This is a genomic window from Aeromonas sp. L_1B5_3 (assembly GCF_963866575.1).
In the GTDB taxonomy this organism is placed as follows: Bacteria; Pseudomonadota; Gammaproteobacteria; order Enterobacterales; family Aeromonadaceae; genus Aeromonas; species Aeromonas jandaei.
The window spans coordinates 1-55,544 of sequence record NZ_CAWMDN010000146.1 but is presented as its reverse complement, the minus strand read 5'-3'; the positions used below and the strand labels follow the sequence as shown (position 1 = coordinate 55,544).

The 55,544-nt window shown below is 58.9% G+C and carries 55 protein-coding genes and 1 pseudogene (1 of these 56 running past the window's edge); 37 read left to right on the top strand and 19 right to left on the bottom strand.

The features are described 5' to 3' along the window. A protein-coding gene (locus tag AACR93_RS19300) for a response regulator (RefSeq protein WP_043851686.1) crosses the window boundary here: on the top strand, window positions 1-592 show its 3' portion. It extends 92 nt beyond the left edge of the window; only the last 592 of its 684 coding nucleotides appear in the window; its start codon lies off the left edge, out of view; its stop codon occupies window positions 590-592. 4 nt (window positions 593-596) lie between these two features. Here AACR93_RS19300 and AACR93_RS19295 read toward each other — a convergent pair whose 3' ends face one another. Then, window positions 597-1,724, bottom strand: a complete 1,128-nt coding sequence (locus AACR93_RS19295) for a multidrug effflux MFS transporter (RefSeq protein WP_043851685.1) — start codon at window positions 1,722-1,724, stop codon at window positions 597-599. Window positions 1,725-1,816: 92 nt separating this feature from the next. On the opposite strand from AACR93_RS19295, the gene AACR93_RS19290 reads away from it, so the two are divergent. Further along, window positions 1,817-2,641, top strand: a complete 825-nt coding sequence (locus AACR93_RS19290) for an AraC family transcriptional regulator (protein WP_043851684.1) — start codon at window positions 1,817-1,819, stop codon at window positions 2,639-2,641. Here the strand turns inward: AACR93_RS19290 and AACR93_RS19285 are convergent. Beyond that, entirely contained in the window at window positions 2,571-2,804 is a 234-nt protein-coding gene (locus AACR93_RS19285) for a hypothetical protein (RefSeq protein ID WP_005355777.1), read from the bottom strand. The two genes, AACR93_RS19290 and AACR93_RS19285, sit on opposite strands and share 71 nt — an antisense overlap. Window positions 2,805-3,097: 293 nt before the next feature. On the opposite strand from AACR93_RS19285, the gene AACR93_RS19280 reads away from it, so the two are divergent. Further along, window positions 3,098-4,348, top strand: a complete 1,251-nt coding sequence (locus AACR93_RS19280; RefSeq protein ID WP_043851683.1) for a valine--pyruvate transaminase — start codon at window positions 3,098-3,100, stop codon at window positions 4,346-4,348. 72 nt (window positions 4,349-4,420) lie between these two features. Here AACR93_RS19280 and AACR93_RS19275 read toward each other — a convergent pair whose 3' ends face one another. Both AACR93_RS19275 and AACR93_RS19270 read right to left on the bottom strand, forming a co-directional pair. Further along, a complete protein-coding gene (locus AACR93_RS19275; RefSeq protein WP_005339297.1) occupies window positions 4,421-4,861 on the bottom strand; it encodes an Hsp20 family protein in 441 nt (146 codons plus the stop codon). Between the two features lie 92 nt (window positions 4,862-4,953). Beyond that, entirely contained in the window at window positions 4,954-5,367 is a 414-nt protein-coding gene (locus AACR93_RS19270) for an Hsp20 family protein (protein ID WP_041210487.1), read from the bottom strand. Window positions 5,368-5,647: 280 nt separating this feature from the next. On the opposite strand from AACR93_RS19270, the gene AACR93_RS19265 reads away from it, so the two are divergent. The 5 genes from AACR93_RS19265 to AACR93_RS19245 all read left to right on the top strand — a co-directional run bounded on the left by AACR93_RS19265 (window position 5,648) and on the right by AACR93_RS19245 (window position 9,528). Continuing rightward, a complete protein-coding gene (locus AACR93_RS19265) occupies window positions 5,648-6,418 on the top strand; it encodes an MBL fold metallo-hydrolase (RefSeq protein WP_043851682.1) in 771 nt (256 codons plus the stop codon). Window positions 6,419-6,509: 91 nt separating this feature from the next. After that, window positions 6,510-7,469: a helix-turn-helix domain-containing protein gene (locus AACR93_RS19260; protein WP_043851681.1), complete on the top strand. Its 960-nt coding sequence runs from the start codon at window positions 6,510-6,512 to the stop codon at window positions 7,467-7,469. Window positions 7,470-7,534: 65 nt separating this feature from the next. Next, window positions 7,535-8,239 (top strand): helix-turn-helix transcriptional regulator, encoded by a 705-nt coding sequence (locus AACR93_RS19255; protein ID WP_043851680.1) that lies wholly within the window; start codon window positions 7,535-7,537, stop codon window positions 8,237-8,239. A gap of 66 nt (window positions 8,240-8,305) precedes the next feature. Further along, window positions 8,306-8,683 carry a VOC family protein gene (locus AACR93_RS19250; RefSeq protein WP_042031095.1) on the top strand — a complete coding sequence of 126 codons (378 nt, stop codon included), beginning with the start codon at window positions 8,306-8,308 and terminating at the stop codon, window positions 8,681-8,683. 80 nt (window positions 8,684-8,763) lie between these two features. Beyond that, the gene (locus tag AACR93_RS19245) at window positions 8,764-9,528 is read left to right on the top strand and encodes a GNAT family N-acetyltransferase (RefSeq protein ID WP_043851679.1); all 765 of its coding nucleotides are present in this window, start codon (window positions 8,764-8,766) and stop codon (window positions 9,526-9,528) included. 68 nt (window positions 9,529-9,596) lie between these two features. Here the strand turns inward: AACR93_RS19245 and gyrB are convergent, their stop codons facing one another. The 4 genes from gyrB to dnaA are packed head-to-tail and all read right to left on the bottom strand — an operon-like array spanning window position 9,597 to window position 15,606. After that, window positions 9,597-12,008, bottom strand: a complete 2,412-nt coding sequence (gyrB, locus tag AACR93_RS19240) for a DNA topoisomerase (ATP-hydrolyzing) subunit B (RefSeq protein WP_043851678.1) — start codon at window positions 12,006-12,008, stop codon at window positions 9,597-9,599. Continuing rightward, the gene (gene recF, locus AACR93_RS19235) at window positions 12,005-13,108 is read right to left on the bottom strand and encodes a DNA replication/repair protein RecF (protein WP_043851677.1); all 1,104 of its coding nucleotides are present in this window, start codon (window positions 13,106-13,108) and stop codon (window positions 12,005-12,007) included. The genes gyrB and recF overlap by 4 nt, the downstream gene beginning before the upstream one ends. Window positions 13,109-13,110: 2 nt before the next feature. Continuing rightward, window positions 13,111-14,214 carry a DNA polymerase III subunit beta gene (gene dnaN / locus AACR93_RS19230; protein ID WP_033115254.1) on the bottom strand — a complete coding sequence of 368 codons (1,104 nt, stop codon included), beginning with the start codon at window positions 14,212-14,214 and terminating at the stop codon, window positions 13,111-13,113. A 15-nt stretch (window positions 14,215-14,229) separates the two neighbouring features. Continuing rightward, window positions 14,230-15,606, bottom strand: coding sequence for a chromosomal replication initiator protein DnaA (gene dnaA, locus AACR93_RS19225; protein WP_033115253.1), 1,377 nt, complete (start codon window positions 15,604-15,606; stop codon window positions 14,230-14,232). Window positions 15,607-15,917: 311 nt separating this feature from the next. Between dnaA and AACR93_RS19220 the strand changes: the two genes are divergently transcribed. From AACR93_RS19220 to mnmE, 8 genes are all read left to right on the top strand, one after another. Beyond that, window positions 15,918-16,676, top strand: coding sequence for an amino acid ABC transporter substrate-binding protein (locus tag AACR93_RS19220; RefSeq protein ID WP_033115252.1), 759 nt, complete (start codon window positions 15,918-15,920; stop codon window positions 16,674-16,676). After that, complete coding sequence (locus AACR93_RS19215) at window positions 16,677-17,345, top strand: amino acid ABC transporter permease (protein WP_104016737.1); 669 nt, start codon at window positions 16,677-16,679, stop codon at window positions 17,343-17,345. A gap of 12 nt (window positions 17,346-17,357) precedes the next feature. After that, a complete protein-coding gene (locus AACR93_RS19210; RefSeq protein ID WP_043851676.1) occupies window positions 17,358-18,092 on the top strand; it encodes an amino acid ABC transporter ATP-binding protein in 735 nt (244 codons plus the stop codon). Between the two features lie 270 nt (window positions 18,093-18,362). Further along, window positions 18,363-18,497, top strand: a complete 135-nt coding sequence (gene rpmH, locus AACR93_RS19205; protein ID WP_005307156.1) for a 50S ribosomal protein L34 — start codon at window positions 18,363-18,365, stop codon at window positions 18,495-18,497. Next, the gene (gene rnpA, locus AACR93_RS19200) at window positions 18,497-18,856 is read left to right on the top strand and encodes a ribonuclease P protein component (RefSeq protein ID WP_005342318.1); all 360 of its coding nucleotides are present in this window, start codon (window positions 18,497-18,499) and stop codon (window positions 18,854-18,856) included. Before rpmH ends, rnpA begins: the two co-directional genes overlap by 1 nt. Beyond that, window positions 18,823-19,071 carry a membrane protein insertion efficiency factor YidD gene (gene yidD, locus AACR93_RS19195; protein WP_010672280.1) on the top strand — a complete coding sequence of 83 codons (249 nt, stop codon included), beginning with the start codon at window positions 18,823-18,825 and terminating at the stop codon, window positions 19,069-19,071. Before rnpA ends, yidD begins: the two co-directional genes overlap by 34 nt. Window positions 19,072-19,076: 5 nt before the next feature. Beyond that, window positions 19,077-20,723 carry a membrane protein insertase YidC gene (yidC, locus tag AACR93_RS19190; protein WP_043851675.1) on the top strand — a complete coding sequence of 549 codons (1,647 nt, stop codon included), beginning with the start codon at window positions 19,077-19,079 and terminating at the stop codon, window positions 20,721-20,723. A 110-nt stretch (window positions 20,724-20,833) separates the two neighbouring features. Continuing rightward, window positions 20,834-22,195: a tRNA uridine-5-carboxymethylaminomethyl(34) synthesis GTPase MnmE gene (mnmE, locus tag AACR93_RS19185; RefSeq protein ID WP_043851674.1), complete on the top strand. Its 1,362-nt coding sequence runs from the start codon at window positions 20,834-20,836 to the stop codon at window positions 22,193-22,195. Between the two features lie 68 nt (window positions 22,196-22,263). On the opposite strand, the gene fhuB is transcribed toward mnmE, so the two are convergent. From fhuB to AACR93_RS19160, 5 genes are all read right to left on the bottom strand, one after another. Beyond that, window positions 22,264-24,246: a Fe(3+)-hydroxamate ABC transporter permease FhuB gene (fhuB, locus tag AACR93_RS19180; protein ID WP_043851673.1), complete on the bottom strand. Its 1,983-nt coding sequence runs from the start codon at window positions 24,244-24,246 to the stop codon at window positions 22,264-22,266. Continuing rightward, window positions 24,243-25,127 (bottom strand): ABC transporter substrate-binding protein, encoded by an 885-nt coding sequence (locus tag AACR93_RS19175; RefSeq protein WP_043851672.1) that lies wholly within the window; start codon window positions 25,125-25,127, stop codon window positions 24,243-24,245. Before AACR93_RS19175 ends, fhuB begins: the two co-directional genes overlap by 4 nt. A 33-nt stretch (window positions 25,128-25,160) precedes the next feature. Continuing rightward, on the bottom strand, window positions 25,161-25,925 hold the full coding sequence (locus AACR93_RS19170; protein WP_043851671.1) for an ATP-binding cassette domain-containing protein: 765 nt from the start codon (window positions 25,923-25,925) through the stop codon (window positions 25,161-25,163). Window positions 25,926-25,971: 46 nt separating this feature from the next. Next, window positions 25,972-27,618, bottom strand: a complete 1,647-nt coding sequence (locus tag AACR93_RS19165; protein WP_043851670.1) for a multidrug ABC transporter permease/ATP-binding protein — start codon at window positions 27,616-27,618, stop codon at window positions 25,972-25,974. A 79-nt stretch (window positions 27,619-27,697) separates the two neighbouring features. Continuing rightward, window positions 27,698-29,794 (bottom strand): TonB-dependent siderophore receptor, encoded by a 2,097-nt coding sequence (locus AACR93_RS19160; RefSeq protein ID WP_043851669.1) that lies wholly within the window; start codon window positions 29,792-29,794, stop codon window positions 27,698-27,700. Window positions 29,795-30,188: 394 nt separating this feature from the next. Between AACR93_RS19160 and mioC the strand changes: the two genes are divergently transcribed. The 15 genes from mioC to glmU all read left to right on the top strand — a co-directional run bounded on the left by mioC (window position 30,189) and on the right by glmU (window position 43,976). After that, the gene (mioC, locus tag AACR93_RS19155) at window positions 30,189-30,638 is read left to right on the top strand and encodes an FMN-binding protein MioC (protein WP_043851668.1); all 450 of its coding nucleotides are present in this window, start codon (window positions 30,189-30,191) and stop codon (window positions 30,636-30,638) included. A 508-nt stretch (window positions 30,639-31,146) separates the two neighbouring features. Then, window positions 31,147-33,036 carry a tRNA uridine-5-carboxymethylaminomethyl(34) synthesis enzyme MnmG gene (gene mnmG / locus AACR93_RS19150; protein WP_033115247.1) on the top strand — a complete coding sequence of 630 codons (1,890 nt, stop codon included), beginning with the start codon at window positions 31,147-31,149 and terminating at the stop codon, window positions 33,034-33,036. A 21-nt stretch (window positions 33,037-33,057) separates the two neighbouring features. Next, a complete protein-coding gene (gene rsmG, locus AACR93_RS19145) occupies window positions 33,058-33,684 on the top strand; it encodes a 16S rRNA (guanine(527)-N(7))-methyltransferase RsmG (RefSeq protein ID WP_033115246.1) in 627 nt (208 codons plus the stop codon). Window positions 33,685-33,710: 26 nt separating this feature from the next. Further along, the gene (locus tag AACR93_RS19140; protein WP_033115245.1) at window positions 33,711-34,514 is read left to right on the top strand and encodes a ParA family protein; all 804 of its coding nucleotides are present in this window, start codon (window positions 33,711-33,713) and stop codon (window positions 34,512-34,514) included. After that, window positions 34,511-35,419 carry a ParB/RepB/Spo0J family partition protein gene (locus tag AACR93_RS19135; RefSeq protein WP_043851667.1) on the top strand — a complete coding sequence of 303 codons (909 nt, stop codon included), beginning with the start codon at window positions 34,511-34,513 and terminating at the stop codon, window positions 35,417-35,419. Before AACR93_RS19140 ends, AACR93_RS19135 begins: the two co-directional genes overlap by 4 nt. 190 nt (window positions 35,420-35,609) lie before the next feature. Next, complete coding sequence (locus AACR93_RS19130) at window positions 35,610-36,020, top strand: ATP synthase subunit I (protein ID WP_033115243.1); 411 nt, start codon at window positions 35,610-35,612, stop codon at window positions 36,018-36,020. An 8-nt stretch (window positions 36,021-36,028) separates the two neighbouring features. Further along, window positions 36,029-36,808: a F0F1 ATP synthase subunit A gene (gene atpB, locus AACR93_RS19125; RefSeq protein ID WP_033115242.1), complete on the top strand. Its 780-nt coding sequence runs from the start codon at window positions 36,029-36,031 to the stop codon at window positions 36,806-36,808. A gap of 61 nt (window positions 36,809-36,869) precedes the next feature. Then, window positions 36,870-37,112: a F0F1 ATP synthase subunit C gene (gene atpE / locus AACR93_RS19120; protein ID WP_005307205.1), complete on the top strand. Its 243-nt coding sequence runs from the start codon at window positions 36,870-36,872 to the stop codon at window positions 37,110-37,112. Between the two features lie 55 nt (window positions 37,113-37,167). Next, entirely contained in the window at window positions 37,168-37,638 is a 471-nt protein-coding gene (atpF, locus tag AACR93_RS19115) for a F0F1 ATP synthase subunit B (protein ID WP_005342350.1), read from the top strand. 13 nt (window positions 37,639-37,651) lie between these two features. Beyond that, the gene (atpH, locus tag AACR93_RS19110; RefSeq protein WP_033115241.1) at window positions 37,652-38,185 is read left to right on the top strand and encodes a F0F1 ATP synthase subunit delta; all 534 of its coding nucleotides are present in this window, start codon (window positions 37,652-37,654) and stop codon (window positions 38,183-38,185) included. A gap of 15 nt (window positions 38,186-38,200) precedes the next feature. After that, window positions 38,201-39,742: a F0F1 ATP synthase subunit alpha gene (gene atpA, locus AACR93_RS19105; protein WP_042031086.1), complete on the top strand. Its 1,542-nt coding sequence runs from the start codon at window positions 38,201-38,203 to the stop codon at window positions 39,740-39,742. A 42-nt stretch (window positions 39,743-39,784) separates the two neighbouring features. After that, window positions 39,785-40,651 carry a F0F1 ATP synthase subunit gamma gene (atpG, locus tag AACR93_RS19100; RefSeq protein ID WP_041210471.1) on the top strand — a complete coding sequence of 289 codons (867 nt, stop codon included), beginning with the start codon at window positions 39,785-39,787 and terminating at the stop codon, window positions 40,649-40,651. A gap of 33 nt (window positions 40,652-40,684) precedes the next feature. Next, on the top strand, window positions 40,685-42,073 hold the full coding sequence (atpD, locus tag AACR93_RS19095; protein WP_026455856.1) for a F0F1 ATP synthase subunit beta: 1,389 nt from the start codon (window positions 40,685-40,687) through the stop codon (window positions 42,071-42,073). An 18-nt stretch (window positions 42,074-42,091) separates the two neighbouring features. Continuing rightward, window positions 42,092-42,520, top strand: a complete 429-nt coding sequence (locus AACR93_RS19090) for a F0F1 ATP synthase subunit epsilon (RefSeq protein ID WP_033115239.1) — start codon at window positions 42,092-42,094, stop codon at window positions 42,518-42,520. Between the two features lie 94 nt (window positions 42,521-42,614). Beyond that, complete coding sequence (gene glmU / locus AACR93_RS19085) at window positions 42,615-43,976, top strand: bifunctional UDP-N-acetylglucosamine diphosphorylase/glucosamine-1-phosphate N-acetyltransferase GlmU (protein WP_043851666.1); 1,362 nt, start codon at window positions 42,615-42,617, stop codon at window positions 43,974-43,976. A 50-nt stretch (window positions 43,977-44,026) separates the two neighbouring features. On the opposite strand, the gene creD is transcribed toward glmU, so the two are convergent. From creD to blrA, 5 genes are all read right to left on the bottom strand, one after another. After that, a complete protein-coding gene (creD, locus tag AACR93_RS19080) occupies window positions 44,027-45,367 on the bottom strand; it encodes a cell envelope integrity protein CreD (protein WP_043851665.1) in 1,341 nt (446 codons plus the stop codon). 117 nt (window positions 45,368-45,484) lie between these two features. Next, window positions 45,485-45,964, bottom strand: a complete 480-nt coding sequence (locus tag AACR93_RS19075) for an Lcl C-terminal domain-containing protein (RefSeq protein ID WP_043851664.1) — start codon at window positions 45,962-45,964, stop codon at window positions 45,485-45,487. A gap of 112 nt (window positions 45,965-46,076) precedes the next feature. Next, window positions 46,077-46,871, bottom strand: a complete 795-nt coding sequence (blaOXA, locus tag AACR93_RS19070) for an OXA-12 family class D beta-lactamase (RefSeq protein WP_043851663.1) — start codon at window positions 46,869-46,871, stop codon at window positions 46,077-46,079. A gap of 78 nt (window positions 46,872-46,949) precedes the next feature. Then, on the bottom strand, window positions 46,950-48,371 hold the full coding sequence (blrB, locus tag AACR93_RS19065) for a beta-lactam sensor histidine kinase BlrB (RefSeq protein WP_043851662.1): 1,422 nt from the start codon (window positions 48,369-48,371) through the stop codon (window positions 46,950-46,952). Continuing rightward, complete coding sequence (blrA, locus tag AACR93_RS19060; protein WP_041210465.1) at window positions 48,368-49,039, bottom strand: beta-lactam response regulator transcription factor BlrA; 672 nt, start codon at window positions 49,037-49,039, stop codon at window positions 48,368-48,370. The genes blrB and blrA overlap by 4 nt, the downstream gene beginning before the upstream one ends. A gap of 122 nt (window positions 49,040-49,161) precedes the next feature. Here blrA and AACR93_RS19055 point away from each other — a divergent pair, with 122 nt between their 5' ends. Both AACR93_RS19055 and glmS read left to right on the top strand, forming a co-directional pair. Continuing rightward, window positions 49,162-49,935 (top strand): DeoR/GlpR family DNA-binding transcription regulator, encoded by a 774-nt coding sequence (locus AACR93_RS19055; protein WP_043851661.1) that lies wholly within the window; start codon window positions 49,162-49,164, stop codon window positions 49,933-49,935. Window positions 49,936-49,991: 56 nt separating this feature from the next. Then, window positions 49,992-51,824, top strand: a complete 1,833-nt coding sequence (gene glmS, locus AACR93_RS19050; RefSeq protein WP_043851660.1) for a glutamine--fructose-6-phosphate transaminase (isomerizing) — start codon at window positions 49,992-49,994, stop codon at window positions 51,822-51,824. Window positions 51,825-51,884: 60 nt separating this feature from the next. Here glmS and AACR93_RS19045 read toward each other — a convergent pair whose 3' ends face one another. Beyond that, window positions 51,885-52,661, bottom strand: coding sequence for a helix-turn-helix transcriptional regulator (locus AACR93_RS19045; RefSeq protein WP_033115220.1), 777 nt, complete (start codon window positions 52,659-52,661; stop codon window positions 51,885-51,887). 210 nt (window positions 52,662-52,871) lie between these two features. Between AACR93_RS19045 and AACR93_RS19040 the strand changes: the two genes are divergently transcribed. From AACR93_RS19040 to AACR93_RS19025, 4 genes and pseudogenes are all read left to right on the top strand, one after another. Further along, complete coding sequence (locus AACR93_RS19040; RefSeq protein WP_043851659.1) at window positions 52,872-53,633, top strand: DUF3450 domain-containing protein; 762 nt, start codon at window positions 52,872-52,874, stop codon at window positions 53,631-53,633. Beyond that, the gene (locus AACR93_RS19035) at window positions 53,630-54,937 is read left to right on the top strand and encodes a MotA/TolQ/ExbB proton channel family protein (protein ID WP_043851658.1); all 1,308 of its coding nucleotides are present in this window, start codon (window positions 53,630-53,632) and stop codon (window positions 54,935-54,937) included. Before AACR93_RS19040 ends, AACR93_RS19035 begins: the two co-directional genes overlap by 4 nt. Then, the gene (locus AACR93_RS19030; protein WP_041210456.1) at window positions 54,934-55,464 is read left to right on the top strand and encodes a MotA/TolQ/ExbB proton channel family protein; all 531 of its coding nucleotides are present in this window, start codon (window positions 54,934-54,936) and stop codon (window positions 55,462-55,464) included. The genes AACR93_RS19035 and AACR93_RS19030 overlap by 4 nt, the downstream gene beginning before the upstream one ends. Beyond that, window positions 55,461-55,544, top strand: a pseudogene (locus AACR93_RS19025) (biopolymer transporter ExbD); the annotation flags it as partial. The gene AACR93_RS19030 and the pseudogene AACR93_RS19025, both read left to right, overlap by 4 nt.

Genomic DNA, 55,544 nt, shown 5'->3' with positions numbered 1-55,544 from the left:
GGTCAGCGTCACCGAGGGGCTGGAGCAGTATCGCCACCTCAACCCCGATCTGGTGATCCTCGATCTCGGTCTGCCGGATGGCGATGGTATTCAGGTATTGCAGGCCATTCGCGAACACCACCCCAACCCGGTGCTGGTGCTGTCGGCCCGTGATTCGGAGCAGGAGAAGGTGCGCTTGCTGGATGCCGGTGCCAACGACTACATGAGCAAGCCGTTTGGCATCGGCGAGATGATGGCCCGCATTCGCGTACTCTTGCGCCAGCGGGCTGGTGTCAGCAGTGGCGAGCGGCGCCACTTCCCCCAATGCGGCCTGACGCTCGATATCAGCAGCCACAAGGTGACCATGAAAGACGAGGAGATCCCCCTCTCTCGCAAGGAGTTCGCGCTGCTGCAGGCGTTGGTGTGCCACCCCGGCAAGCTGGTGATGCAGACCCAGCTGCTCAACGACATCTGGGGGCCAAGCCACAAGGAGGACACCCACTACCTGCGCATCGTTATCGCCAGCCTGCGTAAAAAGCTGGGGGATAACCCCCAGCAACCGACGCTTATCGAGACCGAATCAGGTATCGGCTACCGCTTTATCGGCAACTGACGTTTCACGTGGAACGACGCCCGCAGCAAAGCAGTGCCAGCAGACCGCAGCCACTCAGCAACAGGCCGAGATCCTGCAATCCGGCCGCCACCGCCAATCCCAGACTGAGCAGCAGGTAGTAACCAAGCCCGAACAGGGCGCCAGCACTGCCCGCCACCTCGCGATAGGCCAGCAGCGCCTGACTCAGCACGTTGGGGATCGCCAGTCCGAAGGCCACCACGATTCCCATCATGGGCAGCAGGAACCAGAGGCTGGCCTGAGTCGTCCAGACCAGCAGCCCGGCGACCAGTGCCAAAACGCAAGCCAGTCTGATCGGAGAGGACGGCAGCCACCCCCTCCCCAGCAGATGCTTGTTGAGCAGGCTGCCAAGCAGGGTCGCCAGCGCCAGCAAGATCCCCGAATAACCAAACTCGCTGGTGCTCAATCCCAATCCGGCAAAGAGGAACGGCGCCAGACTGTAGTAACCAAACAGCATGGTGTTGAACAGGGCGACCAGCATGGCACTGCGCCAGAGCCCGCCATCCTTCATCATCCGGCACGCCAGCGGCCAGAGTGCGACTTGCCGGGTGGTGGCCGGACGGGTTTCCGGCAGTTGCCAACAGGTAACCAGCAGCAAGCCTACCGCCAGTATCAGCAAACCGCTGAACACCCCGAGATAACCGAACCAGCTCGCCAGCTGCCCGCCACTGAGCAGCCCCAGCACCGGGCTCAGGGAGAGCGCTATGCCCATCACCGAGAAGACCCGCGCCAGATCGCTGCCCTGATAGCTATCGCGCAGCATGGTCTGGGTCACCACGGAACCCACTGCAGCGCCAAAGGCCGAGATAACCCGGGCCAGCAGCAGGGTTTCAAACTGATTAGCCAGCAGCGCCAGCAAGGTGCCGACGCCATAGGTGAGCAGACCCGCCAGCATGGCGGGACGCCGCCCGATCAGATCGCAGAGCCGTCCCCAGCAGACCACGCCCACCGCAAACGCCAGAAAATAGATCGACAGGGTCTGGGATGCCTGCCCTTCGCTCACCTGAAACTCGGTAGCGATGTGGGTCAGGACCGGGCTGTAGATGGTCTCCACAATTTGGGGAAACATCATCAATCCCACCACCAGCCAGAGCGGTGGCAACTTGTTGTTCATGACAAACCTCCTTCACAAGAGGTCGCCATTCTAGAGAGATGCCGATTGTCTGATTACAATAAGCAGGACTATAAACATCAAAAATCGGACATATGGCCTTTATTCTTCCCGATCACCCTTTTGACCCCGACCAGCTGACTGGCAGCGTGATCGGCATTGCCTCCGCCCTCGGCTGGCACGACTCTGGCCTGCATCAACATCAGCGCCATCAGCTGCTGTTCGCCCAATCCGGCTGCATGACCATGGAGCTGGAAGGTCGGGTCTGCCTGCTGCCACCCACCCGCGCCGCCTGGCTGCCAGCGGGCACACCCCACCGGGTACTGATGCGTGGTGTGGTGGCCTACCGCTCCCTCTACTTCCAGCCGCACTCCGAGTTGCCCGGCACGGTGGAGGTGTTGGCGGTCAATCCGCTGCTGCACGAACTGATCGAACGGATGGCGCTCTGGCCGTGGGACAAACCGCAAGAGCAGCAACAACGGACGGTGGCACTGTTTATGGAGGAGTTGGGGCAGGCGCCGCGGGAGTCATGGCAGCTGCCACTACCGACCGATCCCAGACTGGGCGACTGGCTACAGCAGTTGAAGCGGGGGGATGCCCTGCCCGATCGGCTCAACCGGCTGGCCGAACGGGTGGGTGCCAGTGACAAGACCATTGGCCGCATCTTTATGCGGGAGACCGGCATGAGCTATCAGGCGTGGCGCCAGCAGTGGCGGCTGTTGCGCGCCATGGAGCTGCTGGCAGAAAGCGAGTCCATCAGCCGGATTGCCGCTGCGCTGGAGTTCTCCAGCGACAGTGCCTTTATCAGCTTCTTCAAACAACATACGGGACAGACCCCCCTGCGCTATCTCAGCTCTCGGGGTGAGTCGCCACAGCCTGACTCGCCTCCACCACCAGGGTATCCAGCGCCAGCGGCTTGAGATTGTGCAGCGCATCCTGCACCACTGCATGGGATGCCTGTTGCAACTCGCTCTGCACATCCTGCTCCAGCTGGACACTCTCCAGCTCGGGCCGCGGGTTTTCGTTGGCCATCACGTTCAGGCTCAGGGCACTCACAATCAGGGTAGCGATCAGGCTTTTCATCTGGTTTGCTCCGGTATGGTTGAGATGACCAGATAGCTATTCCAATAGTTGTGCCAATCCTCACGCAATTCATAACATGATGATTTTGTTTAAATTAACTATATCTCGATACCAAATTGAGTCGCAAAATGCATCCCGCTCGGTCATTTTTAAACCAACAGTTGGTGCTTTTAACCACGCTTGATTTTTGCACCATGTTCCACGTGGAACGTCCCATCTTTTTGATCGACACCCACTTTTAAACTGAGCTATGGTGCTACATCCCCGTAACTCAAATCTGGATCTGTCACTGAATGGAATTTTCCTTGTTCGGCGAGAAGTTCACTCGCCACGCCGGCATTACCCAACTCATGGATGACCTCAATCAGGGGCTGACCAATCCGGACGCCATCATGCTGGGTGGCGGCAATCCGGCCCCCATCCCCGCCATGCTGGAACGCTTTCAGGCCGAGGCCAAGAGCCTGCTCGACAACGGCGAGCTGGTCAAAGCGATGGCCAACTACGACGGCCCGCAAGGCAAAGACAGGTTCACCAAAGCGCTGGCTGCCCTGCTCAGCAAGGAGCTGGGATGGGATATCTCGGCTCGCAATATCGCCCTGACCAACGGCAGCCAGAATGCCTTCTTCTACCTGTTTAACCTGCTGGCCGGCGAATTTGCCGATGGCCGCAAGAAGAAGGTGCTGTTCCCGCTTGCCCCCGAATACATCGGCTATGCCGACTCGGCGTTGGCGGACGACTACTTCGTGGCCTACAAGCCCACCATTGAGAAGCTGCCCGATGGCCAGTTCAAGTACCACGTGGACTTCGAGAGCCTGCAGGTGGGCGATGACATCGGGGTGATCTGCGTCTCCCGCCCCACCAACCCCACCGGCAACGTACTGACCGACGAAGAGATCGAACACCTCGATCAGATCGCCCGTGACAAGGGGATTCCGCTGCTGATCGACAACGCCTACGGCGTCCCCTTCCCGGGTATCATCTTCAGCGAAGCCAAGCCATTCTGGAACGCCAACACCATCCTCTGCATGAGCCTCTCCAAGCTCGGCTTGCCGGGCACCCGCTGCGGCATCGTCATCGCCGACGAGAAGATCATTCAGGCCATCACCAACCTGAGCGGCATCATCAATCTGGCGCCGGGCAGTCTGGGGCCCGCCATCACCATCCCGATGATCGAGAGCGGCGAGATCATCGCCCTCAGCGAGCAGGTGGTGAAACCCTTCTATCAGCAGAAGGCGGAGCTGGCGGTACAGCTGCTGCGCGAAGCGATCCCCGATCCGCGCTTCCATATCCACAAGCCGGAAGGCGCCCTCTTCCTCTGGCTCTGGTTTGAAGATTTGCCGATCCACTGTCAGGAGCTCTATGAGCGACTGAAGGCGAAGAACCTGCTGATCGTGCCGGGTCACTACTTCTTCCCCGGCATCGACGACCCAGAGTGGCGCCACAGCCAGGAGTGCATCCGCCTCAACTACTCCCAGAGCGAGGAGCTGGTTCACCGCGGCATTGCCATTCTGGCAGAGGAGATAAACGCCCTCTACGCTGGTTAATCCAATCCGGCGATACAAAAGCAGAAAGGCCTGCAGATGCAGGCCTTTATTGTTTATCGCGATCCGGTTTGCTTAGCCGGGCAGCGCCAGCTGCTCGGGTTTGCCGATGGGGATGGCGCGGGGCTTGAGCGCCTCCGGCAGTTCGCGAGCCAGATCGATGGTCAGCAGACCATGCTCCAGCTTGGCACCCTGCACTTCCACGTGCTGGCTCAGCTTGAAGGCGAGCTCGAAGTCGCGCTCGGCAATCCCCTGATGGAGGAACTGACGCTCACCGGCCGCAGCCCCTTTGCGCCCCTTCACCTTGAGGGTGCCGTTTTCGGTCTCCAGCTCCAGCTCTTCGCGCTCGAAGCCAGCCACGGCGACCGTGATGCGATAGCCATCCTGATCGCGCTTCTCAATGTTGTACGGGGGGTAAGCGGCAGTCTTCTGCTCAAACAGACCTTCCAGCTCACGGGCCATCCGCTCGAAGCCGACGGCGTTGGAATAGAGATGAGAAAAATCGAGGTTACGCATAATCCTATCCTTCTAATAAGCAACAGGTTCAACTCTCCACAGGCCCGTCATCGGCACCCGGGAAATTTTAAAATTTCAGTGAATTCAGGCTATCAGCCGTTGATCTCGATCTTGCGCGGCTTCATCGCCTCGGGCACTTCACGCACAAGCTCGATGTGCAGCAAGCCGTTTTTCAGGTCGGCCCCTTTCACCCGCACATAGTCGGCCAGCTGGAAGCGACGCTCGAAACCGCGTTCGGCTATGCCTTGGTAGAGGTAGTTGCGCTCGGTATCGGCCTGCTTGTTGCCCTTCACCGTTAACAGATTTTCCTGGAAGCTCAGCTCCAGCTCTTCCTGGGTAAAGCCCGCCACCGCCATGCTGATGCGGTAGTCGTTGTCACCCAACTGCTCGATGTTGTAGGGGGGGTAACCGGCATTGCCATTGCTGGCCGCAGATTCGATGAGATTGGCCAGACGATCGAAACCGATGGCAGAACGATAGAGCGGAGAAAAGTCGATAGAACGCATAGTATTACCCTCTTGTGAGCGATAACGGATTTTTTGCCCTCCTTATGGACGGGCACCTGGTCGAAACCTCTGTCGAGCGTTCCGGCCTTGTTACCTATATAGGGGCTCACTTTTTCCTTTCAAGGGGATTTTTTCAAATTTTTTAAATGGCCGCGCCGACCTGTTGAACATCAACCTGTTGGCCCGATAGTGATGATAATCGACCCGTGGGCCACTGATGGCAACTCGCTCCGTCTCCCATAATTGGTTGCATATCCACCAGCCAACATGGAGCCATCCCATGAAGATTACCCAGGTTCGCAACGCCACCCTGCTGCTCGACTATGCCGGCACCCGCTTTCTGATCGACCCCATGCTCTCTGCCAAGGGGGCCTTCCCCGGCTTTGAGGGCACCGCCAACAGCCATCTGCGCAATCCGCTGGTCGAGCTGCCGCTATCGATCGATGAGCTGGTCGATGTGGACGCCGTTATCGTCACCCACGACCATCCCGACCACTGGGATGACGCCGCCAGAGCCCAGATCCCCAAGCATCTGCCGCTCTTGGTACAACATCAGAAAGATGCCGATGCCATTCGTGCCAGTGGCTTTGAGGATGTGCGCCTGCTGAGCGACCAACCAGAATTTGCCGGCATTCGCCTGCAGCAGACCGGTGGTCAGCACGGCAGCGACCAGTTGATGGCGGTACTGGGCGAGCGCATGGGAGAAGTGTGCGGCGTGGTCTTCTCCCACCCCGATGAGCAGTGCCTCTATCTGGCCGGTGATACCATCTGGCATCCCCGGGTCGAGCAAGCCCTGCAACAGCATCAGCCCGAGGTCATCATCCTCAACTGTGGCGATGCACAGGTGCCCGGGCTAGGTTCCATCATCATGGGCAAGGAGGATGTCGCCGCCGTTTATCAGGCCGCACCGCAAGCCACGCTGATCGCCAGCCATATGGAGGCGGTCAACCACGCCGTGCTGTCACGCCAGGAGCTGCGCGACTATCTGGCGGTACGGGGCATGATGGATCGAGTACGGGTGCCGCAAGATGGCGAGGCGATATCACTGTGATCCACAAAAGGGCCATGCCAGAGATGGCCCTTCGGCTTTCACTGCCGAACGCTTATGATGAGTGGTCTGCGCGCAGAGAGGAGCCAACACCATGACCACCCCGATCGTTGCCGTGGTGACCTTCGATCACTTCAGCCCTTTTCACTGCGCCGTCCCCTGTCTCATCTTCGGCGATATCCTGCCGGGCCAGCCACTGTTCGAGCTCAAGATCTGCTGCGGCGATGGCAACCCTCATTCACACTCAGCGCAAGGCTTCACCATTCAGGCTCCCCATGGGATGGAGGTGCTGGCCGAGGCGGAGATCATCGTCATCCCCTTCTGGCACGACCCGGCAGCACGGCCACCCGCAGCGCTGCTCGATGCCCTGATTGCCGCCAGAGCCAGAGGTGCCCGGCTGGTCGGGCTCTGCCTCGGTACCTATGTGCTCGCCTACGCCGGGCTGCTCAATGGTCGCAAGGCATCGACCCACTGGGAGTACGAACAGGATTTCTGCCGCCGCTTTCCCTGCGTGCAGCTCGATACCAACGCCCTCTATGCGGATGACGAAGGGCTGGTCACCTCGGCAGGTACTGCCGCCGGGCTGGACTGCTGCCTCTATCTGGTGCGCCAGTACCACGGCTCGGCCATCGCCAACAAGGTGGCGCGGCGGCTGGTGATCCCGCCTCACCGGGAAGGGGGGCAGGCCCAGTTTATCGAGCAGCCGGTGCCCGCCTCCACCCGCGATGTCCGGATGAACCAGTTGCTCGACCACCTGCGTGCTCATCTGGCCGCCCCCCATACCCTGGATTCTCTGGCAGACCTCACCCTGATGAGTCGACGCACCTTTACCCGCCGTTTTCATCAGGCAACCGGCCTCTCGGTGGGTGAATGGCTGCTGGCGGAACGGCTCAGGCGTAGTCAGGAGCTGCTGGAGGTAAGCGGCCATTCCATCGATCGCATTGCCGAGCTGGTCGGCTTCAAGAGTGCCACCTCCCTGCGCAATCACTTTCGTGCCCGCTTTGCCATCTCTCCCAGCGAGTGGCGACGATCTTTTCGTGGCAACAATGTCTGATGACATCCTCTATACCCGCTCACTCCGCTATGGCAGGCTAGCCAGAGATCCCGAGGAGTCATTCCATGTCCCGTTCCGAACGCCTGCTGACCCTGCTCCAGCTGCTGCGCGGCCACCGCTACGCCATCACAGGCGCGGAACTGGCCAGCCAGCTTGGCATCAGCCTGCGCACCCTCTATCGGGATATCGCCGCTCTGCAGGCACAAGGTGCCCATATCGAGGGTGAACCCGGGATCGGCTATGTGCTGCGTCCCGGCTTCATGCTGCCGCCATTGATGTTCAGTGAAGAGGAGCTGGATGCGCTGGTGCTGGGGTCACGTTGGGTCGTCGCCCACGGTGATGGAGCCTTGAGTGCATCGGCCAGCAGTGCGCTGGCCAAGATAGAAGCCGTGCTGCCCGCCGACTATCGCCAGCAGCTCCAGAGCAATGCCCTGCTAATCGGCACCTCCCGCAGCGACAGCCTCACAGATGAAGCCCCGTTGCGCAGTGCCATCCGCCAGCAACGCAAGGTGATCCTGGGCTATCGCGATCTCAAGGATGAGGCCTCTGAGCGCACCGTCTGGCCCTTTGCTCTAGGCTACTTCGAACAGGTACGGGTACTGGTGGCCTGGTGCGAACTGCGTCAGGGCTTTCGCCACTTTCGGGTCGATCGCATCACCCGGATGCAGCCACAAGATTGCCGCTATCCAAAAAGCAGAGAGAGCCTGCTGAAGGAGTGGCGCGCCACACAGCAGATCCCGCAGCCGAAATTCATTGCTGACAGAAACTGACAGCAGGTAGCGCCATGCTGACGGGGTCGGCGCCGATGCGCCATCTAATCAGCAAGGAGCATCACCATGTTAGTCCCCCAGTTCACCATCCTCTACGTTACCAATCCGACCCGCAGCGCGCTCTTCTACCGCGAGTTGTTCGGGCGTGAACCGGTGGAGGAGTCACCTACCTTTGCCATGTTCGTGTTCGAATCGGGCGCCAGACTGGCACTCTGGTCCAGCGCCACAGTTGAACCTGCCGTGACCCAAACGGCCGGAGCGATGGAGCTGGCCTTCGCCCTCCCCGATGATGATGCCGTCGATCGCCTGTCTGCCGAGTGGCTGGCGCGCGGGCTCACCCTGATCCAGGCGCCGACCAAGATGGAGTTTGGCTACACCTGCATGGCCCTCGATCCGGATGGCCATCGTCTGCGCCTCTACTGCCCGGCACCTGAGCTGAGGTAATCCGGTTCAATGTTCCACGTGGAACGACCCTATCCGATCGGCTGTGTTATCATCTGCGCGCATCATTTTATGGATAAACAATGACCACTCGACATAATCCACTCAAACTGTATCAGCCAGATAACTGCACAGCCGATGAACTGAGCGAGAAGCAGTTGGCACTTTTTTCCCTGCTGCAACTGCGTGAGCAGGAGTTTGGCTTCAACCCCAACGTCATCGTCCACTACCCGGAAGCCAGCTTTCTCGGTACTCCGCTCGATTATCTGGATCAGCTGATCGATGAACAACGGCAGCAGGGCCACCTCATCAATGAGGTGGTGATACTCACCACGTATCAGGAGCTCTATACCCCTCTCACCCAAAGCGGTTATCAGCACGAGGCCGTTCATATGCCCGCAGGCCCGGATCACACTGCAATCTTCAGAGTGCATTGCGGTTCTCAGCCAGCAGGCAAAATCCTCTATATCGAAGCGGTCAACGAGCAGGATCCCAAAATCCGGCCGACCTTTGTCTTGATGCTGCATGATGATAATGGTGAACTGCAGGGAGGTATGTCCGGGTCTATCTACTCCACAGACAATCGGCGATACGCCTATATCGGCACTGTGGTCGTGCAACCTGGGCAACCCGCAGGAACCGGCACCCTGCTCGCCAATACCGTGCTGGAGTACCTGACACAGCAAGGGGTTTACGAGGTCAATCTCGGTACCCAGACCGCCGAGCCCTTCTATACCAAGCTGGGGTTCGGGGTTATCCACCACATAGTGCCAGCGTTGCGTCATCGCACGGCTAGCGATGGAGCTGTGCTACCCCACAACCTGGTCATCATGAGCAAAATGCTCTGATAAAGCAGACTGCAGATGTAAAAAAGCCGCTCTTGTGAGCGGCTTTTTATTGCAATCAGCGAGTCTGATTAGACGTCGAGGTTGGCTACGCGCAGGGCGTTGGTCTCGATGAAGTCACGACGCGGCTCTACAGCATCACCCATCAGGGTGGAGAAGAGCTGGTCAGCACCAACGGCGTCGTCAATGGTGACGCGCAGCATGCGGCGGGCTTCCGGATCCATGGTGGTTTCCCACAGCTGGTCCGGGTTCATCTCGCCCAACCCTTTATAGCGCTGGATGTAGATGCCGCGTTTGCCTTCGCCCATCAGCCACTCGACCGCTTCGACAAAGCTGGAGACCGGCTTCACCTTCTCGCCACGCTTGATGTAACCGCCTTCCTCGATCAGGTTGGCGATCTCCTTGCCCAGCGAGACCAGCTGACGGTACTCGGAGGATTGCAGGAAGTCGTAGCTGATCGGGTATTCGCGGTCGACACCGTGCTGACGTACCACGGCGTGCGGCACGAACAGGCGGCGCTCTTCATCGCGGCTAACCTGCATCTGGTACTGGATACCCTGGTTGCTCTCGTTGAGCACGGCTTCCATACCCTGACACCAGGCCAGCAGATCGTTCTCGCTGTTCAGCAGCGCTTCGTTCAACTCCGGCTGATAGATCAGCTGGGTCAGTACCGCTTCCGGCGCACGACGAGACATACGGGTGATCAGGTGAGTCACCGAGCGGTGCTGGTTGACCAGACGCTCCAGTGCCTCGCCACCGATAGCCGGGGCAGACTCGTTGACGTGCAGGGTGGCACCATCCAGCGCCATGGCGGTCTGGTACTGCAGCAGCGCGTCTTCGTCTTTCAGATACTGCTCCTGCTTGCCCTTCTTCACCTTGTAGAGCGGCGGCTGGGCAATGTAGACGTAGCCACGTTCGATGATTTCCGGCATCTGACGATAGAAGAAGGTCAGCAGCAGGGTTCGGATGTGCGCACCATCGACGTCCGCATCGGTCATGATGATGATGTTGTGATAACGCAGCTTGTCCGGGTTGTACTCGTCGCGACCGATACCGCAACCCAGTGCGGTGATCAGGGTGCCCACCTCCTGGGAGGAGATCATCTTGTCGAAACGGGCCTTCTCCACGTTCAGGATCTTGCCCTTGAGCGGCAGGATGGCCTGGTTCTTCCGGTTGCGACCCTGCTTGGCGGAACCGCCAGCAGAGTCCCCTTCCACTATGTAGAGTTCGGAGAGCGCCGGGTCTTTTTCCTGACAGTCAGCCAGCTTGCCGGGCAGACCGGCGATATCCAGCGCGCCTTTGCGGCGAGTCAGTTCACGGGCCTTGCGGGCCGCTTCACGGGCACGGGCCGCATCGATGATCTTGTTGACCACGATCTTGGCATCGCCCGGGTTTTCCAGCAGGAAGTCGGCCAGCTTCTCACCCATCGCCTGCTCGACAGCAGTCTTCACTTCGGAAGAGACCAGCTTGTCCTTGGTCTGGGAGGAGAACTTGGGATCCGGCACCTTGACGGAGATAACGGCTATCAGACCTTCACGCACGTCATCACCGCTGGCGGCAGATTTGGCCTTCTTGCTGTAGTCCTCTTTCTCCATGTAGGAGTTAAGGGTACGGGTCAGCGCGGTACGGAAACCAACGAGGTGAGTTCCACCATCGCGCTGCGGAATGTTGTTGGTGAAGCAGTAGACCCCTTCCTGATAGGCGTCATTCCACTGCATGGCAACTTCCACACCGATGCCATCCTGTTCGGTAGTGAAGTGGAACACCTTCGGGTGGATCGGGGTTTTGTTCTGGTTCAGGTACTCAACGAACGCCTTGATACCGCCTTCGTAGCAGAAGTGCGCCTCACGGCCATCACGCTCATCCATCAGACGGATGGAAACGCCGGAGTTGAGGAAGGAGAGTTCGCGCAGGCGCTTGGCCAGGATCTCGTAGTGGAACAGAGTATCGCTGAAGATGGTCGGGCTCGGCCAGAAACGCACTTCAGTACCGGTACCCGTGCTGTCACCGATCTGCTTGAGCGGAGCCTGCGGCTCACCCAAATGATAGGTCTGTTCGTAGACGTGGCCGTTACGACGAATGGTCAGCAGCAGCTTGTCAGAGAGGGCGTTAACAACGGAGACGCCGACGCCGTGCAGACCACCGGAAACCTTGTAGGAGTTGTCATCGAACTTACCGCCAGCGTGCAGCACGGTCATGATGACTTCGGCAGCGGAGCGGCCCTCTTCCGGGTGAATATCGACCGGAATACCACGGCCGTTATCGCGTACGGAGACGGAGCCATCGGAATGGATCTTGACCTGAATATCGGAGCAGTAGCCAGCGAGCGCCTCGTCAATGGAGTTATCGACGACTTCGAACACCATGTGGTGCAGACCCGAGCCATCATCCGTATCGCCGATATACATCCCCGGGCGCTTGCGGACCGCATCCAGGCCCTTCAGCACCTTGATATTCGAGGAGTCGTAAGTATTTTCACTCATAGCTTACTCTCTGCCTTCTCTAACGTTTCGGAGATCTTGCCTTGTTCCACGTGGAACAACTTGCAGTCATTCGCATCCATCATGTCTGCGAGCTGACCGGTATCGATGGCGGTGATAAACACCTGGGACGCGCACTGCTTCAGCCTTGCGGCCAGGAGGCGACGCTTCTCGACATCCAGTTCAGAGGCAAAATCGTCAATTAAAAAAATACAGCCACGGCTGCTATGTTGATTCAAATAGAGCCCTTGGGCCAAGCGCATGGCACAAACAAGCAGCTTGAGCTGACCCCGGGACAAAATATCCTGAGCTGGCACCCCGTTCGCTTTGAGGCGAACATCGGCTTTCTGCGGACCGACACCGGTGTAGCCCAGCGCCCGATCCCGCTCAAACCCCGCCTCCAGCAGTTCGTTGAGGGGGGTATCTTTCTCCCAGCCCCGGTAAAAACCAAGACTGATATCGAATTCCGGCAGAAAATCCGCCGTCATCTCCTTGATCAGGGGCGTAATGGCCTGACAATAACTGGCGCGAAAGCCTGCCAGTTCACCACCCAGCCGCACCAGTTCCTGATCCCAGAACGCCAGCTGGCGATATTGGGTGCTCTGGCGCAGCAGCGCATTACGCTGTTTCAGCAGCCGCCGCACCCGCCCCCACAGGGCGAAGAAGGTGGTTTCCTGATGAAACACACCCCAATCGAGCCAGGCCCGACGAGCCTGCGGCCCCCCGGTCAACAGATTGAAGCCATCCGGATGGATGAGTTGCACCGGCAGCAGTTCGGCCAGATCGGCCAATCGCTGCGCCTGTGCTCCGGCAATCTTGAGCTGGGTCTCGCCACTCTTGTCCTTGGCAAGACCGATAGGCACCTGACGCCCATCCAGTTCGCACTGGGCAAACAGGGTAAACGCCCTCTCCCCCTGGCGGATAACCCGCCCGGTCAGATGAGTGCGAAAGGAGCGCCCCAGACCAAGGTAGTGAATGGCTTCCAGCACGCTGGTCTTGCCGCTGCCATTGCACCCGACCAGAATATTGAGGCCGGGTGACAACGCGAGACTGGCTTGCTGGATATTGCGAAAGTCGCTGAGCTGGAGTTTGACCAGAGACACGACTAGATCCGCATCGGCATTACCACGTACTGAGCATCCTGATTTTCAAAATCCTCAATAATGGCGCTGCTGACGGAATCGCTCAGGCTAACCCGGATTTGCTCACATTTTAACGTATTCAGCACGTCCAGCACATAAGAGACGTTGAATCCGATCTCCATCTCGCCAGCAGCGTATTGTACGTCAAGCAGCTCTTCCGCTTCTTCCTGTTCCGGGTTGTTGGCGGTGATGCGCAGCAGGTTTTCCTGCAGATTGAGACGCACCCCACGGAATTTTTCGTTGGAGAGGATCGCCGCGCGGGCAAACGCCTGACGCAGATCCTCACGGCCGGCAATCAGGGCCTTGTCGCTGTTGCGCGGAATGACCCGACGCCAGTCCGGGAAACGGCCATCCACCAGCTTGGAGGTGAAGATGAAGCCGTCGAGGGCGGCACGCAGGTTGCTGCGACCGATCTGCAGTCGCACCGGCTTGTCTTCCGCTTCCAGCAGACGCACCAACTCCAGCACCCCTTTGCGTGGCAGGATAACCTGATGATCGGGCAGCGATTCCCCCACAACCTCGCGGCGGCAGGTGGCCAGACGGTGACCGTCAGTCGCCACGGTACGCAGACCGTGACCTTCGCTTTCGAACAGCATGCCGTTCAGGTAGTAACGCACATCCTGGCTGGCCATGGAGAACTGGGTCGCATCGATCAGCTTCTTCAGCTCCAGCTGGCTGATATCGAACTCGAGCACAGACTCCCAATCCTCGATGTTCGGATACTCGGTCGCCGGCAGGGTCGACAGATTGAAACGGGAACGGCCGGAACGGATGATCAGGCGATCGCCTTCGGTATTGAGACGGATCTCGGCGCCTTCCGGCAGACCACGGCAGATGTCCAGCAGCTTGCGCGCCGGCACAGTGGTGCGGCCATCTTCACTGGCACCATTCAGATAGACCTGACCGATCATCTCTACTTCGAGATCGGTACCGGTCAGCGACAGCAGACCGTTGCTGACATCAAGCAGCACGTTGCCGAGGATCGGCAGGGTCGGTCGGCCACCCAGGGCACCGGACACCAGTTGCAGAGGACGTAACAGGGCCTCACGGCTAATTTCGAGCTGCATCTGTGCTCTCCGTTATCAGGAAGAAAGGGTACGGATCAGGTTGGAGTAGTCCTCCTTGATGTCGTGACTCTCCTCCTTCAGCTGCTCGATCTTGCGGCAGGCATGAAGAACGGTGGTATGGTCACGGCCACCAAAGGCATCACCTATCTCCGGCAAACTGTGATTGGTCAACTCCTTGGCCAGAGCCATCGCCAGCTGGCGCGGGCGGGCCACGGAGCGGGAACGGCGCTTGGAGAGCAGATCTGCAAGCTTGATCTTGTAGTACTCCGCCACCGTCTTCTGGATATTGTCGATGGTGACCAGCTTCTCCTGCAACGCCAGCAGATCGCGCAGCGCTTCGCGTACGAAGTCGATGTTGATGGCGCGACCGGTAAAGTTGGCGTTGGCGATCACCCGGTTGAGGGCCCCTTCCAGTTCACGGACGTTGGAACGCAGCCGTTTGGCGATGAAGAAGGCCACTTCGTCCGGCAGGTGGATCTGGTTCTCGTCCGCCTTGCGCATCAGGATGGCGACGCGGGTCTCCAGCTCAGGCGGCTCGATCGCCACCGTCAGGCCCCAGCCGAAGCGGGACTTGAGGCGATCCTCGACACCGTTGATCTCTTTCGGATAGCGATCCGAGGTGAGGATGATCTGCTGGTTGCCTTCGAGCAAAGCGTTGAAGGTATGGAAGAACTCCTCCTGGGAGCGCTCCTTGTTGGCGAAGAACTGGATGTCATCGATGAGCAGGGCATCGACGCTGCGGTAGTAACGCTTGAACTCTTCAATGGCGTTGTTTTGCAGCGCTTTCACCATGTCCTGCACGAACCGCTCGGAGTGCATATAGATGACTTTCGCATCTTTTTTGCTCTCCTTGATGGCATTGCCAACGGCGTGCAGCAGGTGGGTTTTACCCAAACCGGTACCGCCATAGAGGAACAGCGGGTTGTAAGCGCCACCCGGATTGTCCGCCACCTGACGGGCCGCCGCACGAGCCAACTGGTTGGACTTACCCTCGACGAAATTCTCGAAGGTATAGTTCACGTTGGTGTTGCTCTTGTGGTTCGGCTCGGGCTTGGTTTCGGGCTTGCTTTCCCAGCTCTTCTGCAAGTTATTCACAGGCGCAGCACCCTGCGCCGGCGCTCTGCTTGCAGCGACGGTGACGGGGTGAGGACGATTGCCAATATCAAAACGCAGGGCGGGGCCATCGACCCCGCAAAGTTCGTTAATGATACCGTTCACCCGGATGAGGTACTTGTCTCGTACCCAGTCCAGAACGAAGCGATTCGGTGCATACAGGGTCAGAGTATTGTCACTCAACTCCGCTTGAAGCGGCCGGATCCACATGCTGAATTCTGCCGAGGGCAACTCATCTTGCAGCCGGTTAAGGCACTGCTGCCATAGCGAAGCAGTCACTCTAAACTCCTGTCGATTGATTAACTAAAGACCGGCTATTCTACGTTTTTAGCCGCCGGATCTCCAGCCGTGACCCCGCGGATCCAGCAAATAAGATCCTTGACTTTCAAGGATCCAGCGCCTCCGGATCATCTTTCATCCCCAAAGTTACCCACAGCTTGATCCACTGCTGCAACTGGCGGATCTCGTGCTGCACTCCTGTTATTTCATATAACCAAATGTCATTTATTTTTTAAATTTTATTCCAATAACATCAGCGCCAAAGCAGTTATTACAACTACAAATACAAGACATTTAGAGAGAGAAACCCCATGAAAACTTCCATCAAGCTTATTTCCGGCGCAGCCATCCTGTTGGCTACCCTGTCTGGTCAGGCCATCGCCCAGGAGACCATCAAGGTCGGCATGTCCGGCAAGTACTTCCCGTTCACTTTCGTCAAGCAGGACAAGCTGCAGGGCTTTGAAGTGGATATGTGGAACCAGATCGGCGAGCGCACCGGCTACAAGGTCGAGTTCGTTACCGCCAGCTTCTCCGGCCTGTTCGGCATGCTGGAAACCGGCCGTGTCGATACCATCTCCAACCAGATCACCATCACCGACGAGCGCAAGGCGAAGTACGACTTCTCCCAGCCCTACGTCTATGACGGCGCCCAGATCGTGGTCCGTCAGGGCAACAACACCATCCACGGCATCAAGGATCTGGAAGGCAAAAAGGTCGCGGTCAACCTGGGCTCCAACTTTGAAGAGCTGCTGCGCAAGAACGATCCGAACCACAAGATCGATATCCGCACCTATGACTCCGCCTTCGAGCAGGATGTCGCGCTGGGCCGCATTGACGCCTTCGTGATGGACCGCGTCTCCACCGCCCAGCTGATCAAGGAGTCCAAGCTGCCGCTGCAACAGGCTGGCGCACCGTTCGAAACCATCGAGAACGCCCTGCCCTTCCTGAAGACCCCGGAGAAGCAGGCGCTGCTGAAGAAGGTCGATGAGGCTCTGACCGCCATGCGCAAGGATGGCTCCCTGCGTCAAATTTCCGAGAAATGGTTCGCGTCCGACATCACCGACAAATAAATGATGCACTTCGATATCGAGTACACCCTGGGGCTGTTTCCCATCCTGCTCAAATATCTGGGCACCACGATGGAGATGGCCCTGTGGGGATTCGCGTTGGCACTCGTACTGTCGCTGGCACTGGCGATAGTACGGGTCTTTCGCATCCCCGTGATCCACTGGCTGGCGATGCTCTATATCTCGTTCTTTCGGGGTACTCCGCTGCTCGTCCAGCTGTTTCTGCTCTATTACGGGCTGCCACAACTGTTCCACGTTTTTTCCGGGATGGATGCCTTTACCGCCGCCATCATAGGTCTGACCCTCCACTTTGCCGCCTACATGGCCGAGTCGATCAGAGCGTCGATCCTGGGTATCCACAAAAGCCAGATGGAGGCGGCGCTCAGCATCGGCATGAGCCGGCTGCAGGCGATGCAGCGGATCATTCTGCCGCAGGCGGCACGCATCGCCACTCCGTCGCTGATGAACTACTTCATCGACATGATCAAGAGCACCTCGCTGGCCTTTACCCTCGGTGTGGCCGAGATCATGGGCAAGGCGCAGATGGAAGCCTCCTCCTCCTTCAAGTTCTTCGAGAGCTTTATGGCGGTAGCGCTCATCTACTGGGTAGTGGTCATCTTCTTCACCCGCTTGCAGCACCTGCTGGAAATTCGTCTCAACCGTGCCTATTAAAGGAGGGCTCTCATGATCAAGCTAACCGGCCTCTCCAAGGCATATCAGGGCAATCAGGTGCTCAACGGCATCGATCTGGAGGTAAAGAAGGGGGAGATAGTGGTCATTATCGGCCCCTCCGGCACCGGCAAGTCGACCCTGCTGCGCTGCCTGAACCTGCTGGAGACCCCGGATGCAGGTTCGCTTGCCATCGACGATCTGCAGCTGAATCTGGCAAATGCCAGCGAGCAGCAGGCCATCGAGCTGCGCAAGCGCGCATCCTTCGTGTTCCAGAACTACGCCCTGTTTGCCAACAAGACGGCGCAGGACAACATCGCCGAAGGGCTGATCACTGTCTGGAAACAGCCAAAAGCGGAAGCCCGTGCTACCGCCCTTGGCATCCTTGAGGATATAGGTCTTGCCGACAAGAAGGACGCCTATCCGGCCTCCCTCTCCGGCGGCCAGCAGCAACGGGTAGGCATCGGCCGGGCCATGGCGGCCCACTCCAAGGTAATCCTGTTTGACGAACCCACCTCGGCCCTCGATCCGGAGTGGGTCGATGAAGTGCTCGGGCTGATGAAAAAGCTGGCTAGCCAGCACCAGACCATGGTGGTGGTGACCCACGAGATTGAATTCGCACGGGATGTGGCCGATCGGGTGATCTTCATGGAAGGTGGCCGGATCGTGGAGCAGGGCCCGCCGGATCAGATATTGGTCGATCCCAAGGATCCCCGTACCCGGGAGTTCTTGCGGAAAGTCCTTAAATAGCTCTCTCTTTGGCGGCCTGGCCGCCTTTTTTATTGGGGGATCCCTTGTTTAACACCGGGTTGCCAGTATAATCCGGAGCCCTCGATCCTCTGGATCCTCACACTCGGCAGTGGCCTTTTCAAGACCACCGCAGGATGAGAGGGAACGGCGGATTGACTAAAAGCCGAACTCTGTTTAGAATTCGGCCTCTTTTGCTAGTCGTCACACGCTATAGCTGGCGCGTCGGCTAAGTGTGACAATCAAAACTGTACAGTAATACGGAATCGAATCATGAAACGTACTTTTCAACCGTCCAACCTGAAGCGCAAGCGCTCTCACGGTTTCCGCGCCCGCATGGCAACTGCCAACGGTCGTAAAGTTCTGGCCGCTCGTCGTGCCAAGGGTCGTGCCCGCCTGGTAGTCTAATGCCTACCCAGCACACCTTCTCTCGGGAGTTACGTCTGTTAACTCCCGAACACTTCAAACGCGTTTTCGCCGAGCCTGTCCGGGCCGCCTCTCCGCAGATTACTCTTCTCGCCTCTCCCAATTCGCTCGAACACCCTCGTCTTGGTCTCGCTGTGCCCAAAAAAGCACTCAAGCGTGCCGTTTGGCGTAACCGTGTCAAACGGGTGGTTCGGGAAAGTTTCCGCCTCAAACAACATCAGCTGCCCGCTATCGACATCGTGGTGATCGCCAAGGCCGGTGTGAAAGAGATGGATAACGAGGAACTGTTCAAGTTACTGGAAAAGCTATGGCGCACTCTGTCACGCCGTTGCAATGGGTAGCTATCAAACTGATACGTCTGTATCAGCTAATCATTAGTCCCCTGCTGGGGCCGCGCTGCCGTTTTACCCCGACTTGTTCCCAATTTGCGATAGAAGCAATCCGACTTCACGGTTTCATAAAAGGCGTTTGGTTAGCCAGCAAACGTCTATTAAAATGCCATCCCTTATCCGAGGGTGGTTATGACCCGGTTCCGCAACCAAAGCGAAGAAACTGAAGACTATGGAATCACAACGCAATCTACTCCTGATCGGTTTGCTGTTCGTGAGCTTTTTGCTCTGGCAACAGTGGGAGTCCGACAAGGCTCCCAAGCCGGCCCCGACTACCGTGGCCCAAACCGAACATTTCGTACCTGAAGCCGGTCAATCCGGTGATATTCCTCAGGTTTCCGAGCAAGCCAATGCGACTGCCGCACGCAAGCTGATCACCGTCTCCTCCGACGTGCTCAAGCTGACTCTGGATACCCAGGGTGGCGACATCGTCTCTGCTGAACTGCTGGCCCACAAGCTGGAAGAAGGCAAGGATCAACCGTTCGTACTGCTGACCAGCCAACCTGAGCATCTTTATGTTGCCCAGAGCGGTCTGGTTGGTCGCGATGGTCCTGACAGCCAGGCCCAGGGTCGTCCCACCTATGAAGCCGCCCAGACCAGCTACCAGCTGGCCGATGGTCAGGATCAAGTCGTCGTACCGATGACCTGGACCGACAGCAAGGGCGTTGTCTTCACCAAGGAATTCATCCTCAAGCGTGGTGACTATGCCGTTGGCGTCGACTACAAGATCGACAACAAATCCGCCGAGCCGGTACAGGTGCAGTTCTACGGTCAGCTGAAGCAGACCGTGGCGACTCCGAAAGACCAGCAAAGCCATGCCATGGTAGCCAGTGCTTACCGCGGCGGTGCCTTCTCCACTGAAGATACCCGCTACAAGAAGTACACCTTCGACGAGATGAAGGATGCCGACCTGAGCAAGACCACCAAGGGTGGTTGGGTCGCCATGCTGCAACACTACTTCGTCTCTGCTTGGGCTCCGAACGCAAACGATACCAACAGCTTCTACAGCCGTGTGATCCCGGGCAAAGGCCAGGCCATCATCGGTTACAAGGCGCCGATGGTTGACGTGGCCGCCGGTCAACAGGCCGAAGTGACCAGCAAACTGTGGGTTGGTCCCAAGCTGCAAGACCAGATGGCCAAGGTGGCAAACCACCTCGACCTGACCGTCGATTACGGCTGGCTGTGGTTCATCGCCCAACCGCTGCACTGGTTGCTGACCGTGTTCCACGGTTTCGTCCAGAACTGGGGGGTCGCCATCATCATGCTGACCCTGCTGGTGCGCGGCATCATGTTCCCGCTGACCAAGGCCCAGTACACCTCCATGGCCAAGATGCGCATGCTGCAACCCAAGATTGCGGCCCTGCGCGAGCGCTTCGGCGACGATCGCCAGAAGATGTCTCAAGGCATGATGGAGCTGTACAAGAAGGAGAAGGTCAACCCGCTGGGTGGCTGTCTGCCGATCCTGGTTCAGATGCCCATCTTCATTGCCCTCTACTGGGCACTGATGGAGTCTGTTGAGCTGCGCCACGCGCCGTTCGCCCTGTGGATCACCGACCTGTCAGTGAAGGACCCCTTCTTCGTGCTGCCAATCCTCATGGGTGCCTCCATGTGGTATCTGCAGAAGATGAGCCCGACCACCGTGACCGACCCGATGCAGCAGAAAGTGATGCAGTTCATGCCGATCATCTTCACTTTCATGTTCCTCTGGTTCCCGGCTGGCCTGACTCTGTACTGGCTGGTGAGCAACGTTATCTCCATCACCCAGCAGACCATCATCTATCGTCAGCTGGAGAAGAAAGGCCTGCACACTCGTAACTGATGCGCAGCTAATCTTCCCGTGATGACAAAAGAGGCGGCCTTCGGGCCGCCTTTTTTATTACAATGTCACCCACTACGTTTTCCTATCAGCGAACAAACGAGCCAAGCAAGATGACTACAGATACGATCGTGGCCCAGGCCACCGCCCCCGGCCGTGGTGGCGTCGGCATAGTCCGGGTATCCGGCCCCGCCGCCGAACAGGTCGCCGGGATAGTGCTCGGCAAGTGCCCGCGGGTACGCTACGCCGAATATCTGCCGTTCAGGGATGAGCAAGGCGAAGTACTGGATCAGGGCATAGCCCTGCTGTTCAAGGCCCCCAACAGCTTTACCGGCGAAGATGTGCTGGAGCTGCAGGGCCACGGCGGCCCCGTCATCATGGACATGCTGATCCGCCGCATTCTGCAAATTGAAGGGATCCGCCCTGCCCGCCCCGGCGAGTTCAGCGAGCGCGCCTTCATCAACGACAAGCTGGATCTGGCCCAGGCCGAGGCTATTGCCGACCTTATTGAGGCCTCCAGCGAACAGGCTGCCCGCAGCGCCATGCACTCCTTGCAGGGGCAGTTCTCCAGCAAGATCCAGCAGCTGGTGGAAAACCTGACCCGGCTGCGCATCTATGTGGAAGCGGCGATCGACTTCCCGGACGAGGAGATAGACTTCCTCTCCGATGGCAAGGTGGCGGGCGACCTCTACGCCATCATGTCCGAGCTGGACGACGTGCGTGGTGAAGCCAAGCAGGGCGCCCTGCTGCGGGAAGGGATGAAGGTGGTGATCGCCGGTCGTCCCAACGCCGGCAAATCGAGCCTGCTCAACGCTCTGGCTGGGCGCGAGTCGGCCATCGTCACCGAGATCGCCGGTACCACCCGCGACGTGCTGCGCGAACACATCCACCTCGATGGTATGCCGCTGCACATCATCGACACCGCCGGTCTGCGCGACACTCAGGACAAGGTGGAGCAGATCGGTATCGAGCGTGCCTGGGCAGAGATCGAGCAGGCCGATCGGGTGCTGTTTATGGTGGATGGCACCACCACAGACGCGGTCGACCCGCGCGAAATCTGGCCGGAATTTGTTGATCGGTTGCCAAAAAACATCGGCCTCACCGTCATTCGCAACAAGGCCGATCTGACTGGTGAAGATCTGGCGCCGAGCCAGGAGCAGGGCCACGCCGTCTATCGCATCTCCGCCAAGACCGAGCTGGGGCTGCCTGCCCTGCGAGAACACCTGAAAGCCTGCATGGGCTTCCAGGGCAACACCGAAGGGGGCTTTATGGCCCGCCGCCGCCATCTGGATGCTCTGGAGCGCGCCGCCGAGCGGCTGCTGGTGGCCAAGGAGCAGCTGGAAGTGTTCGTGGCTGGCGAGCTGGTGGCCGAAGAGCTGCGCCTCGCGCAAGAGTCCCTCTCCGAGATCACCGGCGAATTCAGCTCAGACGATCTGCTGGGCCGCATCTTCTCCAGCTTCTGCATCGGCAAATAAGCCGGTTTGGCAGACAATAAAAAGCCCGGGTTCGCCCCGGGCTTTTTGTGCATTTTTCGACCACAAACCTAGAGGCGGCGCAAACACCACATGAAGTAAGCGCCCCCTAACAGGGTGGAGACCAACCCGACCGGCACCTCCTGCGGGAAAAGGATCTGCTGGCCGACCCAGTCCGCCGATACCATCAACAAGGCGCCGGAAGCGGCGGCCCCAAGCAGGAGCCAGCGAGCCCGCACCAACCCAATCAGCTTGGCCATATGTGGCGCCAACAGACCGACGAACGAGAGCGGCCCCACCACCAAGGTGGCACTGGCGGTTAGTACGGCCACCAGCAGCAGAATGGCGAGCTGGGCACGGTTGAGGCGAATGCCGAGTGCGGTCGCTACAGCACTACCCATCGGCATCAGATCGAGCCAGCGGCTCACCAACAGGCAGGCGGCCAGCATCAACAGCGCCAGCCCCACCAACCCATAGGCCACCGGCAGGGTGACGTAATAGGTAGAACCGGACATCCAGGAGAGCAGTTGCTGCACCCGCAGGTCGCCGTTGGCCAGCGCGATAGCCTGCAGCGGCTCAAACAGTGCCGTGATGGCGATCCCTGAGAGCAGGATCCGCTCTGGCTGGAAGCCATGTTTGCGATTGACCACCACCAGCAGCAACAGGCAGCCGAAGGCACCTAGCAGGCCACCGGCCAGCATCAGCGGCAAGGGCAATGCAGGCAGCAACAGCGCCGTGGCTATCACCCCCATAAAGGTGCCGCCGCTCACCCCCAGCAACTCCGGGCTCGCCATCGGGTTGTTGCTGACCCGCTGCAACAGAGTGCCCGCCAGCGCCAGCAGTACGCCAGCCGCCCCCGCAGCCAGAGTGCGCGGCAGTCGCCACTCCAGCTGGGCCTGCCAGCGGAGCCAACTTGGCCAACTCCAGCCCGTCATTCCCTGCCCAGCCAGCAGGGAGGCGACCACGGCCAGCAACAGCCCGACCAGCAACAGGCCGATAAGGCGAGCCGGTGCCGAATGGCGAGCCACCAGCAGGCCGGTGTTTGCCTTCGGCGCACCCGACTTGATGCCAAGGCGCGGGATCAGCCAGAGCAGCAGCGGCGCCCCCAGCAGAGCGGTCATAGTGCCGGTGGGGATCAAGACTGGCCAGAAGCGACTCAGACTCTGCAGCAGCAGATCGGTCGCCGCCAGCAGCAGGGCGCCGAGGATCGGAGCCCACAGCAGCCGCTGGCCGAGCTGGCGGACCCCGAGCAGCCGCACCATGGCGGGCGCGGCCAACCCGATGAAGCCGATCAGCCCAACCACGCTCACCACGCAGGCGGTGACGAACACCGCCAGCCCCAGCCCGGCGAAACGCAGGTGTTGAAGGGAGACCCCCAGGCTGCGGGCGCTGGCATCATCCAGCTCCAGCACCGCCAGCGGGCGCACCAGCACCGCGGCCAGCACGCCAGCCAGCAGCAGACGGGGCAACAGGTAACTCACCCCGCTCCAGCTGTTCTGCACTAGCGAGCCACTGCCCCACACCAGCAAGCCTTTCAGCTCCTCCTGAAAGAACAGCAAGAGTCCCATGCTGATGGCCGCCAGATAGAGGTTGATCACCAGTCCGGCAAAGACGATGACCACCGGATTGAGCTGGCGACGCCAGGCAAGGGCAAACACCAGTGCCATCGCAAGGCTGCCACCGGCCATGGCGATCCACTCCCGCCCCAGCAACAGCCAGGAGGGGGCAAACAGGGTCACCATCATCAACGCCAGTTGGGCGCCGGAGGCTACCCCCAAGGTGGTCGGTGACGCGAGCGGGTTGCGCAGCACCTGCTGCATCAGGGTACCCGCCAGCCCGAGCGCCGCCCCGGCCAGCAGGGTGACAACCAAGCGGGGCAGCCAGCTGAAATGCACCACTGCTTGGCTGACGTCATCCAGATTGGGGGCGAACAGGCTCTGCCACCAGAGCGCACCGGGCAGCTGGCGAGCCAGCTCCCAATACGCGAGCAAGAGGGTCAATCCCAGCAGGATCGAGACCGGCCGCAGCAGCGGCGATGTGGGCAGTCGCTTCATCGGCTCGCCTCCATACGCTCGGCATCTTGCAACAATGCATCGCTGAGCAGACCGGCGAAACGGCGGGCGGCCAATACACCACCAAAACTCCAGACCGCAGGCAGATGCAGCACGGGGGCTTGGCGTACCAGCGGCAGATGCTTCCACAGCCCAGGCTCCTGCAGCCGTTCGCTCACCCCTACCGGGATGGGATCGACCACCACCAGCCGTGCGGTTGGCAAGGTCATAAACTGCTCGATGCTGACCACCGAGAAACCCCAGTGATTGGTCTGCTCCTGCCAGCCATTACGCAGCCCAAGCCGCGTCATCACCGCATCGAACAGGCTGTGGCGACCAAACACCCGCACATGGCGCTCATCGATAAACTGCACCACCAGCAGGGGCGGCAGATCCGCAGGCAATCCGGCCTGCATACTGGCGAGATCCCGATCCAGCTCGGCCAGCAACCGTTCGCCCTCGGCGGTTTTGCCCACTATACGGGCGAGGGTCAGGGTCACCTCGTGCAGTCTCTGCCACAGATCGGTTTGCCCATCATAGAGGGCGATGGTGCTCACCGGAGCGATGCGGGAAAGAGTTGGCTCCAGCGGGGCCGCCAGCGGCGAGATGAGGATGCGATCGGGTTTGAGCTCCGCCAGCAGCTCACGGTTGGGCTGGGTTCGCAGGCCGATATCCACCACCCCGGCGGGTAGCCGTGGCTCGCCGACCCATGCCTGATAGGGGCCTGCATCCCCAACAGCCAGCGGCGTCACCCCGAGTGCCAGCAGGGTCTCGGCAATGGTCCAGTCGACGGTGGCGATACGGGGTAGCGGCGCAGAGGCGCTCGGAGATGTTTCGGCCTGCGCCGCAAGTGGCAGCAGCAGGCTGATAAGGCAGGGTGCCATCTTCTTCAATAAACGGTTCAAGGATGCCCCCGGTCAGACGATGGCGATGGGATGAGCATGAGCCGGATGGCGAATGACTTCCATCGGAATGCCATAGATGGCGTGCAGGGTCTCGCTGGTCATGATCCCCTCAGGTTCGCCGTGGGTAAGCAGGCGGCCGGAGTGAAGCGCCACCAGCCGATCACAGAAGCGGGAGGCCATATTGATGTCGTGAATGACGATGATGACCCCGAGCTTGAGCTGACGGCTCAACTGCTTGACTAGCGTCAGCACCTCCACCTGATGGGCCACATCCAGCGCGGCCAGCGGCTCGTCCAGCAAGATGAAGCGGCTCTCCTGCGCCAGCAGCATGGCCAGCCAGACCCGCCCCCGCTCGCCGCCGGAGAGGGTATCCACCAGCCGATCGGCAAAGCGTTCGGTATGGGTAAGGGCGATGGCCCGCTCGACCTGACGGTGATCCTCCGCCCCCATCCGGCCCAGCAGGCCACGCCAGGGGTAGCGGCCCATCTCCACCAGCTCCCGCCCGAGCAGATTCTCGGCGCTCGGCAGATGCTGGGGCAGATAGGCCACCTGACGGGCAAACTCCCGGTTGCCCCAGTCGGGCAGCGGCTTGCCATCGAACAGGATCTCGCCGTCGCTGAGGGGTTGCTGGCGTGCCAGCAGCTTGAGCAGGGTCGATTTACCCGAACCATTGTGGCCGATGAGGCCATAGACCTGTCCCTGCTCGAAACGCAGGTCGGTGGGGTGCAGCAGCGTGCGGTCATTGACCGTGAAGCTGGCTGATTTCATCTCGAACATAAGCAATTCCTGTGCTGGCTTGCCGCCAGTCTCATCGGTGCCGGTATCAAGCCGGCACCTCGCAATCCAGATGGGCGATCGCATCGCGGCTCACTTCGGCACGGCGCGCGCCGGTCAGTTCGGTGAGTTTTCCCTGCCGCATCTCCAGCAGGCGATCGGCCAGCGGGAAGTAGTGATCGTCGTGGCTGATGGCGATCACTGTCTTTCCCATCTCCTTAAGGCGCGGCAACAGCACCTGATAGAAGATGCGGCGGAACTGGGGATCCTGATCCGCAGCCCACTCATCAAACAGCATCACCTCGCGCTGCTCGGCCAGCGCCAGCAGCAGGGCGACCCGCTTGCGCTGCCCTTGGGAGAGATCGATATCGGCGATAAAGCCATCCTCGATGGTGAGCTTGCTGCCCATCTGCAACCGCCCCAGCCACTCGGCCACCAGCTCATCTTTGGGTTCCGGTCCCAGCAGGTGCTGGAACAGGTGATAGTCGGTGAAGATGGCAGAGAAGAGCGCCAGATAGCCGTTGCGATCGGTGATCGGCTCACCATCCAGCAGGATCCGGCCCGATACAGGCTGGTAGAGGCCGGTCAACAGCATGGCCAGGGTCGACTTGCCGGATCCATTGCCACCGATGATGAAGATCTGCTCCCCCTTTTCGATGACCAGATCGATGGGGCCAACGGCAAAGCCGCCCTTCCCCTGATAGTGAAAGCTCACCTGCTCCAGCTCGATACGCTGCCAGGGGCGGATGGCGGGCGGCAACGGGAAGTCCACATCCGGCTCGGCCAGATTGAGCGCGGCGATCTTGTCGAACGCCACCTGAGCGGCAAGCAGGGTCGGCAGGGCGCCAATCCCCTGCAACAGAGGGGTGCGCAGGAACAGCAGGGTCAGGGCGAAGGTGGCGGCCACATTGGTGTTGGCCCAGCCAAGGCCGTTGGCCAGAAAGAAGACCAGACCGATCGCCCCCAGCATCATGATATTCGACCAGTTCACCGCGCTCAGGTGATAGGTGTCGGCGCGAATGATCTGCTGGCGATAGTCACGGGCATTTTGCTCATAGAGCTGGTGATAGACGAAGTGAGCCCGCTCGCGGTTGAGCGCCAGCTCCTTGCTGCCGGCGATGATGGCCTGATAGTTCTGATAGAGCCGATCTTCGGCCTGACGCATGTGGGAGAGATGGCGATAAACACGGTTCACCAGCAACCAGCCCACCACCATGGTGACGGTGACCCAGAGCGCGGTCACCCCGAGCAGGGCCGGAGAGAGCCAGCCAAGATAGAGGGCTGAACCCAGCGTGAGCACCAGCCCCTGCACCAACTCTGGCAGGCGTACGAAGGCAATGGTGATCTGGCCGATATCGCTGGAGAGGGAGGCCAGCAGCGGCCCCTGACCAATCTGGCGGATGCGGGCGACATCGCTATCCAGCAGTTGCTTGAGCAGACGGCCTCGCAACCGGTAGACAAAATGGTGACCGAGAGTGGTCAGGGCCAGCTGAGATCCGAGCGTGATCACCAGCAGCAACACAATCAGGCCGACCAGCTGACCGAGGATCGGCAGCGGATCACCTATAGATTCGATAAGAGACTGATTGATAAAAGCAATGACGCCAATCCCGCTGACGGCACTGAGCAGACTGAGCAGGGTAATGGCGATAAAAGGCCAACGATATTGGCGATAAACCAGAGACAAGAGTTCCATAACGGACCGGTATTCCAGAGAGATCAGAACAACTGCGGGTGAAAAGAAGGGCGGGAATCCGGTTCCCGCCCGACTTCCATTACCAGCGGTAGTTGATGCTGCCCACTACGCTGCGCGGCTCGCCGTAGTAGCAGTAGTAGTCACAACTGGCCACGTAGGTTTCACCCAGCAGGTTGTTGACGTTGAGCTGGGCACGCCAGTTCTTGGCAAAGTCATACCCGATCATCGCATCCAACACGGTATGGGCCGGCACCTCGGCAGAGCCGTAGATGGGGGTGTAGTCCGCATTCACGGCGCCAATACCCACGCTGGAACCGATATAACGCACACCGGTACCCAGCTCCAGACCCGAAGCCACCCCTTGCTGCACCTTGTAGTTGCCCCAGAAGGAGGCCAGGTGGCGCGGGATCAGGCTGGCACGGCGATCGCCACTGCCGGTGTCGTTGGTTTTGGCATCTGTGTAGGTATAAGCAGCGGTCAGACGCAGCGCATCTGTCACCTGCACGCTCCCTTCCAGCTCAACCCCCTGAGAGGTCACTTCACCCGCCTGGGTCTGCTGGCCGGAACCGGTAGAGACCAGCGAGTTGGTCTGGGCCAGATCGAACAGCGCCAGATTGATGTAACCGTCGAGGAAGGCAGGCGCATACTTCACGCCGGTCTCGTAGAGCTTGCCCTTGAGCGGCTTGTAGGAGTTTCGGGTGTTAGGATCGATCCCCGGCAGCACCTCGAACGACTCGGCATAGGCAAAGTAGGGAGAGAGGCCGTTGTCAGCCAGATACATCAGGCTGCCCGAGAGGGAGAGCTCGTGATCGTACTGGCGCTCGTCCTTGCTGGTATTGATGTTGTGGGTCTCCACATAGTCGAAACGACCACCGCCAGTCAGCAACCAGCGATCATCCCAGCGGATCTGGTGCTGGGCATAGAGGCCGCTCTGGCCCTTGCTGCTCTTCTGATGAGTGGCGGTCGACTCATCAAAACCGGGGAAGCCGCTGTAATCCGGGTTCATGGTATTGATTGAGCCCATACCGTAGTTGTCGGCCTCGACCCCTTCATTGACGTGACGCTGCAGATCTACCCCCAGCAGCAAGGTCTGCTCGGTGCTGTCGGTGTTCCAGTAGCCCACCATCTGGTTATCCATGGTGGCACTCTTGGTATTGCCATCACGGTAAACCAGGCCACGACTGGCAGTTGTGCCTTCATAGGTCGGGAAGATATAGGTCTGGCGCAGCAGCAGATCGTTGTAGTTGAAGCGGACGTTCTGCTTGAACTCCCAGGTCTGGTTGAGCTGGTGGGCCAGCTCATAACCGGTGGAGATCTGGGTATTGCGGTTGCGATCGTAATCCGGTTGGCTCAGGTTGGTGGATGGATCAATCTGGCCACCTGACGTATTCAGGGTGCCATAGACCGGGAAGAAGCCGTTGGTCGGGACCCCTTCGTCGTGCAGGAAGCTGGCCAGCAGGGTCAGGCTGGTACGATCCGAAAGATCGAAGGTGACGCTCGGTGCCAGATAAACCCGATCGTTGTAGGTGCCGGTGAGCACACCATCACGCTCTTTATAAAGAGCAACCATGCGGTAACGGCTGTTGTCGGAGAGCGCGTCAGAGACGTCCACCCCGACTTGACGATGATCCCGGCTGCCAAGCTGCAGATCCACCTGCCCTTGCGGCGTGGCGGTCGGCCGCTTGCTGATGGCATTGATCACCCCGCCCGGAGGCGCCTCACCGTAAAGGATCGAGGCTGGCCCCTTCAGCACTTCCACACTCTCCAGACCAAACGGTTCCGGCGTCCAGACGTAATAGCCGGTGCCAAACAAGCGGTTGCCATCCAGATAAGAGGCGGCATCGAAGCCACGCACCTTGAACCAGTCAGTGTTGTTGTCTGAGCCATAGAGACCGGTCAATACGCCGGAACGGTAGCGAATCGCTTCATCCAGCTGCAACACGGCGTGCTGATCCAGCTCCTCGCGATTAACCACGGAGACGGCGCGAGGTGTCTCGGCCATCGGCACTTCCACCTTCATAGCCGTACCTGTCACCACCATGGTTTCGCTGGCTTTGGGCAGCTCAGCGGTGGTTTGTTCTGCCATCAGCGGCAGGGAGACGAGCAAACCGGAGAGCGAAAGCACGCCGAAGGCGCCCTTCTTGCCGGGTCCTGTAGTGTATTTTTGCGCAATCATATTAAAGTCTCGTTTATCAATGAGTTATGTTGTTTTAATTGTTGTTTGTGGTCGTTTGTCACGACATCACCCTGTTCCATGGGCGAATAAAGCAGCGCAATCCTACTACAGGAGCTGTGATCGAATCGATTCAATAATTGCTAATCATTTGCATCTGCATTTTTATCTAGCTGCCTCGTTGGCAAAATTTCGCGGGGAGTGGGAGTCATCAGGAGAGCCATGAGCGGAGAAGAAAATGAAGAGGAATATAAAGAAGCTGAAAAATGATCGGCGGGATGGATCCGGCGGCATTATCTGACTGGATCCATTATCCCCAAGCTTTATCCATATTTATCCACATCCTTTGGAGTTAGAATCCGGCTTCGCCTCTTTTCTCTGAATCAGGATCCATTCCATGGCAAAACTCAATATCGTCGTCGGTTCCATGCTGGGGGCCGCCGAATATGTCGCCGATCATGTGGCCAATCTGCTGGAACAGGCGGGTCACCAGACCCGGATCCACAACCCAGCGTCGCTGACCGAGGTACTGGATGAGCCCGGATCCATCCTGCTGGTGGTCACTTCCACCCATGGTGCCGGGGATGTGCCCGACAACCTGCAGCCCTTCGCCAAGGATCTTGCCGAGCAGCATCCGGATCTTAACTCACTGAAATATGGAGTGATCGCCCTTGGTGACAGCAGTTATGACACCTTCTGTCAGGGCGGCAAGACCGTGGATCGGCTGCTGGCCGAGTGTGGTGCCAGCCGGATCGGCCAACGGCTCGACATCGATGTAACCCGTTACGAGATACCGGAAGATGCCGCAGAAGCCTGGATCCATAACTGGATGACCATGATCGCCTGATCACTCACGGGAGATCCGCAATAAAAGTGCGATCTCCCGACTTATCCCCAGATCGGCTATCCACCAGGTTATTAACAGCTGGATCTTGCCAAGTTGTTCTACACGGTTACCCACAGCAATCCATATAAATGTGCATAACTACAGGTTTAACCTCTGTAAAACCTATAGTTATCCTATGAATGAGATCTTGTTCAGGTTTGCACTGTGCATAAAAGTCAGGGTTGTCCCACGGTTCAAGGAGCCAGGATCCAAGCTTTTCCACAAGCTGGGATCGCCTTTAACTGAATGATCTTTATGATCAAAAAGTGCTTATCAACAGATCTGGCTGATCCTAATAAAAGATCCAGTAAAAGATCGATCTAAAGATCCTTAAGATCTATTTAGTGGATCCTCTCTTCATACTGAACGTTAAGTAGACGTTCCCCTTAGGGCGTGAAACAGATAGAATGTTCCGCCTTTTAGCCCAGGCAAATACAGATCTTCAGGCGTGCAGATCAAGGTGATCCCAATGCAATACCATGAACAATTTGATGTGATCGTCGTCGGTGGCGGTCATGCCGGAACCGAAGCAGCAACAGCGGCAGCTCGTATGGGCATGAATACCCTGTTGCTGACCCACAATATCGATACGCTGGGGCATATGTCCTGCAACCCGGCGATCGGCGGGATCGGCAAGGGACACCTGGTCAAGGAAGTTGACGCTCTCGGCGGGATCATGGCGCGTGCCATCGATCTTGGCGGGATCCAGTTCCGCACTCTCAACTCATCCAAAGGGCCGGCAGTACGCGCTACCCGCGCTCAGGCGGATCGCCTGCTTTACAAGGCTGTCGTGCGTCAGATGCTGGAGAACTACCCCAACCTGAAGATCTTCCAGCAGGCCTGTGACGATCTCATCATGGACGGGGATCGTGTTGCCGGTGTGGTGACTCAGAGCGGGATCCGCATTAGCGGCAAGACTGTGGTGTTGACCGTAGGCACCTTCCTGAATGGTTTGATCCATATCGGGATGGAGAACTACAAGGGCGGCCGTGCCGGGGATCCTCCCTCGATCGCCCTCGCTCAGCGCCTGCGCGAACTGCCGCTGCGCATCGATCGCCTCAAGACCGGCACACCGCCCCGCATCGATGCCCGCAGCGTCGATTTCTCCGTAATGCAGGAGCAGCACGGTGACGATCCGCGTCCGGTATTCTCTTTCATCGGTGATGCCAGCCAGCATCCCCGTCAGGTGCCTTGCTACGTAACTCATACCAACGAGCGCACCCACGATGTGATCCGCAATAACCTGGATCGCAGCCCCATGTACGCCGGGGTGATCGAAGGGATCGGCCCGCGCTACTGCCCGTCGATCGAGGACAAGATCACCCGCTTTGCCGACAAGACTGCGCACCAGATCTTCGTCGAGCCGGAAGGCCTGACCACCCACGAACTCTACCCGAACGGGATCTCCACCAGCTTGCCGTTTGATGTGCAGGTGCAGATCGTTCGCTCCGTGCGTGGCTTCGAGAATGCCCACATCACCCGCCCGGGTTATGCCATCGAGTACGATTTCTTCGATCCGCGGGATCTCAAGGCCAACATGGAGAGCAAGTGCATTCCAAACCTGTTCTTCGCTGGCCAGATCAACGGGACGACCGGTTACGAAGAGGCGGCGGCACAAGGCCTGATGGCTGGTCTGAACGCGGCCCTGCGTGCGCAGGACAAGGATCCCTGGAATCCGCGTCGGGATCAGGCCTACATGGGCGTGATGATGGACGATCTCTCCACTCTGGGAACCCGCGAGCCCTATCGCATGTTCACCAGTCGTGCCGAATATCGCCTGCTGCTGCGTGAAGACAACGCCGATATCCGCCTGACCACCATTGGTCGCGAGCTGGGTCTGGTGGATGACGAGCGCTGGAGCAAGTTCAACGCCAAGATGGAACAGGTTGAGCTGGAGCGTCAGCGCATGCGCTCGACCTGGATCCACCCGCAGCATCCGTCACTGGAGGCGGTCAACGCCCTGGTCAACACCCCGCTGACCCGCGAACAGAGCCTGGAAGAGCTGCTGCGCCGTCCGGAAGTGACCTACGATGCACTGATGACCATCGACGGGATCGGCCCTGCTGTGGCGGATCCTGCCGCTGCCGAGCAGGTGGAAATCCAGATCAAGTACGCCGGTTACATCGATCGTCAGCAGGACGAAGTGGAGAAGCAGCTGCGCAACGAGAACACCCTGTTGCCGCTGGATCTCGACTATCGCGATGTGAATGGCCTCTCCAACGAGGTGAAAGCCAAGCTCAACGATGCCAAGCCGCAGACCATCGGTCAGGCTTCCCGCATCTCCGGCATCACCCCGGCGGCCATCTCCATTCTGCTGGTGCACCTGAAAAAACACGGCCTGCTGCGTAAAACCGCCTGAGGATTCTTACCGTTGGAAAATATGCTGGAAAGATTGAACGGCCTGCTCATGCAGGCCGGAATTGTTATCACTGATACCCAAAAGAGCCAACTGGTGCAGCTGGTCGAGTTGCTGCACAAGTGGAACAAGGCTTACAATCTCACCTCGGTTCGTGATCCGGACGCCATGCTGGTCAAGCATATCCTCGACAGTCTGGTGGTAAGCCCCCACTTGCACGGGGAGCGCTTCATCGATGTGGGGACCGGTCCCGGCTTGCCTGGACTGCCGCTGGCCATCATCAACCCGGACAAGCAGTTCGTTCTGCTGGACAGTCTGGGCAAACGGATCAACTTCATCCGCCAGGTCATTCTGGAGCTGGGGTTGACCAATGTGACGCCGATCAAATCCCGGGTGGAAGAGTATCAACCCGAAGTCGGGTTTGATGGTGTACTCAGCAGAGCGTTCGCTTCGCTGGAGGACATGCTGAGCTGGTGTCACCACCTGCCGTCAGAACAGGGCAGCTTCCTCGCGCTCAAGGGACAATACCCCGCAGAGGAGCTGGCCCAGTTGCCTGCCAATATCCGTCTGGTAGCCTGTCATGAGTTGCGGGTGCCGGAGCTGGAAGGCGAACGTCATCTGCTGGAATTCAAACATATCCAGCCCGAATAGGGTCGCAGTTTCATTTAGGGGATAGTGTGGGAAAAGTCATTGCCATAGCCAACCAGAAGGGTGGAGTGGGTAAAACCACCACCTGTGTGAACCTGGCCGCCTCCATGGCCGCCACCCGGCGCAAGGTGCTGGTGATCGATCTGGATCCGCAGGGCAATGCCACCATGGGCAGCGGCGTCGACAAGTACGAAGTCGAGCGCACCGCCTATGAGCTGCTGATCGAAGATGCCCCCATCAGCGAGGTGATCATCCCCGAAACTTCCGGTGGTTATCACCTGATCGCCGCCAACGCCGACGTGACCGCGGCCGAAATCCGCCTGATGGAGTTTTTTGCCCGCGAGATCCGCCTGCGCAATGCGCTGGCCTCGGTGCGGGACAAGTACGACTACGTCTTCATCGACTGTCCCCCTTCCCTCAACATGCTGACCGTGAATGCCATGGCCGCCGCCGACTCCGTGTTGGTGCCCATGCAGTGCGAATACTATGCGCTGGAAGGGCTCACCGCCCTGGTCGACACCATCAGCAAGCTGGCCGCCGTGGTCAATCCCGATCTCAAGATCGAAGGGGTGCTGCGTACCATGTACGATCACCGCAACCGGCTGGCCAATGATGTGTCCGATCAGCTAAAACAGCACTTCGGCGACAAGGTCTACCGCACCATCATTCCCCGCAACGTCAGACTGGCGGAGGCGCCGAGCTTCGGTGCGCCGGCCATGCACTATGACAAATCATCGGTGGGCGCCAAGGCCTACCTGGCTCTGGCTGGCGAGATCCTGCGCCGCCAGGAGCAGGAACGTCAGGCGACCATCGCAGACCGAGAGAGCGTATGACTCCGAAAAAACGTGGACTGGGCAAGGGGCTGGATGCTCTGCTCAGTACCAGCACGGCTGCCCGCCAGAAACAGGTGATGAGCGATCAACGAACCGAGCAGGCCATGGCTCCCACCAACCAGGGTGAGCTGCGCAAGCTGCCGGTTGAGTGGCTGCACTCGGGCAAGTACCAGCCGCGCAAGGACATGTCGCAGGATGCGCTGGAAGAGCTGGCCAACTCCATCCGCGCCCAGGGGGTGATCCAGCCCATCGTGGTGCGTCCGGTCGCCGAACACTCTTTTGAAATCATCGCTGGCGAACGGCGCTGGCGTGCGTCCCAGCTGGCCCGGCTTGAAGTGGTACCCTGCATCGTCAAGGATGTACCTGACGAAGCTGCGGTGGCCATCGCGCTGATTGAGAACATCCAGCGTGAAGATCTCAACGCAATCGAAGAGGCTGTCGCCCTGCAGCGACTGCTGACCGAATTTGAACTCACCCACCAGCAGGTGGCCGAGGCGGTGGGCAAGTCCCGCACCACGGTGACCAACCTGTTGCGTCTCAACCAGCTCAACGATGACGTGAAGCGTTTCGTCGAGCATGGCGATCTCGACATGGGCCATGCCCGTGCCCTGCTGGCTCTGAGTGGCCAGGCCCAGTCCGAACTGGCCAAGCTGGTTGCCCAGAAAGGGCTGACTGTGCGTGATACCGAAAAGCTGGTGCAAAAGGCGCTGGAGCCGGCAAAAGCCAAAGTCGAACCGGTCCGCGATCCCCAGTTCGGTTACCTGGAGCGCCAGCTGGCTGAAAAAATTGGCAATCAGGTACAGCTTCAGCCTGGCAAGCGGGATAGCGGAAAGTTAGTAATTAGTTACGAGAACTTGTCCGATTTGGACCGCATATTGGGCTATTTTGGCGTGTCGGAATCGTGATTTTTACGCTTTTTGTAGTAATAAAACATCCATTCCTTTTGATATGGGCATAACCCTGATTTTGCGCTGAAAGCCGCAAAAATTAAGGATTTTTGTCATATTGCAATAGTGGCCCTCAAGGGTATAATTTGACCGGCTTTTAGAGCTGTTAACATGGGGTCTTCGGATCCCGATTTTTTACAGTTCTGTAATGTTCAGGGGTAGGTTGGTGAAGCAGAAAATAGCCTTGGAAGGTTTGACACTGGCCTTGGTTATGCTCGTTTGTCAGCTGGTCCTGATCCTGGCGATGAGTGCCGTCTGGTATTACCTGACTGGTGCCAGCGCCGGTTATTCCGCCCTTTACGGAGGGGGGATGTACTGGGTTCCTCAGGCCTTGTTCACTCTCTGGGTACTGCGCCGCAAGGTAACGGCCGAGAGTGTGGGTCTGGTTCTGCGGGACTTTTATGGTGGGGCAGGGATTAAGCTCATTACTACAACAGGTCTATTCGCCCTGATGTTTGGTGCGGGAGTCGAGGTCGTTACCGTCTCGTTTTTCGCCACTTATATCCTCGCCCTCGTTGTACAGTGGATAGTCTCATTCACGCTTAACAACCACTATTAGGAAAACTCATGTCTGCAACCGGAGAAGTCCTGACTCCTCAGGGATATATCTCCCACCACCTGACCCACCTGCAAGTCGGGTCCGGGTTCTGGACGGTCAATATCGACTCAATGGTATTTTCCGTCGTGCTAGGCGCCCTGTTTATCCTGTTGTTCCGCAAAGTAGCCGTCAACGCTACCAGCGGGGTGCCGGGTAAGCTGCAGTGCTTTGTGGAGATGCTGGTCGAGTTTGTGAATGGTAACGTCAAAGACATCTTTCACGGTCGCAACAAGGTCATCGCACCTTTGGGGCTGACGGTGTTTGTCTGGATCTTCCTGATGAACCTGATGGATCTGATCCCTGTTGACTTTATCCCTCACGCTGCACAATTGATGGGTATTCCCTATCTGCGTGTGGTTCCCTCCGCTGACGTTAACATCACCATGTCCATGGCTTTGGGCGTGTTCTTCTTGATCCTGTACTACAGCATCAAGGTCAAGGGTATCGGCGGGTTTGTGAAGGAGCTGACTCTTCAGCCTTTCAATCACCCGGCTGCTATCCCGGTTAACCTCATCCTGGAAACTGTTACGCTGGTATCCAAACCGGTCTCTCTGGGTCTTCGACTGTTCGGCAACATGTATGCTGGCGAACTGATCTTTATCCTGATTGCGGGTTTGCTACCCTGGTGGTCACAGTGGATTCTGTCCGTGCCTTGGGCAATTTTCCACATCCTGATCATCACTTTGCAGGCATTCATCTTCATGGTTCTGACCATCGTCTATCTGTCGATGGCGCAGGAAGACCATTGATGATGCGACTCAAATAATCCTTTTTATACAATCAATTACATCTAAATAAATGGAGATCCTCATGGAAAACTTGAACATGGACCTGCTGTACATCGCTGCTGCAATGATGATGGGTCTGGCTGCTATCGGCGCTTCCATCGGTATCGGTATTCTGGGTGGTAAATTCCTGGAAGGTGCTGCTCGTCAACCTGACCTGATCCCTGTTCTGCGTACCCAGTTCTTCATCGTAATGGGTCTGGTCGATGCGATCCCGATGATCGCCGTTGGTCTGGGTCTGTACGTGATGTTTGCGGTTGCTGGCTAAGTCGTTACGACATCTCCAGGCATAACCCATTAACTAACTAAAGAGGACATCGGCTGTGAATATCAACGCCACCCTCCTCGGCCAAGCAATTGCTTTTTTCTTCTTCGTAGTGTTTTGCATGAAGTACGTATGGCCGCCGTTGATTGCTGCCATCGAAGCCCGTCAGAAAGCTATTGCTGATGGTCTCTCTTCTGCTGAGCGTGCCAAGAAAGATCTGGATTTGGCCAAGGCCAACGCCGTCGATCAGCTGAAAGAAGCCAAGCTCCAGGCTGCTGAAATCATTGAACAGGCCAACAAACGCAAGGCCCAGATCATTGATGAGGCAACTGTCGGAGCCCAGTCTGAGCGGGAAAAAATCCTGGCTCAAGGCCGTGCCGAGATTGAAGCTGAACGTCATCGTGCCAAAGAAGAACTGCGCAAGCAGGTTGCTGCTCTTGCCATTGCTGGTGCAGAGAAGATCCTGGCGCGCCAAATCGACCAGGCTGCCAACAGCGACATCGTCGACAAACTGGTAGCAGAACTGTAACGGGAACGGGGCTATGTCTGAACTGACTACAATCGCTCGCCCCTACGCCAAGGCTGCTTTCGAGTTTGCCGTTGAGCACAAGGCGGTTGATCAGTGGCTGGGGATGCTCAGCTTCGCTGCGGAAGTAGCGAAGAACGAGACCATCCACTCCCTGGTAAACGGCTCTGTGGCTGCCGAAGAGCTGGCAAAACTGTTTGTCAGCATCTGCGGTGAGCAACTCGACGAGCATGGCCAGAACCTGATCCGGGTAATGGCTGAGAATGGTCGCTTGGGTGTGCTGCCGGCGGTCGTTGCCGAATTTGTGGTGTTCAAGGCTGAACTGGATAAAGAAGTTCAGGCTGACGTGACATCGGCGATTGCACTGACCGACCAGCAGAAAGCCAATATTCAGGCTTCTCTGGAACAACGTCTCGCGCGCAAAGTGAAGCTGAATTGCAGCATCGATGCGTCCTTGATGGCCGGGGTGCTCATCAAGGCCGGTGATCTGGTTATCGACGGAACTGTCCGCGGTAAGCTGGATCGCATGGCTGACGCGCTGCAATCTTGATTGGGGTATTAGAGCATGCAACTGAATTCCACTGAAATCGCCGAGCTGATCAAGCAGCGCATTGCGCAGTTTGATGTAAAGAGCGAAGCGCGTAACGAAGGTACCATCGTCTCTGTAAGCGACGGTATCATTCGTGTCCACGGCCTGGCCGATGCCATGCAGGGTGAGATGATCGAGCTGCCGGGCAACCGCTACGCTCTGGCATTGAACCTGGAGCGTGACTCCGTTGGTGCCGTAGTAATGGGTCCCTATGCCGATCTGGCCGAAGGGATGAAAGTAAAAGGTACTGGCCGCATTCTGGAAGTGCCAGTTGGTCGTGGTCTGTTGGGCCGGGTGGTCAACACCCTGGGTCAGCCTATCGACGGTAAAGGTCCGGTCGAGCACGATGGCTTCTCTCCGGTAGAAGTGATTGCCCCGGGCGTTATCGAGCGTAAGTCTGTTGACCAGCCTGTCCAGACCGGTCTGAAAGCCATCGACGCCATGATCCCTATCGGTCGTGGCCAGCGTGAGCTGATCATCGGTGACCGCCAGGTAGGTAAAACTGCCATCGCGATCGACACCATCATCAACCAGAAAGACTCCGGCATTAAGTGTGTCTACGTTGCGATTGGCCAGAAGGCTTCCACCATCGCCAACGTGGTGCGCAAGCTGGAAGAGCACGGTGCTCTGGCCAACACCATCGTGGTGGTTGCCTCTGCTTCCGAAGCTGCTGCCCTGCAGTATCTGGCTCCGTACTCCGGTTGCTCCATGGGTGAGTACTTCCGTGACCGCGGTGAAGATGCCCTGATCATTTATGATGACCTGTCCAAGCAGGCCGTTGCATATCGTCAGATCTCCCTGCTGCTGCGCCGTCCGCCAGGACGTGAAGCATTCCCGGGCGACGTATTCTATCTGCACTCCCGTCTGCTGGAGCGTGCTGCTCGCGTCAACGACGAGTACGTAGAGAAGTTCACCAAGGGTGAAGTGAAGGGCAAAACCGGTTCTTTGACCGCGCTGCCGATCATCGAAACCCAGGCTGGTGACGTATCCGCGTTCGTTCCGACCAACGTAATCTCCATCACCGATGGTCAGATCTTCCTGACTTCCCAGTCTTTCAACGCCGGTATTCGTCCTGCGGTTGATCCGGGTATCTCCGTATCCCGTGTGGGTGGTGCCGCCCAGACCAAGATCGTCAAGAAGCTGTCCGGTGGTATCCGTACCGCGCTGGCTCAGTACCGCGAACTTGCTGCGTTTGCCCAGTTCTCTTCCGACCTGGACGATGCGACTCGCAAGCAGCTGGACCACGGTCAGAAAGTGACCGAGCTGATGAAGCAGAAGCAGTACTCTCCGATGAGCGTTGCTCACCAGTCTCTGGTGCTGTTCGCCGCGGAAAAAGGCTATCTCTCCGATGTCGAGCTGAACAAGATCCTCGATTTCGAAGCCGCTCTGCTCTCTTTCGCCGATACCCAGCATGCCGAGCTGATGGCTGAAATCAATGCCAAGGCTGACTACAACGACGCGATCGTTGGCAAGCTGACTGCGTTGCTGGACAACTTCAAGGCAACCCAGACCTGGTAAGCGTGTGTGGCAGCGCAAGCTGCCACCTGATGGAGAGAAGAGATGGCCGGCGCAAAAGAGATACGTAACAAGATCGGGAGTGTGAAAAACACTCAGAAGATCACCAGCGCTATGGAAATGGTGGCAGCAAGCAAGATGCGCCGTGCGCAGGATCGCATGTCTGCCAGCCGTCCGTACGCTGAAACCATGCGCAAGGTGATCGGCCATATCGCTCAGGGGAACCTGGAATACAAGCACCCCTACCTCATCGAACGTGAGGTCAAGCGAGTGGGTTACATCGTCGTCTCCACCGACCGTGGCCTGTGTGGTGGTCTGAACATCAACCTGTTCAAGGCTGCCCTCAATGATATGAAGCAATGGAGCGCGAAAGGTGCCAAGGTTGACCTGGCTCTGATCGGCAACAAAGCCTCCAACTTCTTTGAACGGCACGGCGCCAAGGTGAAAGCTCACGTCGCAGGACTGGGCGATAACCCGAGCGTCAATGACCTGATTGGTTCAGTCAAGGTCATGCTGAAGGCTTACGACAACGGTGAGATTGACAAGCTGTATCTGGTGTACAACAAGTTCGTCAACACCATGGTGCAGCAACCACGGGTCGATCAACTGCTGCCTTTGCCCGTAACTGAAGACAGCAAGCTCGCCAAGAAACACCACTGGGATTACCTCTATGAGCCGGATCCCAAGAAGCTGCTGGATACCCTGCTGGTTCGCTATGTCGAATCTCAGGTTTACCAGGGTGTAGTGGAAAACTTGGCCAGTGAACAGGCAGCCCGAATGGTTGCCATGCAAGCCGCGACTGACAACGCCGGTAACCTGATTAACGATCTGCAACTGGTATACAACAAGGCCCGTCAGGCCAGTATTACCCAGGAGCTGACAGAGATCGTATCCGGTGCTGCTGCGGTGTAAGGCAAGGGTTATCAAAGGTTTAGAGGATTTGACATGAGTAACGGTTTCATCGTCCAAATCATCGGCGCTGTAGTGGACATCGAGTTCCCGCAGAATGCCGTGCCCCAGGTGTACGATGCACTGAAGGTCGTTAGCGAAGGTCAAGGCCAGGGTCTGGTGCTGGAAGTTCAGCAACAGATCGGTGGCGGCGTCGTTCGTTGCATCACCATGGGTTCCTCCGACGGTCTGCGTCGTGGGTTGGAAGTAATGAATAGCGGTAAATCCATCCAGGTTCCGGTCGGTACTGCGACTCTGGGTCGGATCATGAACGTACTGGGCGAGCCAATCGACGAGAAAGGCCCGATCGGTGAAGAAGAGAGCTGGTCAATCCACCGTGAAGCCCCCAGCTACGAAGATCAGTCCAACAGCACCGAGCTGCTGGAGACCGGCATCAAGGTTATCGACCTGGTATGTCCGTTCGCCAAGGGTGGTAAAGTGGGTCTGTTCGGTGGTGCCGGTGTAGGCAAAACCGTAAACATGATGGAGCTGATCCGTAACATCGCGATCGAGCACAGCGGTTACTCTGTGTTCGCCGGTGTAGGTGAGCGTACCCGTGAGGGTAACGACTTCTACCACGAGATGATGGAGTCCAACGTACTGGACAAAGTATCTCTGGTTTACGGTCAGATGAACGAGCCGCCCGGAAACCGTCTGCGCGTAGCGCTGACCGGCCTGACCATGGCCGAGAAGTTCCGTGACGAAGGTCGTGATGTGCTGTTCTTCGTGGACAACATCTACCGTTACACCCTGGCCGGTACTGAAGTATCCGCACTGCTGGGCCGTATGCCTTCCGCAGTAGGTTACCAGCCGACTCTGGCCGAGGAGATGGGTGTTCTGCAAGAACGTATCACCTCCACCAAGACCGGTTCTATCACCTCCGTACAGGCCGTTTACGTTCCTGCGGATGACTTGACTGACCCGTCTCCGGCGACCACCTTCGCCCACCTGGATGCGACCGTCGTACTGTCCCGTCAGATCGCGGCTCTGGGTATCTACCCGGCCGTTGACCCGCTGGACTCTACCTCTCGTCAGCTGGATCCGCTGGTAGTTGGCAAAGAGCACTACGAGACCGCTCGTGGCGTTCAGACCGTACTGCAGCGCTACAAAGAGCTGAAGGACATCATCGCCATCCTGGGTATGGATGAACTGTCAGAAGAAGACAAACTGACCGTAGCCCGTGCCCGTAAGATCGAGCGTTTCCTGTCCCAGCCGTTCTTCGTAGCAGAAGTGTTTACCGGTTCTCCGGGTAAATACGTGCCGCTGAAAGAGACCATCCGTGGTTTCCAGGGCATCCTGAAAGGCGAGTATGACGATCTGCCCGAGCAGGCGTTCTACATGGTTGGCGGTATCGACGAAGTCGTCGAGAAATCCAAGAAACTGTAAGCCTCTACTGGAGGGCCCATGGCTGAGATGATCTCCTTTCACCTGGACGTGGTGAGCGCCGAAGGAAAACTGTTTTCCGGTCGCGTGCAATCCGCTCAGGTATCAGGCTCCGAAGGTGAGTTGGGTCTCCGCCACGGTCATGCTCCGTTGCTGACTGCCATCAAGCCGGGCCTGGTCCGCTTGGTGAAGCAGAATGGAACTGAAGAGGTGCTGTACATCTCCGGCGGTATGCTGGAAGTACAACCCGAAGCCGTGACCGTGCTGGCGGACACCGCGATTCGTGCCGACGACTTGGATGAGGCGAAAGCCCAGGAAGCCAAGCGCGCAGCCGAAGAGCGGATCCACAGCTCCCATGGCGATATGGACTACGCCCAGGCCGCTACCGAGCTGGCCAAGGCGATGGCTCAACTGCGAGTCATCGATATCGTCAAAAAGAATTACCGCTAATAACGGTGATGTAAAAAGCGACCTTCGGGTCGCTTTTTTTTTGCCCGTTGGATAGACTCCGCCGAGTATTTCCTCATGTTCCAAAGGTCAATTTATGTCCCTCAACGTCGTGATCCTGGCTGCGGGTAAAGGCACCCGCATGCGCTCTTCCCTGCCCAAGGTACTGCACCCGGTTGCCAACAAACCCATGGTATCCCATGTGATCGATACCGCCCGTCAGGTCGGCGCCGAGCAGCTGCATCTGGTCTATGGCCACGGTGCCGAGCTGCTGAAAGAGCGGATCGTGGTGGCTGATGTCAACTGGGTGCTGCAAGCCCAGCAGCTGGGAACCGGTCACGCCGTCGCCCAGGCCATCCCGTTCTGGAAGGATGAGGATGACGTGCTGGTGCTCTACGGCGATACCCCGCTGATCCAGCCCGAGACCCTGCAGCGCTTGCTCGCCGCCAAAGCGGAAAACGGGATGGCTCTGCTGACCGTAGTGCTGGATAACCCCACCGGCTATGGCCGCATCGTCCGTGAAAATGGTCAGGTGGTCGGCATCGTCGAGCAGAAGGATGCCAACGCTGAACAGCTGGCGATCCGTGAGGTAAACACCGGCGTGCTGGTGGCCAATGGGGGCCAGTTGCGTCAATGGTTGTCTCGTCTCGACAACAAAAACGCCCAGGGCGAGTTCTATCTGACCGATGTGATCGCGATGGCTCACGGCGATAATTGCCCGATTGCCGCCGTTCATCCGGAGCGCGCCGCTGAAGTGGAAGGGGCTAATAATCGGGTTCAATTGGCCCAACTTGAGCGCAGCTATCAGCAGATGCAGGCCGAGAAACTGATGATTGCAGGTGCAACCATGATCGACCCTGCACGCTTTGATTTGCGTGGGGTTTTGGAAATTGGTGAAGAGGTCGTTATTGATGCAAACGTCATCATTGAGGGCAAGGTGACTCTCGGCAATCACGTTCGTATCGGAGCCGGTTGCGTACTGAAAGATTGCGTCATTGGCGATCACACCGAGGTGAAACCCTACTCGGTTATCGAGGGGGCACAGGTGGCAGATCAGTGCTCAGTGGGTCCGTTTACCCGCTTGCGTCCGGGGGCGGTTCTGGAGCAGGATGCGCACGTTGGCAACTTCGTCGAGATGAAGAAGGCCCGTCTTGGGGTTGGTTCCAAGTGCGGTCATCTGACCTATCTGGGTGATGCCGAGATCGGTGCCGGGGTGAACATCGGTGCCGGTACCATCACCTGCAACTACGACGGGGTCAACAAATTCCAGACCATCATCGAGGACGATGTGTTCGTCGGTTCTGATACCCAACTGGTAGCGCCTGTTCGCATCGGCAAGGGGGCCACCCTGGGTGCCGGCTCTACTATTACCAAGGACGTGGGTGAAAATGAACTCGTGATAACCCGGGTACCCCAGCGTCACATCAAAAACTGGGCTCGCCCGGTCAAGAAGAAGTGATGCCCGATCAATGAAATGCAAACCGGCGCCTGATGGCGCCGGTTTTGTTTTCATTTCTCCTGCCCGCTGGCGGGGGGCGTCGGGACATTCCCCATCACCTGATACCAGTCGAGCTTGCGGGTCAGCAGCATGATCAGCGCCAGGGTGGCGAACAGCAGCAGGGCGCCGAGCAGCAGAGCTATCTCTTCGGCCTGCAGCAGGCTGTAGAGAATTGCATAGACCAGCCCGAGCAGCGCAGCAAAGCCGATCCCCTGCTTCCGGCCGCCCAGCACATGGCTGAGGTAGAAGCCGTTGAGCAGCACGCTGGCCAGCGCGGCCACCAGATAGGCCCAGCCAAAGCCGAGGTGTTCAGTCAGGGCCAGTAGCACCAGATAGAAGATGGCCAGCCCCATGCCTACCAGCGCGTACTGGATCGGGTGAACCCGCAGCCCCTTGAGCAGCTCGAACATGAAGAAGCTGATAAAGGTGAGACCGATGAAGAGCAGGGCATATTTGGCCGCCCGTTCGTTGAGCTGATAGTGATCCACCGGTTGCACCAGACTGACGCTGAAAGTGGGCAGTTCTCCCTCCCCGCCGTTCATCGCCCGGTTGAAGCGGCTCTCCATGTCGGTGGCGAACCAGCTGGTCTGCCAGCTGGCGCTGAACCCCTCCTGATTGAGGCTGCGACTGGCCGGCAGGAAGTCGCCGATAAAGTTGGGGTGGGGCCAGTTGCCGGCCAGCTGCAACTTGCTCTCCCGGCCGAGCGGTACCACTTCCAGTTCGTTCATCCCCTGCAGATTGAGCTCCAGATGGAAGGTGCCATCCTGCTGCGGCAGGCTGTCGAGAGGAGCATGGATCCCGGCCAGGGTGCTGCCGAGGCGGGCCCCCGGGGCAAAGGGGGTGCGCTGCTTACCGAGCTGCAACTCGGGCACGCTGTTGATGCCGCGGGCATCGGAGAGCACCAGACTCAGGTAGGGTTTGCCTGCCACCAGCTCATCATCCCCGGCGAGCGGCGTGCTCTCTTGTAGTTGAGCCGCTGTCGGCAAACGGCCGGAGAGGGAGAGCCGGGTCTGATAGACCTGCGCCTGATAGATGCCGAGCTTGCGCGGGGTCACCTCCATGGTGGCCTGCACGTCGAGCTGTTCCGGCAACAGGTAGCGATAGGTCTGCTCCTGACGGACGAAGCGCTTGCCATCCTGCTCGACCGTCACCGAACGGGTATAGGGCTGCACGATAACCGGCCCCATCAGCCGTTGCGGGCCACTGCTGCTGGCCATGATGCTCTGGATCGCCTGATTGCGGTAAATCTGCCGCTCCCGGTTCAGCTCCATGATGGATTGCACTGGTACCATCAGCAGCAGGCTGAGCAACAGCAGCAGAAAGATTTTGTGGCTGAATATCTGTTTGACCATGACACGTCTCCTTGTTCTGTGGAGCGAGTCTGTCAGTCCGGCGTGAAGTGGTGATGGGCTTGTGTGAAGTGGCGGTGAACTGCTGCTAAACGGCGCCATCAGGCGCCGTCGGATTGTTCAGGGGCGGGAGCGCACCAGCCGGGCGGCTTGCGCGAAGCGATCGGTATGGCCATCGATCACTCCGTGTATAAAGTCGATGTAGTAGACCAGTTCCGGCATCTCCTCGATGGTGCTGGATGTCCAGTAGGGAGCGGCATTTTCCCCGTTGTCATGGATGTCCGGAAAGAAGTTGGGGTCTGTCATCGGCGCCCGGCAATTTTCGTCGAGCAGTGTGAAGAGCTCCTCGATGGTGGGGAGACGCCACCCCTCGCCAAGGCGGGCCGCTTCATCCTTGGCTTCAAGCAGCGTCAGCAGGGCCGGTGTGCCCACGCACCCTTTCCCCTCCTGCCACTCGCTGCCCAGGCTGCACGCCTGCCATTCGAGCTGGTTGAGCCGATCATGGATGACGCCCCCTTGCCGACTCAGGCGATCGGAGAGGTCGCAGGCGGCCAGCGCCATGCTGGCCGGAAGCCAGAGCAGCCACAGGAATAATTTCATTTTTGTCTCTTGTGCGGATGGCGGTCAGCCCGGTGTCGGCGAGCTGACCCTGATGATCGGAGCGGGCTGCGAAGCTTTGGCCTCCAGCCCTGTCGTCAGGTTATGTGGGGGATCAGAGCTTCTTGAGTTGCGCCGGCAGGGCGGCCAGCACCTCTTCTTTCGCCTTGATCGAGGCGAATTGCTTGCCCGGTTTCTGCACCACGGTATGGACGAAAATGAGCTGCTTGCCCGGTTTGCTGGCCCAGCCGACGAACCAGCCGATCTGCTGATCGCGGTTGAGGCTGCCATCCAGCTTCTTCGGGTAGCCCATGCCGGTCTTGCCGTGGATCTGCCAGCCGTCGATCTCGCTCACCTTGAGGATATTGGCGGTGTATTGCAGGGTCTGCGCCGAGACCGGCAGCTTGCCGCTCACCATCTTCCCGAGGAAGCGAGCCTGCTCCTCCGGACTGATGGCGAGGCTGGAGCTGAGCCAGGCCTGGGTCAGGCCGTCATGCTTGCCCGGATTGCCAGAGAGATCCCGGTTGCCGTAGTCGAAGCGGTCGACGTATTGCTGGAAGCGCTCCATCCCCAGCCACTCGGTGATCTGCTGGGAGAACCAGACCACCGAGTAGGTTTCCCAGCGGCGCGGGGTAGTGGTTTCGCGCCAGGCGGGCAGCCAGCCGTCATAGCTCGGCTTGTAGGGCAGCGCCGGATGCTCTTCATCCACCAGAAAGCCACTGTCATAACCCATCAGTGCCAGCGGGATCTTGAAGGTGGATGCGGGCGGCAGCTGGCTGGAGCAGTCCCCTTCACTGGAGAGGGTCTGACCGTTGCCGTCGGCATAGAGAAAACAGCCGCTGGCGGCAGAGGCCGGCACTGCGCAGAGTAGACCGGTAGCCAGCAGGCCGGAAAGAAGCAGGCGAGACATGGGGCGATTCCTTGGGTTGATAAGTGAAAGAGCGGCAGGATAGCGCCGCTCTGTGTGGTGAATGTGAAGTGGCCGTTGCTAGATGAGCGGCAGCCAGAGTTCGGCGATGGCGCCACCTTCCGGTCGGTTGGCGAGGGTCAGACGGCCGCCATGCTGGTGGGCCACCTCATGGGCGAAACTGAGCCCGAGACCGCTGCTCTTGCCTTTGTCCGGGCGTGGCAGGGAGTAGAAGCGCTCGAAGATCCGTGGCAATGCGTAGTCGGGAATGCCGGGGCCGCTGTCGGTGACCCGAAAACAGTAGCCATCCTCCTGCTGGGTACCGCTGAGAGTGACGCTGGCGCCTGCCGGTGAAAAGTCGATGGCGTTGTCCAGCAGGTTGCCGATGGCCTGCTCCACCAGCAGCGGGTCCCATTTTTGTTTCGGCGCGCTGGCCAGCTCAGCCACCAGCGCTACCTGCCGGCGCTGGGCGATAATCTGGCGGGCATCGAGCGCCCGCTTGCCGAGCCCGGCCGGCTCTACCGCTTGCCGATCCAGCCCCTGCCCCGACTCCAGCCGTGCCAGCTGCAGCATTCGCTCGATCAGCTGCTGCATGCGGGCACTCTCCTGATTAATATTGCCGATAAAGCGCCTGGCCACCTCGGGGGGCGGCGTTTCGGCCAGGATCTCCCCTGCCCCGCGAATGGCCGCCAGTGGGCTCTTCAGCTCGTGGGTCAGGCTGTGGACATAGCCCTCGATATAGCTCTTGCCATCGAGCTGGTGGCGCATGGTTTCGAGGGCGTGGCCGAGCCGATCCAGTTCGACGGTGTGCAGTTGCGGCAGTGGTGCCGCCTCCCCCTTGCTGACAGATTCGGCATAGTGCACCAGTTTGCCGATGGAGCGGTTGAGCCACCAAACCAGCAGACTGCCGATCAATAGCGAGATGAACAGCATCTGGCCGGCGGCCTGCAGCAGTTCCCGTTCACCCCGCTCGATGGCGGGCATCAGGGTGCGATTGGGTTTGGCGACGGTGAGGGAGCCGATGATCTCTGTCCCCTCCCGCAGCGGTGCCGCCACATACATGGTCGAGCTGGCGGCATCGTCGGGATCGGTGCGGGTGCTGCGGGCGCCATACTGGCCGCGCAGGGTGCGGTAGACATCGTTCCAGCGGGAATAATCCTTGCCCAGATCCGTGCCGTCGGAGTCGTAAATCACCATCCCCTGACGATCCGTCACATAGATGCGGTACTCCGCCTGCTGTTTGAGGTGGCCGTCGATCATCGCATTGATGGGATTCTGGTTGAGACGGGCGAAGGCGCTGGCCAGCCGCCCGTTCATCATATTGCCCTCTTGCAGATCATCGAGGGCGAGCGGCGCCAGCAGCTGGGTCATGTCGACCAGAGTATCCTCGGTGGCGCTGCGCACTCCGGGTTTGATCTCCTCGACGAAGATCTCCAGCACGAACCAGGCGGCCAGCGCGAAGATCAGCAGCAGGCCGCACAGCAGTTGCAACCCGAGTCTCATGCCAGCTCCAGGCTATAGCCCAGCCCGCGATGGGTGAGGATCAGGTTGGCTTCGGGATCATGCTCGCGCAGCTTGGCGCGGATGGTCTTGATATGGGTATCGACGGTGCGATCCAGACTCTCTTCGGCATCCTGCCACACCAGATCCATCAGCTGCTGGCGGGAGTAGACCCGGCCCGGCGCCTGCATCAGGGTCTTGAGCAGCAGATATTCGTAACGGGTGAGGGCCAGCGGTTGACCGCGAAAGTGAATACGGGCTCGCTCCTCATCCAGTGCCAGTAATGGGGCTGGCTGGGCCGAGGGCTGGCTGCGGCGCAGGATGACCCGCACCCGGGCACACACCTCCCGTGGCGAGAAGGGTTTGGCCACATAGTCGTCGGCGCCAATCTCCAGCCCGATCAGCCGATCAATCTCCTCGCTGCGGGCAGTGAGGAACATCAGGGGAGTGTCGGTCAGCGTTCTGACCTGCTTGCAGAGCTCGAAGCCGCTGATGTCGGGCAGCCCCACATCGAGGATCAGAAAGTCGGGCCGGCTCTGGGCCAACCGGCTCAGCAGCTGTTGGCCCAGAGTGAACCACTCCACCTCGAAGCCATCGGTCTGCAGGGCATAAATCAGGGTATCGGCGATGCTGGCCTCATCTTCCACCAGCCAGATAACTCTCTTTTGCATGGCATCCTCGTCGCAAATCGGCTCCTCATTCTGGCATTGAAGCAAAACGGATCCTATTTGCTGTTTTATTTTTCCAAAAAAGGCGCTAACATTTCGATGTTCTTTCGAATCGAAACTTAAAAATGACCAAACGTAATACTCAGCAGCGCCGTCACACCATAGTCACCCTGGTACAAGAGCAGGGGGAAGTGAGCGTCGATGCCCTCGCCAAACACTTTTCTACCTCTGAAGTGACCATCCGTAAAGATCTGGCCGTGCTGGAGACCGGTGGTCTGCTGCTGCGTCGCTACGGTGGCGCCGTCCCCCTCCCCTCCGAGATGGTGGTGGAGTCGAACCCCGAACAAGTTTCGAATCGAAAGTTAGCCATTGCCCGTGCGGCAGCCGGACGGCTGCGTGATCACAACCGCGTCATCATCGACAGCGGCAGCACCACCAGCGCCATGATCCCGCTGCTTGGCAACAAGCGCGGCCTCATCGTGATGACCAACTCCCTCAACGTGGCGGGTGCTCTGCGCGAGCTGGAGAACGAACCCACCCTGCTGATGACCGGCGGTACCTGGGATCCCCACTCCGAATCCTTTCAGGGGCAGGTGGCGGAACAGGTGCTGCGCTCCTACGACTTCGACCAGCTCTTTATCGGGGCTGACGGCATAGACCCGGATCGCGGTACCACCACCTTCAACGAGCTGGTGGGCTTGTCGCGCGTCATGGCCGAGGTGTCGCGGGAGGTCATTGTGATGGTCGAATCGGAAAAGATCGGCCGCAAGATCCCCAATCTCGAACTTCCCTGGTCGAGCATCCATACCCTGGTGACCGACGAGGGACTGGCCAGCGAGGCCAGAGAACAGATTCAAGCCCAAGGGGTGACGCTTATCTGTGCCCCGGTCACTTGCTGACATCGAGCTCTGAACCATCCAACCGAATTTACGATTTGCATCTCAAGGAGAAGTGTATGTGTGGCATCGTCGGGGCTGTAGCCCAACGTGATGTGGCTGAAATTCTGGTAGAGGGGCTGCGCCGCCTCGAGTACCGCGGTTACGACTCGGCCGGTGTGGCGGTGTTCAGCGCCAGCCAGCCGCTGCAGCGGGTACGCCGTCTGGGCAAGGTGGCCGAGCTGGCCAAGGCGCTCGACGAGCAGTCCGTCCACGGTGGTACCGGCATCGCCCACACTCGCTGGGCAACCCATGGCGAGCCCTCCGAGCGCAATGCCCACCCCCATGTCTCCGACCATATCGTGGTGGTGCACAACGGCATCATCGAGAACCACGAAGAGCTGCGTGAAACCCTCAAGGGGCTGGGCTACGAGTTCAACTCAGATACCGATACCGAGGTGATCGCCCATCTGGTGCACCACGAGCTGAAATCCGCCGACTCCCTGCTGGCTGCCATGCAAAAGGCGGTGAAGCAGCTGCGCGGTGCTTACGGTACCGTGGTGATGGATAGCCGCGACGACAGCCGTGTGGTCGTTGCCCGCTCCGGCTCACCGCTGGTGATTGGCCGCGGTATCGGCGAGAACTTTATCGCTTCCGACCAGCTGGCCCTGCTGCCGGTAACCCGTCGCTTCATCTTCCTGGAAGAGGGTGATGTGGCCGAAGTGACTCGCCGCGACGTGCGCATTTTCGACGTAAGCGGCAATCCGGTTGAGCGTGAGGAGAAAGAGTCCGATATCTCCCACGATGCCGGTGACAAGGGCGAATATCGCCACTATATGCTCAAGGAGATCCACGAGCAGCCCAAGGCGATTACCAACACTCTTGAAGGGCGTCTGGGCAGCGATCACGTGGTGGTCGAATCGTTCGGCAACGGCGCGCGCACCATCTTCGAAAAGGTGGAGCATGTACAGATCGTTGCTTGCGGTACCTCCTACCACTCCGGCATGGTTGCCCGCTACTGGTTTGAAGAGATCGCCGGCGTCTCCTGCGACGTGGAGATCGCCTCCGAATTCCGCTACCGCAAATCCGTGGTGCGCCCCAACAGCCTGCTGATCACCCTCTCCCAGAGCGGTGAGACTGCCGATACCCTGGCCGCCCTGCGTCTGGCCAAAGAGTCCGGCTATATGAGCTCGCTGGCTATCTGCAACGTACCGGGCTCCTCGCTGGTGCGTGAATCGGCGCTGGCCTTTATGACCCGTGCCGGTGCCGAAATCGGCGTTGCCTCCACCAAGGCATTCACCACCCAGCTGGCTGGCCTGCTGATGCTGGTGGCATCTGTCGGTCACTGCCGCGGCAACCTGAGTGCGGCTGCCGAAGCCGAGCTGGTCAAGGCGCTCCACGCCCTGCCCCAGCGCATTAAAGAGAGCCTGGCGCTGGCCAAGCAGATCGAGACGCTGGCCGAAGAGTTTGCCGACAAGCAGCACAGCCTGTTCCTCGGCCGTGGCAGTCAGTACCCCATCGCCATGGAAGGGGCGCTCAAGCTTAAAGAGATCTCCTATATCCACGCCGAAGCCTATGCCGCTGGCGAGCTGAAGCACGGCCCGCTGGCGCTGATCGATGCCGAGATGCCCATCATTGTGGTGGCGCCGAACAACGATCTGCTGGAGAAGCTGAAGTCCAACGTGGAAGAGGTGCGCGCCCGTGGCGGTATCCTCTACGTCTTCGCCGATGCCGATACCGGCTTCAAGAGCGACGAGACCATGCGGGTCATGAACCTCAACCATGTGGAAGAGGTGATCGCCCCCATCGTCTATACCGTGCCGTTGCAGCTGCTCTCCTACCACGTTGCCCTTATCAAGGGCACCGACGTGGATCAGCCGCGCAACCTGGCAAAATCGGTGACGGTCGAGTAAGTCGCTGTCAGAGATAAAAAAAGAGCCGCAATTGCGGCTCTTTTTGTTGCTGCTCCCAGCTCAGGAGAGGCGCAAGTTGGTGATGGTCACCTCGTCTAGAGAGGGCACTATAATGCCGCTGGTGATCCCCTTGGCGATGGCCTGACTGCGGTTCTTCGAGTCGGTCTTGTTGGTCACCTGATTGAGATGGAAGTTCACCGTCCGTTCGCTGATGCCGAGGATGGTGGCGATCTCCCAGGAGGTTTTGCCCTCGCTGGCCCAGAACAGGCACTCCTTCTCCCGATCCGACAGCTCGGTCAGGTATCTCATCAAATCGGGGCGGCTCTTGATCAGCTGCAGCGCCGAGTTGAAGATGTAGCTGGCGCAAAACGACAGCAGGGGAACGTTTTCAAACATCAGATCGGTGTTGGATTTGTCCTTGGTGATGAATGAGAGGATTCCGTGCTCCCCCTGCGGGGTGTGGAGCGGGAAGGATACGCCGTTGCGCACCCCGAAATCGGCAGCCAGATTCATCACGTCGCGGCTGGCGCTGGGCAGCCAGGGCGAGTCGCAGTCGAGTTTGTTCCAGAAGATCGGCTGCGTCTGTTTCAGCCCCAGATAGACCACCGGATCCTGGGTCAGATACTGGTTTTCGCTGTAGGCATCGAACCAGCTGGTCGGACAGTTGTTGAACAGTGCCACGTGGGATTTTTGCATGCTGATGGGGAAAATAATCAGCAGCCGGAAGTAATCAAAGCCCATTTGATGACTAAAGCGCTCCAGCAGCTGCTGGATATCGCTGGTTTTTGTTGCCTTGGTGAACTTGTCGATGTGTTCCCAGATAGCATCGTTGAGCATGACTTTCTCCTTTTTCGATCTCTATCACACTGATCGAAAAGATTTTTCTCGTTATTTATGTTTTTTTGAGATGGCACTCGATGCCATTTATCCGTGCGTGTCTAAAAATTATCCTGTTTTTGTGCATAAAGGCCAAGAAAATCCTCTCGTTGCCAGCCTGCACTCCATTTGAGATAATGATAATAGTTATCATTAATAAGACGTGATTCCATGAACAAGTTATGGGGTGTGGCACTGTTGCCACTGTCAGTCCACTTTGCTGCGGTCGGTGACGAGCTGGTTGCTCCCGCCCTCAAGAACAGCATAGCCGCCGGGAAAGCTTCCCAGCAGCGGGTGGAAAAAGCCGCCGATGCCGCCGTTGCCGCACGACTGGAGCTGCAAAATGCCCAGCTTCAACTGCGTGACCTCGAAGCCTACAACCGCTACATGCAATCTCTGGTGGCCGATCAGCAAAATGAGCTGGGCAAATTGAGCCAGCAGCTGGAGGCGGTGCAAGAGACCCGTCAGGGATTGATCCCGCTGATGCTGCAGATGCAGGCCGATCTGGAACAGCTGGTGCAAAACGACATCCCGCTGCGCAAGGAAGATCGTCTGGAGCGGGTTGAACAGTTGAAAGCGACCCTTGCCCGCGCAGACGTTAGCGAGGCGGAGAAATTCCGCCAGTTGTTGCAGGCCTATCAGATTGAAGCCGAGTACGGCAGTCGGATGGATAACTATTCCGCCGAGCTGGAGCTGGATGGTGCACCGCGTCGGGTTGATGTGCTGGCGCTGGGTCGGATCTCCCTGCTGGCGATGACTGCTGATCGCAGTCAGGCATGGCGCTGGTCTGCCGAGGCGAAGCAGTGGCAAGCCCTCGATAGCAAGTGGCTCTCCCCCATCGCCGAGGCGATGGATGTGGCCGCCGACAAGAAAGTTCCCCAGTTGCTCAATGTCCCCCTCTCTGTCAGCCGCAGTCAGGAGGCCCAATCATGAGAGTCACCATGAAGTGGTTCCCCCTCCTTATTGCCCTCTCCTGCGGTGCCAACGCCGCTGTCGCCAATGATGAGTGGCAACAGCAAGAACAGGTTCGCGAACAGCAGGCTCAACAAGATCTGGCATCTGTTTCCAAAGAGCTGAACAGTGCCCGCGCCAAATTGGCCGAGGCCCAGCGCCTGAGCAAGGAGCTGGCCGGCAAGTTTGCCAGCAACGAGAAGCAGCTGACTGAGCTGAACGCCCGGTGGGAGCAAGCCTCCGGCGACATGAACGAGATCTTCGCTGTCACCCGTCAGGGCGCCAGCGATGCGGTCAAGCTGCTTAGCGAATCCGCCGTCGAGGGCCAGTACCCGGAGCGTCTCGCTCCGCTGAAAGCCATGGCACAGGATAAACAGGTGCCGGATCGCGCCGCCCTCGCCCTGCTGCCCGCCACGCTGCTGCAGGAGATCCGCGAATCTGGCCGGATTGCCCGGTTCAACGGCAAGGTGCTCGATGCCCAGGGGGCTGCCAGCGAGCAGTCGCTGACCCGGGTTGGCAGTTTTGCCCTGCTGGGGAGCGAAGGCCTCTTGCAACCGACCGCCGAAGGCTTGAGTCCGGTACTGGGTCTGCCCGGCAGCGTGCTCTCTGCCGTTGCAGCTTATCAGGGTCAGGAAGGGGAAACGCTGCCGCTGGATCCTTCTCATGGCACTCTGCTGGCGATGCTGGCACAGGCGCCCACCTTCTGGCAGCAGGTACAGCAAGGTGGTCAGGTCGGCGCCATTATCGTGCTGCTGGCTGCCATCGGTCTGGGAATTGCGGCGGCACGACTGTGGAGCCTCTCCCGTGAACTGGGTCGGGTTCGTCGCCAGCTCAAGAGCGGCGAGTATCACGCCGACAACGCCCTCGGTCGGGTGCTGACGGTGGCGGACAAACACCCCGAGCTGAGCATGGAGACCCTCGAGCTGCGTCTTGATGAGGCGATCCTGCAAGAGACTCCTCGCATGGAGCGCGGCATCGGTATGGTCAAGGTGATCGCGGCCATCGCCCCCATGCTGGGTCTGCTCGGTACCGTGACCGGGATGATCGGCACCTTCCAGGCCATCACCCAGTTTGGTACCGGCGATCCCAAGATCATGGCGGGCGGCATCTCCATGGCGCTGGTCACCACGGTACAGGGTCTGGTAGCTGCCATTCCGCTGATCCTGGCCCACAGCCTGCTGCAATCTCGTTTCACCGAGCTCTCCAATGTGCTGGAGCAGCAGGTGGCCGGCATTCTGGCCGAGCGCGCCGAGAGCAATAACGGCGGGATGGAGCGAGCAGCATGATGCTCGACATCTGGCAACAGCTGCAGAGCTTCATGGGCCGTGGCGGTCCGGTGCTCTGGGTCATTCTAGCCCTGCTGGTGCTGATGTGGATTTTGATGATCGAGCGGCTGCTCTACCTCAATCTGGGGTTCGGCCCCTTGCAGCAACAGCTGCTCGGCCGCTGGCAGGCTCGCCGCGAGCGCCATAGCTGGCACGCCCGGGCGATCCGCAGCCGCTGGCTGGCCGAGGCCGAGCTTGAGCTCAACCGTCATCTGATCTTCATCCGCACTCTGGTGGTGCTCTGCCCCATGCTGGGGTTGCTGGGCACTGTGACCGGCATGATCGGCGTATTCGATGCGTTGGCCGCGGCCAACCGCTTTAACCCTGAGAGCATGGCGGGCGGGATCTCCCGCGCCACCATCCCCACCATGGCAGGCATGGTGGTGGCACTCTCCGGCGTGTTGTTACTCAGTCGGCTCGAGAGTCAGGCCAAGCGTGCGCTGGCCAAGACCCGGGACGGCCTGCGAGAAGAGAAGGTAATGCAATGAGACGGCAATCCAAACGCCAGCGTGACGAAGTGCAGATCGACATGACCCCCATGCTGGATATCGTGTTCATCATGCTGATC

What these genes read in the sequence shown, in the direction of transcription:
- AACR93_RS19295 (WP_043851685.1), bottom strand. Translation starts at nt 1,724, where the DNA reads ATGAACAACAAGTTGCCACCGCTCTGGCTGGTGGTGGGATTGATGATG.
- AACR93_RS19290 (WP_043851684.1), top strand. Translation starts at nt 1,817, where the DNA reads ATGGCCTTTATTCTTCCCGATCACCCTTTTGACCCCGACCAGCTGACT.
- AACR93_RS19285 (WP_005355777.1), bottom strand. Translation starts at nt 2,804, where the DNA reads ATGAAAAGCCTGATCGCTACCCTGATTGTGAGTGCCCTGAGCCTGAAC.
- AACR93_RS19280 (WP_043851683.1), top strand. Translation starts at nt 3,098, where the DNA reads ATGGAATTTTCCTTGTTCGGCGAGAAGTTCACTCGCCACGCCGGCATT.
- AACR93_RS19275 (WP_005339297.1), bottom strand. Translation starts at nt 4,861, where the DNA reads ATGCGTAACCTCGATTTTTCTCATCTCTATTCCAACGCCGTCGGCTTC.
- AACR93_RS19270 (WP_041210487.1), bottom strand. Translation starts at nt 5,367, where the DNA reads ATGCGTTCTATCGACTTTTCTCCGCTCTATCGTTCTGCCATCGGTTTC.
- AACR93_RS19265 (WP_043851682.1), top strand. Translation starts at nt 5,648, where the DNA reads ATGAAGATTACCCAGGTTCGCAACGCCACCCTGCTGCTCGACTATGCC.
- AACR93_RS19260 (WP_043851681.1), top strand. Translation starts at nt 6,510, where the DNA reads ATGACCACCCCGATCGTTGCCGTGGTGACCTTCGATCACTTCAGCCCT.
- AACR93_RS19255 (WP_043851680.1), top strand. Translation starts at nt 7,535, where the DNA reads ATGTCCCGTTCCGAACGCCTGCTGACCCTGCTCCAGCTGCTGCGCGGC.
- AACR93_RS19250 (WP_042031095.1), top strand. Translation starts at nt 8,306, where the DNA reads ATGTTAGTCCCCCAGTTCACCATCCTCTACGTTACCAATCCGACCCGC.
- AACR93_RS19245 (WP_043851679.1), top strand. Translation starts at nt 8,764, where the DNA reads ATGACCACTCGACATAATCCACTCAAACTGTATCAGCCAGATAACTGC.
- gyrB (WP_043851678.1), bottom strand. Translation starts at nt 12,008, where the DNA reads ATGAGTGAAAATACTTACGACTCCTCGAATATCAAGGTGCTGAAGGGC.
- dnaN (WP_033115254.1), bottom strand. Translation starts at nt 14,214, where the DNA reads ATGCAGCTCGAAATTAGCCGTGAGGCCCTGTTACGTCCTCTGCAACTG.
- AACR93_RS19220 (WP_033115252.1), top strand. Translation starts at nt 15,918, where the DNA reads ATGAAAACTTCCATCAAGCTTATTTCCGGCGCAGCCATCCTGTTGGCT.
- AACR93_RS19215 (WP_104016737.1), top strand. Translation starts at nt 16,677, where the DNA reads ATGATGCACTTCGATATCGAGTACACCCTGGGGCTGTTTCCCATCCTG.
- AACR93_RS19210 (WP_043851676.1), top strand. Translation starts at nt 17,358, where the DNA reads ATGATCAAGCTAACCGGCCTCTCCAAGGCATATCAGGGCAATCAGGTG.
- rpmH (WP_005307156.1), top strand. Translation starts at nt 18,363, where the DNA reads ATGAAACGTACTTTTCAACCGTCCAACCTGAAGCGCAAGCGCTCTCAC.
- rnpA (WP_005342318.1), top strand. Translation starts at nt 18,497, where the DNA reads ATGCCTACCCAGCACACCTTCTCTCGGGAGTTACGTCTGTTAACTCCC.
- yidD (WP_010672280.1), top strand. Translation starts at nt 18,823, where the DNA reads ATGGCGCACTCTGTCACGCCGTTGCAATGGGTAGCTATCAAACTGATA.
- yidC (WP_043851675.1), top strand. Translation starts at nt 19,077, where the DNA reads ATGGAATCACAACGCAATCTACTCCTGATCGGTTTGCTGTTCGTGAGC.
- mnmE (WP_043851674.1), top strand. Translation starts at nt 20,834, where the DNA reads ATGACTACAGATACGATCGTGGCCCAGGCCACCGCCCCCGGCCGTGGT.
- fhuB (WP_043851673.1), bottom strand. Translation starts at nt 24,246, where the DNA reads ATGAAGCGACTGCCCACATCGCCGCTGCTGCGGCCGGTCTCGATCCTG.
- AACR93_RS19175 (WP_043851672.1), bottom strand. Translation starts at nt 25,127, where the DNA reads ATGGCACCCTGCCTTATCAGCCTGCTGCTGCCACTTGCGGCGCAGGCC.
- AACR93_RS19170 (WP_043851671.1), bottom strand. Translation starts at nt 25,925, where the DNA reads ATGTTCGAGATGAAATCAGCCAGCTTCACGGTCAATGACCGCACGCTG.
- AACR93_RS19165 (WP_043851670.1), bottom strand. Translation starts at nt 27,618, where the DNA reads ATGGAACTCTTGTCTCTGGTTTATCGCCAATATCGTTGGCCTTTTATC.
- AACR93_RS19160 (WP_043851669.1), bottom strand. Translation starts at nt 29,794, where the DNA reads ATGATTGCGCAAAAATACACTACAGGACCCGGCAAGAAGGGCGCCTTC.
- mioC (WP_043851668.1), top strand. Translation starts at nt 30,189, where the DNA reads ATGGCAAAACTCAATATCGTCGTCGGTTCCATGCTGGGGGCCGCCGAA.
- mnmG (WP_033115247.1), top strand. Translation starts at nt 31,147, where the DNA reads ATGCAATACCATGAACAATTTGATGTGATCGTCGTCGGTGGCGGTCAT.
- rsmG (WP_033115246.1), top strand. Translation starts at nt 33,058, where the DNA reads ATGCTGGAAAGATTGAACGGCCTGCTCATGCAGGCCGGAATTGTTATC.
- AACR93_RS19135 (WP_043851667.1), top strand. Translation starts at nt 34,511, where the DNA reads ATGACTCCGAAAAAACGTGGACTGGGCAAGGGGCTGGATGCTCTGCTC.
- AACR93_RS19130 (WP_033115243.1), top strand. Translation starts at nt 35,610, where the DNA reads ATGTTCAGGGGTAGGTTGGTGAAGCAGAAAATAGCCTTGGAAGGTTTG.
- atpB (WP_033115242.1), top strand. Translation starts at nt 36,029, where the DNA reads ATGTCTGCAACCGGAGAAGTCCTGACTCCTCAGGGATATATCTCCCAC.
- atpE (WP_005307205.1), top strand. Translation starts at nt 36,870, where the DNA reads ATGGAAAACTTGAACATGGACCTGCTGTACATCGCTGCTGCAATGATG.
- atpH (WP_033115241.1), top strand. Translation starts at nt 37,652, where the DNA reads ATGTCTGAACTGACTACAATCGCTCGCCCCTACGCCAAGGCTGCTTTC.
- atpA (WP_042031086.1), top strand. Translation starts at nt 38,201, where the DNA reads ATGCAACTGAATTCCACTGAAATCGCCGAGCTGATCAAGCAGCGCATT.
- atpG (WP_041210471.1), top strand. Translation starts at nt 39,785, where the DNA reads ATGGCCGGCGCAAAAGAGATACGTAACAAGATCGGGAGTGTGAAAAAC.
- atpD (WP_026455856.1), top strand. Translation starts at nt 40,685, where the DNA reads ATGAGTAACGGTTTCATCGTCCAAATCATCGGCGCTGTAGTGGACATC.
- AACR93_RS19090 (WP_033115239.1), top strand. Translation starts at nt 42,092, where the DNA reads ATGGCTGAGATGATCTCCTTTCACCTGGACGTGGTGAGCGCCGAAGGA.
- glmU (WP_043851666.1), top strand. Translation starts at nt 42,615, where the DNA reads ATGTCCCTCAACGTCGTGATCCTGGCTGCGGGTAAAGGCACCCGCATG.
- creD (WP_043851665.1), bottom strand. Translation starts at nt 45,367, where the DNA reads ATGGTCAAACAGATATTCAGCCACAAAATCTTTCTGCTGCTGTTGCTC.
- AACR93_RS19075 (WP_043851664.1), bottom strand. Translation starts at nt 45,964, where the DNA reads ATGAAATTATTCCTGTGGCTGCTCTGGCTTCCGGCCAGCATGGCGCTG.
- blaOXA (WP_043851663.1), bottom strand. Translation starts at nt 46,871, where the DNA reads ATGTCTCGCCTGCTTCTTTCCGGCCTGCTGGCTACCGGTCTACTCTGC.
- blrB (WP_043851662.1), bottom strand. Translation starts at nt 48,371, where the DNA reads ATGAGACTCGGGTTGCAACTGCTGTGCGGCCTGCTGCTGATCTTCGCG.
- blrA (WP_041210465.1), bottom strand. Translation starts at nt 49,039, where the DNA reads ATGCAAAAGAGAGTTATCTGGCTGGTGGAAGATGAGGCCAGCATCGCC.
- AACR93_RS19055 (WP_043851661.1), top strand. Translation starts at nt 49,162, where the DNA reads ATGACCAAACGTAATACTCAGCAGCGCCGTCACACCATAGTCACCCTG.
- glmS (WP_043851660.1), top strand. Translation starts at nt 49,992, where the DNA reads ATGTGTGGCATCGTCGGGGCTGTAGCCCAACGTGATGTGGCTGAAATT.
- AACR93_RS19045 (WP_033115220.1), bottom strand. Translation starts at nt 52,661, where the DNA reads ATGCTCAACGATGCTATCTGGGAACACATCGACAAGTTCACCAAGGCA.
- AACR93_RS19040 (WP_043851659.1), top strand. Translation starts at nt 52,872, where the DNA reads ATGAACAAGTTATGGGGTGTGGCACTGTTGCCACTGTCAGTCCACTTT.
- AACR93_RS19035 (WP_043851658.1), top strand. Translation starts at nt 53,630, where the DNA reads ATGAGAGTCACCATGAAGTGGTTCCCCCTCCTTATTGCCCTCTCCTGC.
- AACR93_RS19030 (WP_041210456.1), top strand. Translation starts at nt 54,934, where the DNA reads ATGATGCTCGACATCTGGCAACAGCTGCAGAGCTTCATGGGCCGTGGC.